Raw genomic sequence first — 45,769 nt, 5'->3', positions numbered from 1 at the left:
CCCCCGCTCAACTCGAGGTAGTCTATCATGAGCGGGAGTTTTCACACAGCCTCGGTGGTGAGCAGTCACCCAAGGCTGGCACGTGGAACGGCTTGCAGACAAAGCGATCATCCCCAAGGGTGAACTCAGGGACTATGGAAAGCGCGTCCTTGACTTAAAGAAGCAGTAAATCAACGCGAGCGTCGGCACGACGGGTGTCGACGCGAAGCGAGCGATGCGGGTGCAACTCGCTATACTCGGTCGTTTGGCGCGGGGCTTCAGCCGGTTTCGACAACGAACATCCTCGCTTGCTGAGCCTCCCGGCGTTCGGCCTTGATCGGTGCGTACTTCTCGGAACCGTAGAAGGCTAGCGCTTGGGCCAGGGTTGGAAACTCGAACACGCCAGCTATTGGGAACGGCGCCTCATCGCCTTCAAGAACCTGCGCAACACGACCGAAGTGCAGAATCCGCCCGCCCGCCTCTTGTAGAGCCGCCTGAAAGCGAGGAGCGAGCGCCGCCTGCTTGGCGGGGTCGATGACCCGCAGATTGATATGCACGTACGCTGGCATGTAGATCTCCAAATATTGCCAAATAATGCATATACAGTATTATGCTCACACCGGGTTGTCGAGGGTGCAGACGTGAGCGGGTTTGATCGAGAATCTTTGAAGGGCGTCGCAGCGGAATGTCCGGGCCTTCAGGCTCGTGCGACGGCCCGTGCAGTCACCCGCTATTACAACGCCTGCTTCAAGCCGCTCGGGCTGACGGCCGAGCAATTCAGCCTCTTGGTCGGGATCGGGGCCGCTGAGGGAGCTACACTCGTTGATCTCGCGGTTAGCGCAGGGGTCGATGCGACTACTCTCAGCCGAAATGTTCAGCACCTAGAGGCGCGAGGTTTGGTCCACGCTGAAGGTGGCCGTGGCCGCGCAGGAAAGCGGCTAAACTTGACCCGTTCTGGGCGTGGCCTCATGGTAGATGCCTTTCCGGTATGGAAATCGGCTAAAGCGGAGTTGTCCCGCCACCTGGGTGATGAACGGCTCCGATCGGCAACACGGGCAATGGCGGAGTTGGCCAAGGCGGCGGTCTTGGCGTAGGATTCCGTCCCTTCCCGCAAATGCCCCTTAGCTGAGCGATGTCCATCTTGGCTCAACCGACCCATTCGTGCGCCGGACGCCAACGACAGTGCTGGGTCACTCTTTCCGGTTCAGATCAGTCGCGGTAGGGTTGGATTCGCAAGTCCATTGAGAATGTGCAGAGAGGCGGCTACGAGCCCGGCTAGGCAAATTGCTTGGCCACCACAACCTACACTGCACGCGAGAGGATTTCGTTCAGATAGGCTTCATGATAATCCCGGTATCGGCGAGACGCACTGCGATTGCGACCCCGCTCTCATGCTGCGGGTTGCGCAGGACGGGATTTTTTCCGAAGGCCCAATCGATATACGGCACGCGGATCGGCTGGCCTAGACCTCAAGTGCACGAGTGGATCCGGCTGCACTGGGCTGGGAAGGACTGATCTGCCAAACCGATGCTCGTCGCCAAACCTCGCGCACGTTCCATCGTCAGCAAGGCTTGGATTACAATCAGGCCCAGTCGGCTGCGGATGCGACCACAATAAGACCTCACCGGAATCGCGGCTCCGCGAAATCATCAGCTAAGTAATTGAATTTTTTGGCGACCCCTGCAGGACTCGAACCTGCGACAACCTGCTTAGAAGGCAGGTGCTCTATCCAGCTGAGCTAAGGGGCCGTCGGACCGGTGGCCCGGCCTGCCGCGGACGTCAGTGGGTCCAGGGCTGCATCCTATTGAAACGGAAATTGTCCGAATAGGACACATTCTTGCGCGTCGCGTCCTTGGGCGCGATGACGCGGTATTCGATGCCGTTGCGTTCGGCATAGGCGATCGCCTGCTCGGCGGTCTCGAAGGTCAGCCGCAACTGCTGCCGCATGTCGCCGGAGCTCGTATAACCCATGATCGGGTCGATGGTACGCGGCTTTTCCTGATCGAACTCCAGCACCCACAGATTCGTCTTGGCCTTGCCGGACTGCATCGCTGTCTTCGCGGGACGATAGATCTTCGCGGACATTGCTTTCCCGTCTCTCCATCTCGACCCCGACGCATCACCGGATGCGCGAAGTCGCTGTCGTGTCTTGGACTTTGAGCATGATTTTATCCCTGGATCGCGTGCAATCTCCCGAGACCCATGCCCTGCGGGGCAATGTCTGCCCCATGCCTCGTCTTCCCTTAGCGCAGAATGATTTAAAACGGAATGACTTCCGACAGGAAAATACAGCTTTTTCAAGCGTGTGCCGCGGGTACTCGTGGCGACCGGCCGCGACGATTTGCAGCTCTCGCAGGCGCCGGGCCTCGGCTGCCCGCTATCGTCAACTGGATAGCAAAATCAAAGATTTAAGTGGTCGGAGTGGAGAGATTCGAACTCCCGACCCTCTGGTCCCAAACCAGATGCGCTACCAGACTGCGCTACACTCCGAACCGACGAAGGCGGAGATACACGCTTCGCCTTCCACCTGCAACAGCAAATTTGGTCGTGCCGGCCGTACGATGGACTCAGCGCTCGTTGACCGGAATGCGTGCGCCGGCGATCCGGTCGCCGGGCCTGATCCCGAGCCGTTTCACCGTTCCGGCGTTGAGCTCGAGCACGAAGGCGACCGGCTCTTTCGAATCGATGATCGCATCCGACAGGGGGACGGCGTTCTCATGAATGGTCCGGACGGTGCCGTCTTCGGCGATGAAGAGCATGTCGAGCGGCAGATATGTGTTCCTCATCCACATCATCACCCGCCGCGTCTCGCCGAAATCGAACAGCATGCCGTGGTCCGGCGCCATCCGCCGCCGGTGCATCAGGCCCTGTTCGCGCTGGTCCGGTTCGATCGCCAGTTCGACGGTGAGGTCGTGGGCCCGCCCTCCACTGGTGAAAAGCCGGATCTTGTCTCTATCGAAGGAGACATCGGCGGCGAGCGACGAGACGAGCACCGACAACAAAAAAAGCGCCGAAATGGCGCTTCTTGCAAGGAAGTCGCGAAGCGTGTGCATCAGTGCGACCGGTTGGTGGGTGTCGGGCCGTCCGGATGAATTTCCGCAGCCATCAAACCCTTCTCTCCGTCACCGAAGCGGCACAGCACAACTTGGCCCGGGCGCAGTTCCGTCAGACCGAAACGGCGGAGGGTCTCCATATGCACGAAGATGTCCTCGGTGCCTTCGCCGCGCGTCAGGAAGCCGAAACCCTTGGTGCGGTTGAACCACTTGACCAGGACCCGCTCCAGGCCGCTCGTCGGCGTCACCTGGACATGGGTGCGTACCGGCGGGAGCTGCGAGGGATGAACCGCCGTCGACTGATCCATGGAGAGAATGCGAAAGGCCTGGTAACCGCGCTCGCGCTTTTGCACGAGCGCCACGACTCGGGCGCCCTCGAGCACGGTCTGGTAGCCGTCGCGCCTCAGGCAGGTGACGTGCAGCAAGATGTCCTGCATGCCATTGTCGGGAACGATGAAACCGAACCCCTTGGCGACGTCGAACCATTTGATGACGCCGGTGATCTCGATGAGATCGAGAGCGTCATTGCCAAGGCCGTCATTCTCGATGACACCTTTTGAGGATGTTCTGTCCGCCATTCTCCCAGCCCCTCGTTACGCGCAACTCTCGATACGGTTAACTGATTCTTATGGACCAGAATAACATCGTCCCGCTGCGCATGCGCAAGTCCCTCGACGTAAATTGGCCGAGGTCATTTATGGGGCCGCAGGCTTGCCTCTGGCTTGCTGTCCCTTAAGTATACGCCATCTTCGGCAAAACAGGGACAATCCAATGCGCTATCTGCACACGATGGTTCGTGTAAAGGACCTCGACCAAGCTCTCCATTTCTACTCAACGCTGTTCGGGCTCCAGGAAATTCGCCGATACGAGAACGAGAAAGGCCGCTTCACGCTCGTCTTCCTCGCCGCACCCGGCGACCTCGACCGCGCCAAGGCAGAGGTGTCGCCCTGTCTGGAACTCACTTACAACTGGGACACCGAGGACTATACCGGTGGACGGAATTTTGGTCACCTCGCCTATGAGGTCGATGACATCTACGCCTTTTGCAAGCGTCTGATGGATAACGGAGTGACGATCAACCGACCACCCCGCGACGGTCACATGGCCTTCGTTCGCTCGCCCGACGGGATATCGATCGAGATTTTGCAGAAGGGAGAGCACCTATCGGCACAGGAACCCTGGGCGTCGATGGGCAATACCGGCAGCTGGTAAGCCCCGCACAATCCGGAGCGCCCAAGGTGCGGGGGTGCGACCGGTACCGCATGATTGCCTCGATCGGGGACCGCCCCAAGGGCAAGACGTTGCGGCACTTTACAGTGGTACAGCGAACTTGGTGCGTGTGAACGCGCGGCGCTGTAGGCCGGTGCGGCACGGCGCGCGGGACCGGACTCGAAGATCAGCAGCAGCAACTGAACGATCCAGAGGTTTTCAGGCCCGGCCAGCGCGCCGGCCTTCGTATATGTTTTGTGAAGTCGGAATTGGTTAGCGCCGGTTTACAAATTGCGCGGTGTCCACTAATTTCCGCGCCATAGTTGAAACGGGGTTATGCTTCGCAATCATTTGCGGCACCATAGCCCTCTACTTGGCCTGACCTTCCCGTGGCGGGGTAATTTCTCGCCGCGAGAGCAAAGTTGTCTGTTCTGAGAACTGTTTCGGAACTGAGACTTGATGCGTGTCCGTGAGAGAAGCCGGGCCACGCACGGAGAGTGGGGATAAGACGTTGCAACACCTGGATTCGAGACGCGCGCTCCAGACGATCGGGCGCGTCGCGGCGCTCTCCGTATCACTTCTCGCCCTGGCCGGCTGCGTCTCGGCGGTCGCCGACAGGGAGGGCGCCAATCCGGTCGAATCGCAGCAAGCCGTCGCTCCATCGAGTGCCGCGACGCCGCAATCCGAGGGCGAGCTTTCCAATCAGACCGCCGGCGCCGGTACGACCGCTCAACTGCAAGCGGAGGATCCGGCTGCCCAGGCGGATGCGGCCGCGTTGCCACAGGGCCTGACGACGCAAAGCACCGGCCTCAACGCCACGTCGTCGAGCATTTACGGGCAGTCGCCCGTTACTGGGAGCGTGCCTGCGAGCGCCGCCCAACCATCCGGAACACCAGCCGGCGCTCAGCCGGGCGTGAATGCGACGAGCAACAGCCTCTTCGGCGGTGCACAGCCGGCTGCGCCGCCCGTCCTGCCGGCCCAGGAAGGAGCGAGCAACGCAGCTCCGACGGTGGCGCAGCCCGGCACAGAAAGCACCGCCAGCACGGCCGATCTTCCTCCCGCCGTCCCGCTGCCCACGAGCGCACAGGCGGCGCGTGCCGGCGAGGCGTCCGCCCCATTGCAGGCGGTCGACGTCGCATCGACCGGACAGGTGGCACCGCCTGCCGCGGATCCGGTTCAACCCGCCTCGCCCGCAGACAACGAGAAGGAGCCGCAGCGGACGAGCAAGAGCTGGACGTTCGCAAGTCTCTTTGCCGCCAAACGCAAGCCGAAGCTCCGCAGCAGCGACGCCAGCAACACTGAGGCCGCTGAGAAGCGGACCATCACGACCGCCAATGCGGCTGAACCGCAGGTCGCCTCGCTCGCCTACACCGCGCTGCCGGGCGTCAAGCTGAATCCGCTGTTCAACATGGATCATGCCGACCACGGAGGCGAAGAGGATGACGCGCCGGTGGAGGTCGCCAATCTGTCGGGCCTCGCCCGCTTGGCGCCAAGCGGCCTGATCCTGCAGACGGAGAGCGTGGAAACCGGCTGCTTCAAACCGACGCTTCTCGCAATGCTGAAGAGTGTCGAGCGGCATTACGGTCAGAAGGTGATGGTCACGTCAGGGCTTCGGCCGATCAAGGTCAACCGGAAACGCCAATCGCTCCACACGCGCTGCGAAGCGGCCGACATCCAGGTCAAGGGCGTCAGCAAGTGGGACCTGGCCGAATATCTCAGAAGCCTGCCGGGCCGTGGCGGTGTCGGCACCTATTGCCACACCGAATCCGTGCATATCGACATCGGCCGGCAGCGTGATTGGAATTGGCGCTGTCGCCGTCGCAACGGCTGAAGTGGTTGCGGACATTTTTCTGAGAAAAAGTGGGATTTGCCGCTTGCGGGAATCCAAAGTGCTCTCTATAAGCCACCTCGTCTTGCAGCGCCACGCGCCGTTCCGGAGCACAATGGCCGCTGCAACACTTTGCACGGTTTGATGACCGTGCTGAGGCGCCCATCGTCTAGCGGTTAGGACGCCGCCCTTTCACGGCGGTAACACGGGTTCGAGTCCCGTTGGGCGTGCCATTCTCCTTATCCAATACTTACGGATACTCCGACATCGGCGCACACGGCATGTTTATGCTTGCGGGTGATAACGGCTTGCGGCAATTGCTCTTAAATTTCGGCAGAAAGATCGAAAATATTGCTTCGGATGACTTGCGGGAATCCGAAGTGCTCTCTATAAGCCACCTCGTCTTGCAGCGCATGCGCCGTTCCGGCGCACAAAAGGCCGCTGCAACACTTTGCACGGTAAATAAGCGTGCGGAGGCGCCCATCGTCTAGCGGTCTAGGACGCCGCCCTTTCACGGCGGAAACACGGGTTCGATTCCCGTTGGGCGTGCCATCCACTAAAAATTTCCATTTTTTACAGGCAGATCCACGACCGTGGGTTTCGGCCATCGAAACCGGAGTTCGGAGGAGCTGCAGACGCACGTCGCTGCGGCTCGATTTCCGGTCTTACCCTTGCTTGACTACAGAGACACTGACCTCGCCGTCCGACGCGACCGTGCAGGCGATGGTCGCCGAGCGCGGCTCGACGCCACCCTGGCGCAGGTAGTCGATCTTGACGTCAAGCGTGGCGACCTGCGCGCCGTCAGCGCCTGTGCGCACCGGCTCGGTCAGGCTAGTTTCGACGGCAGCCGGATTGTATGGCGCGGCCCATTGGGCGATCGCCTCGTTGCAGCGCTCGACGGTCGGCCGGTCGGCCTCCGAAACGCCGTGGCTGACCGGCGTCACCGGTTCCGGCAGCAAGTCGGCCGCGAAGGCTGGACCGGCTAGAAAAAACATGGCGGCACCGAGCATTCTGATCGTCTGCATGGCCTGTGATCCTCTCCTGCTGAAAGTGCTACAGCCGCCTTTGCGCGTCTGATAAGGCGCACGGCGCTGTGGGGCGTGACCGGCATGCTAGCTTGTCTATCCAGCAAAATAGCAGTGCGACTTTTGGTGGAAGGAGCATACTCCGTGGCAAGGGCTCAATGCGTCGCGGATCGGCAGATATGCGTGGCAGGACGATGGATGGCGAGGCGGGCCAGCCAATGTGGCAGCTAAATGGGAGTCCATCGCCATGGTCACTCGCCGATGATCCTATCGCGCGGCTCCGGCTTAATTCACCGCGATGACCATGCCGTTCGAGTCGAGATGGCACCTGACTCGCGCCCGACGGACCTCGATGCCGCCTTGTCCTGCATAGTCTATGCGCACTGCAATTGGGGCGGTGAGCGCGCCGTCGCGTTGCGAGACGAAAGGACCGGCGCTTGCCGCGCGTATGCGCACGGCGCCAAGGGGCAACGCAGCCGATGCGATCGCCTGGAGGCAGACGCGCACCACGGCGCTTGAGTCACCCGAAATCGCTCCCGTCGTCATCGGGTCCGTAACGGGATAACCCGAAACGCCTTGCTTGTATTCGCCGCGCTCACCAGGCCCAGTTTCTATCGGCCAGAGGATGAGAGGCAGACGGATGGATGGCGGTACGGCCTGTGCGGGAGCAATGCCGACAATCGCTCCTGCACCGACACTCTTTGGAGTGACGCTACTCTTTCGAGATCCGGGGCTTACGAGGAGACCAGGTAAAGCACGGCTCGGAACAGGGGTCGCTCGCTTGCCTTTCGACGATGCGGCTCCCCCACCAGATCCGGACGAGGTCCCGTGACTCTTGCCGCTAGCTCCACTGTTTGATCCCTCCTTCGCGCCGGTCGAGGCTCCGGCCTTTGCTGCGCCTCCTGAGCTGTTCCCTGGCGAGCCGCCGCTCTTACCACCAGCCGCGGCGGCGCTGAACTTGCCGGCGACACCGAGGTCGAGAGCCGGGGCCAGCCCAATTGCAATTGCAATCACGAATGTGGCAGCCAGGTAAATGCGCATCACCAGAGTCCTCAATCTGCGCATATCAACCTCGACTTCCCTTACCAGAGGCCGGGCACGAGCCGCCTGGGGAAAAGCGAATCGGGCAGCGCCTTCGATACAGGCTGTTCGACCTTTCGACGCTCGGTAGCGGGTTTGCGGCCATCTATTTCCTCCGGCGTCGCCGCACGCTCGCGGCCACCACCCCGATCGCGCGCAGCGTCCGATGCACGGCGCTGCGCCGCCAATACCCGGGTCAATTGCTTCTTTGCCACGTCGCGTTCTCGGCGAACGGTGTCGAGCTCCAGAGCGAGCGACCTTGCCTTCTCGCGTTCCAATGCGAGTTCTTCGCCAGCTCGCCTCGCCTCAGCCTCGGCAATTTGGCCAGCCAGCACAGCGGCAGCCTTCTCTGCCGCTGCGAAATTGGCGTCGGGCTCCGGAACAGCAGCCGATTGTAGGACATCGGCGAGATCGCGCCCGTCCTCCACCGCCCGCCTCTGCGTCGCCCGCATCGCCGAGTCGAGCTCCCGGCGAACAGAGTCGAGATCACGAGCGAGCGACTTTGCCCTCTCGCGTTCCGATGCGAGTTCTTCGCCAGCCCGCCTCGCCGCAGCCTCGGCATTCCGGCGAGCCAGCACAGCAGCCGCCATCTCTGCCGCTGCTAAATTGGCGTCGGGCTTCGGAACAGCAGCCGATTGGAGGGCATGGGCGAGATCGCGCCCGTCCTCCATCGCCCGCTGCTGCATCGCCCGCATCGCCGCGTCGCGCTCCCGGCGAGCAGTGTCGAGATCGCGAGCGAGCGACCTTGCCCTCTCGCGTTCCAATGCGAGCTCTTCGCCAGCCCGCTTTGCCGCAGCCTCGGCAACTTGGCGGGCCAGCACGGCGGCCTTCTCCGCCGCTGCCAAATCGGCGCCGGGTTCCGCGGCAGCGGACGATTGGCGGGCCAAGGCGAGATCGCGCTCGTAAGCGCCAAGCTTTTGCCGCACCTCCTCAAGCGCTCGTCTCTCATCGGCCAGCGCCGCTTCCGCGGCGTCTCGTGCCCTGAGCGCGGCAGCCTTTGACCGCATTGCTCCGGCGGCTTTGGCCTCCAACTCTTCGACTATCTGCAGCACCATCGTCAGATCACGCGCGCGTGCTTCGGCTCTTTGGCGTTGCTTTTCGGCGACTTGCCGCATCGCATCAAGGTCTCTTCTGGCCGCCGCCAAAGCGCGGCGGAGAATTTCCTCCAGCTTACCACCCGCCATTTGCGCACCGTTCTCGGGTGCATCGACGTTCTGGCTCGCCGCGAGGAGCTTTTCAGGTGCGGCACTCCTGGCGCGTCCGCGCAGGGTCAACTCAGGTGCATCGTTGATCGACGCTTCAGCAGCCTCTCCTCGCGCCGAAGCGCGTATTTCGAGCATGTCCTGTGGAGCAAGTGCGTCGACAGTTGCTGCCTCCCGGCCTGCCGGAGACCCAAGTAGCAAAACGAGGCTGAACGAAATGAGGCTGAGCGTTGCCATAGCTTGGTCCCGCCGGGGCGACTTGCCATAGTACTGCGTTGGTTTGCTCCCCGCTAGAGGAGAATGCGGCGCTGGCGCACGTCGCCTCCCACACGTCCTTCTGGGTTCGCGACAGCGCTCCACAGCACCAAAAACTAAGTGGCGGCAGAACCGTTGAGCGTGCTATTCCTCCTCTTTCCTATTTCATCTTTTTCATAGTATGTTGCTCAAGCTTCGGCGCAGGCGCCCATCGTCTAGCGGTTAGGACGCCGCCCTCTCACGGCGGTAACACGGGTTCGAGTCCCGTTGGGCGTACCAGTTTTACCCTCGACATTTTCCCGGGAAAAATCGAATGTAGTCGCGCTTGGTCCCCTTGCGGGAATCCAAAGGCACCTCTATAAGCCACCTCGTCTTGCAGCGCCGTGCTCCGTTTCGGCGCACGAAGTTCGCTGCAACACTTTGCACGGCTAATAGCCGTGCGGAGGCGCCCATCGTCTAGCGGTCTAGGACGCCGCCCTTTCACGGCGGAAACACGGGTTCGATTCCCGTTGGGCGTGCCAATTTCAAATCTTCAGAATTCCCTTTAGTTACATTGCGCAACCCGCTGATACGGCTTGGGGAGTTCGCCGCGGCGCGAGCGCACTCAATTGGCCCTTGCCGCATCCGTCACACGCAGTTGCACCCGGCGCGATCCCTGCCAAAGGTCCGCTGAAACCGAACCGGCGACATGGATCGTCGAGCCGCGGTTGCCGAGCAGAAAATCGCCGAGCGGCGTTTCCGTCGCCCGGAAGGCAATGCCGTCGATTCGGCTGCCGTCATGGCCCTCGAGCGTGACTTTGACGTGATTGGCGCCGACTTGTCGGCTGTCGCGCAGCCGATGCTGCGGAAAGGCGAAGACCGGCTGAGGATGGGCCGAGCCGTAGGGGCCGGCCTGGTCGAGAAGGTCGACGAGGTCGAGCGTCGCTCCGGCCGCCGCCAGCGCGCCGTCGAGCCTGAGGGTCTCAACGGCGACCAGGTTGCGTACTGCGCCCTCGGCGCGTTCCTCGAAGAATTGGCGCAGTCGCCCGAGTTTGGTCCGCTCGACCGTCAGGCCGGCCGCCATCGCATGTCCGCCTCCTTTGACGAGGAGGCCATCGTCGACCGCGGCGCGAACGAGCCGGCCCATGTCGAAACCAGTGATCGAGCGGCCGGAGCCGGTCCCGCGGCCGCTCGGATCGAAGGCGATGGCAAAGGTCGGCCGGCGGAATTTCTCCTTGATGCGTGCCGCGATGAGACCGACGATGCCCGGATGCCAGCTCTCCCTGGCGGTGACGATCACGGAAGCCCCCTCACCCGTGCCGTATTCCGCCAGCACTTCCGCCTCCGCCTCGGCGAGCATCGCCGCCTCCATCGCCTGGCGCTCGCGATTGAGCTCGTCGAGCTGGCTGGCGATCACCTCGGCCGCCGTCGCATCGTCGAGGGTCAATAGCCGGCTGCCGAGCGCGGCATCGCCGATCCGGCCACCCGCATTGATACGTGGTCCGATCAGGAACCCAAGGTGATACGGCGTGACCGGGCCACCGATCGCGGCCTTGCGCAGCAGGGCTGCCAGCCCGTTATTGCCCATGTGCCGCGCCGCGATCAGTCCCTTGACGACATAGGCACGGTTCAGACCCTTGAGCGGTACCACGTCGCAGACCGTTGCCAGCGCCACGAGATCGAGCAGTGCCAGCAGATCGAACGAGGCGGCACGCGCATTGCCACCAAGCCGCAGCACCCGCAAGGTGTTGACGAGCACCAAATAGACGACGCCCGCCGCACAGAGGTGCCCCTGTCCGGACAAATCGTCCTCGCGATTCGGATTGACGAGCGCGTGGCATGGCGGGAGCGTCGCGCCGACCTGGTGGTGATCGATGACGACCACGTCGATGCCGCGCTCGGCAGCGATCGCGAGCGACTCATGGCTTGTCGAACCGCAGTCGACGGTGACGATCAGACCGGCACCGTTGCCGATCAGCTGTTCGATCGCCTGCGGGTTCGGCCCGTAGCCCTCGAAGATGCGATCGGGAATATAGATCTCGGGTTGAACGTCGAAATGGCGGAGGAACCGCAGCATCAGCGCCGAAGACGCCGCGCCATCGACGTCGTAGTCACCGAATATCGCGACTTTCTCGCCGCGGCGAACGGCATCGGCGAGCCGCTCCGCAGCCTTGCGGCAATCGGTCAGCACGTCCGGATCGGGCATCAGCGCGCGCAGCGTCGGATCGAGGAATTGTGCCGCGTCGTCGAGACCGACGCCACGGCCTGCCAGCACCCGGGCGATGAGCTCCGAATGGCCGTGCACCTGGCTGATCGCCAAAGCGCGATTCTGCCCGGCCTGATCGAGGCGCGAGACCCAGCGCTGACCGCTGATCGAGCGTTCGACGCCGAGAAATGCCCGCTCTATCGGATCCGCCAATAGGTCCATGCTGCCTGTCCGCCTGAAGTCCCTCCGTTCTTAACGAAGATTTTAAGGCAGAAAAACAGGCAGGTCGGCCACTCCAGCCCGTAACAGGCATCCTGGAGTGTTTCTCAACAGATTTAAGGGATCACCAGTCCTTGGGCCGCTCGATGCGGATCACCTGCGGCTCTCCGACGAGATAGCCCTCGCCCTTGATCGAAACGATCGCCTTGCGCACCGAAGCTTCGTGCGTTGCATGCGTGACCAGGATGATCGTCTTCGGTTCGGCAGGATCCGCGTAATGCTTGGAATGCTGCATGATCGATTCGAGCGAGATGTCGTTTTCCGCCATATGCCGGGCGATGTTGGCGAAGACGCCGGTGCGATCGACCACTTTCAGGCGGATGAAGTATCCGCCCTCGTGGCTCTGCATCCGGGCCCGCTTGTAGGGCAGCAGGGCCGTGGTGGGCCGTCCGAACGCCGGGACGTGTTGGGCGCCCGGGCGGCTCTTGGCGATGTCGGCGATATCGCCAAGCACCGCCGATGCCGTCGCATTGCCGCCGGCGCCGGGGCCGACCATCAGCAATTCGCCCAGAATGTCGGACTCGATCGCGACCGCATTCGTCACACCGTCGACTTGTGCGATGACGGAGTCATACGGAACCATCGTCGGGTGGACGCGCTGCTCGATACCGCTATCGGTACGCTGCGCCACGCCGAGCAGCTTGATGCGGTAGCCGAGGTCGGCGGCTGCCTGGATGTCCTCGATCGAGATATTGGTGATGCCTTCCAGGTAGATGTCATCGGCGGCGATCGCCGTGCCGAAGGCGAGGCTGGTCAGGATCGAAAGCTTGTGGGCGGTGTCATTGCCCTCGATATCGAAGGCCGGGTCCGCTTCGGCGTAGCCGAGGCGCTGCGCTTCCTTCAGGCAAGCCTCGAAGGTCAGCCCCTCCTTCTCCATCTTTGTCAGGATGTAGTTGCAGGTTCCGTTCATGATCCCGTAGACGCGAGAGACGGTATTGCCCGTCAGCGATTCGCGCAGCGCCTTGATGACCGGGATGCCGCCGGCGACCGCCGCCTCGTAGTTGAGCAGCGCGCCCTGTTCCTCGGCGATGCCGGCGAGTTCGATGCCGTGCTGCGCCAGCAGCGCCTTGTTGGCGGTAACCACATGGATACCGCGCTTCAGTGCCGCCTTGACCGAGGAATAGGCCGGATCCCCGGCCCCGCCCATCAACTCGACAAAGACATCGATATCCGCCTCGGCGGCGAGTGCCACCGCGTTCTCGAACCAGGCGGACTTAGCCAGATCGACGCCGCGGTCCTTGCTGCGATCCCTTGCCGCCACGGCAACAAGCTCGATCGGCCTTCCGCACGTCGTTGCCAGCATCTCATGACGTTCCTGGAGAATCCGCACGAGTGAGGCACCAACCGTCCCCAAGCCCGCAATGCCGATTTTGAGGGCATCTGCCATAGCAAGTTCCTAACATGTAGAAGGCGCCCCGCCGGAGCGGCAGGGCCATTTTGCGCGAAAGTCGGCTCTTTTCCTACCGATGTGCATTCAGCGAGACGACATTGTGCATCGTCTCATCCGCCGTCGACAGGAAGCGCTTGATGTTGCGCGCCGCCTGGCGGATGCGGTGCTCGTTCTCGACGAGCGCCAGGCGGACATAATCATCGCCCTGCTCGCCGAAGCCGATGCCCGGGGCCACCGCGACATCCGCCTTCTCGACGAGCAGCTTGGAGAACTCCAGCGAGCCGAGGTGGCGGAACTTCTCGGGGATCTTCGCCCAGGCGAACATCGTCGCCGGCGGCGGCGGCACTTCGAAGCCGGCCTTGCCGAAGCTGTCGACCATCACGTCGCGGCGGCGCTTGTAGATGTTGCGCACCTCGGCGATGTCGCTGCCGTCGCCGTTCAAGGCCTGGGTCGCGGCCACCTGGATCGGCGTGAAGGCGCCGTAATCGAGATAGGACTTCACCCGCGTCAGCGCCGCGATCAGGCGCTCGTTGCCGACGGCGAAGCCCATCCGCCAGCCGGGCATCGAAAACGTCTTCGACATCGAGGTGAATTCGACCGTGACGTCGATCGCGCCCGGCACTTCCAGGACCGAGGGCGGCGGCACGTCGTCGAAGTAGATTTCCGAATAGGCGAGGTCCGACAGCACGATGATGTCGTGCTTCTTCGCGAAGGCGATAACGTCCTTATAGAAATCGAGCGTGGCGACCTGGGCGGTCGGATTGGACGGATAGTTGAGGATCAGCGCCAGGGGCTTCGGGATCGAGTGCTTCACGGCGCGCTCAAGCGGCGGGAAGAAGCTCTCGTCCGGCTCGACCGAGATCGAACGGATGACGCCGCCGGCCATCAGGAATCCGAAGGCATGGATCGGATAGGTCGGGTTCGGACACAGAACGACGTCGCCCGGAGCGGTGATCGCCTGCGCCATGTTGGCGAAGCCTTCTTTTGAGCCCAGCGTGGCGACGACCTGCGTCTCGGGATTGAGCTTGACGCCGAAGCGGCGGGCATAATAGGCGGCCTGGGCGCGGCGCAGCCCCGGAATGCCCTTCGAGGAAGAATAACGATGGGTGCGCGGGTCCTGGACGACTTCGCAGAGCTTGTCGACGATCGACTGCGGAGTGGGAAGATCCGGATTGCCCATGCCGAGGTCGATGATGTCAGCACCGGCGGCTCGCGCGCTTGCTTTCAAACGGTTGACCTGTTCGAAAACATAGGGCGGCAAACGCCGGACTTTATGAAACTCTTCCATCTCCAGACCTCATTTGGCGCGCGGTTTCGCGGGCCTCATCGGCAATCGCTCAACATGCGCGGGGTGAATGGCCGTCACTGCGGCCATTCAACGCTTTGCGGCCAAATCACGAGAAAGGCAAGTGCTAATTCTCGATCTGTTTTTGCGCTTCGACCCCATGCTGTTCGGCGAGCAACTGCAATTCCTTCAGACGGCGCTGATACTCCGCTTCGGAGATGACGCCGGATTTACGCTGCGCGGCAAGCGCCGTCAGTTGCCCCTGCATGTTCACCGCCTCTGCGTCGGTCATCTGCTGCATGGCGGCAGGCTTCTGCCCGTAGACCGAAGGATAGGTGGCGAGATCGGCCGTCGAATTGCATCCGGCAAGCATGCCTGCGAGAATCAACCCGGAAATCCGGGAAAGCGAACGCTGGTTTGCGACGACGAGCATGCTGGCGATGACCTCTGTTTTTAAGGAGCGACGATGCGCTAGCCCTTGTAATCATTTTCGGGCAGAATGTAAAAATACAAAACAAACAACGTGCTGTGGAGGACGCCGGGTGACATCAGACAAGGCCGAGGACACCACGGGCAAGGGCGGCTTTTCAGGCTTCGATCCCAAATCTGTCGAGCCTTACATCGTCAAGGACCCCCAGAACCTCGCCATCAACCTGGCCCGCGCGGTCGAACAGATGGGAAAGGCGGCTTCCGCATGGTTGGCGCCGCGGGAGGCCGGCGAGAAAAAAGATACCTACTCCGAGCCTGTCTCCGACATGGTCAAGACACTCTCCAAAGTCTCCGAATACTGGCTCTCCGATCCGCGTCGTACGCTGGAAGCGCAGACGCATCTGATGGGGAGCTTCTTCGACATCTGGTCGCGGACACTGCACCGGATGGCCGGCGACGACGTCGCCGAATCGGAGAACCTCCAACGCAATGACAAACGCTTTGCGGACGAGGACTGGGTGAAGAATCCCTTCTTCGACTTCATTCGCCAGGCCTATTTCACGACATCCGACTGGGCGGAGCAAATGGTCAAGGAGGCCGAGGGCCTCGACGACCATACCCGCCACAAGGCGGCCTTCTACGTGCGCCAGATCTCCAGCGCGCTCTCTCCGAGCAATTTCATCACCACGAATCCGCAGCTCTACCGGGAGACCGTCGCCTCGAGCGGGGCAAATCTCGTCAAGGGCATGCAGATGCTCGCCGAGGACATCGCCGCCGGGCGCGGCGAGCTCCGGCTCAGGCAAACGGATACCAGCAAGTTCGCCATCGGCGAGAACATTGCGATCACCCCCGGCAAGGTGATCGCACAATCCGACATTTGCCAGGTCATCCAATACGAAGCGAGCACCGAAACGGTGCTGAAGCGGCCGCTCCTGATCTGCCCGCCGTGGATCAACAAGTACTACGTGCTCGACCTCAACCCGCAAAAGTCCTTCATCAAATGGGCAGTGGACCAGGGCCACACGGTCTTCGTCATCTCCTGGGTCAATCCGGATGAGCGCCACGCCCGAAAGGACTGGGAAGCCTATGCACGCGAAGGCGTCGGCTTCGCGCTCGACACGATCGAACAGGCAACCGGCGAGCGCGAGGTCAATGCGATCGGCTATTGCGTCGGCGGCACCCTGCTCGGCGCCACGCTGGCGCTCCATGCAGCCGAAGGCGACGACCGTATCCGCTCGGCGACGCTCTTCACCACCCAGGTGGATTTCACCTATGCGGGCGACCTCAAGGTCTTCGTCGACGACGACCAGATTCAGCAGATCGAAGCCAAAATGAGCGCCACCGGCTATCTCGAAGGCTCGAAAATGGCGACCGCATTCAACATGCTTCGCGCTTCCGAGTTGATCTGGCCCTATTTCGTGAACAACTACCTCAAGGGCCAGGACCCCCTGCCCTTCGACCTGCTCTACTGGAACTCCGATTCGACGCGGATGCCCGCTGCCAACCACTCCTTCTATCTGCGCAATTGCTATCTCGAGAACAAGCTCGCCAAGGGCGAGATGGTGCTTGCCGGACGCAAGGTGTCGCTCGGCGACGTAAAGATCCCGATCTACAACCTCGCCACCAAGGAAGATCACATCGCACCGGCGAAGTCCGTCTTCCTTGGCAGCGGGCTCTTCGGCGGCAAGGTTACCTTCGTTCTGTCCGGCTCCGGCCACATTGCGGGCGTCGTCAACCCGCCGGACAAGAGCAAATACCAGTTCTGGACGGGCGGACCCCCGAAGGGCGATCTGGAGGAATGGCTGGAGAAGGCCAAGGAAACGCCGGGCTCCTGGTGGCCGCATTGGCACGACTGGGTCGAAAAGCTCGACAAGCGACGCGTTCCCGCCCGCAAGGCCGGAGGGCCGCTCAACTCCATCGAGGAAGCGCCGGGCTCCTACGTGCGCGTTCGCGCCTGACCCGCGGAAACGCATCGTGAACTTCTCCCGCCCGCTCGTTCCAGCAACGCTTCTCCAGCGTTACAAACGCTTCCTCTTCGATGCCGATCTTGCCGACGGGACGCGGATCACCGGCTCCTGCCCGAATACCGGCTCGATGCGCGGCCTCACGGCGCCCGGATCGGCCATCTGGCTGTCGGAGCATGACTCGCCAACACGCAAGTACCGCCACATGCTGGAGATTGTCGAGGCGGACGGAACGCTTGTCGGCATCAACACCGGGCTGCCAAACCGGCTCGCCGAGGAAGCGATCGCCGCCGGACTGGTCAGCGATCTCCATACTTATGAAACGCTCCGCCGCGAACAGAGATACGGGCGAAATTCGAGGATCGATATTCTGCTCATCGATCCGGCAAAGGGCCTTGCCTATGTCGAAGTAAAGAATGTCCATTTCAGCCGAGCCGAGGCAATGGCGGAGTTTCCCGACAGCCCGACGGCGCGCGGCGCCAAGCACCTTGACGAACTCGGCGACATGGTCGAGGCCGGACACCGGGCGATCATGCTCTATCTTGTTCAAAGAAGCGACTGCAGCGTCTTGCGGATATGCCGCGACCTCGATCCGGTTTATGCTCGGGCTTTCGAACGGGCCGCTGCGCGCGGCGTCGAAGCCTATGCGATCAGATGCGCGATATCGCCATTCGAGATCGTGCCGACCGCAGCGATGACAGTGGACGAACCGGTCCTTGCTGATTTAAGAAAATCGCCTGAAACATCGAAAGTCTTGGAATGGTAACTTACATCGAGGCCGGCGCCGCCCCCTACAAGAACACCGGCGTCATTCGTCTCTACGGACCGGATGGATTCGAAGGCATGCGCAAGGCCTGTCAGGTGACGGCACGCTGCCTCGACGAACTGGCGTCGCGGGTGCAGCCCGGCGTCACGACGGAAGAGATCGATCGCTTCGTCTACGAATTCGGCATGGATCACGGTGCGCTGCCCGCGACCCTGAACTATCGCGGCTATACAAAGTCGTCCTGCACCTCGATCAATCACGTCGTCTGCCACGGCATTCCGAACGACAAGCCGTTGCGCGACGGCGATATCGTCAACATCGACGTGACCTATGTCGTCGATGGCTGGCATGGCGATTCCAGCCGGATGTACCCGGTCGGCGAGATCAAACGCGCCGCCGAACGCCTGCTCGAAGTCACGCATGAATGCCTGATGCGCGGCATAGCGGCGGTTCGTCCCGGCGCCCGTACCGGCGCGATCGGCGAGGCAATTCAGATCTATGCGGAGTCGGAGCGCTGCTCGGTCGTCCGGGACTTCTGCGGCCACGGCGTAGGCCGCCTCTTCCACGATGCTCCGAACATCCTCCACTATGGTAACGCCAGTGAAGGTCCAGAACTCAAGGAGGGCATGATCTTCACGATCGAGCCGATGATCAATCTCGGCCGCCCGCATGTAAAGGTGCTCTCAGACGGCTGGACGGCCGTGACGCGCGACCGGTCGCTTTCGGCGCAGTATGAACACACGGTCGGCGTTACGGCGAACGGCTGCGAAGTTTTCACGCTTTCACCGGCTGGCCTTTTCATGCCTGGCGTCAGCGCACTGGGCAACGCGTGACGAAACCGCCTCTTTTTCCTGAACCGGACTCAGCTGATCCCGCCGACGAACGGCAGTTCTTCGCTCAGCGGAAGACGCGCAAGCTCGACAAGGCGCCGACGCTTGGCGGCACCGCCGAGGCGCACTATCACGGCCATCGGGATCGGCTACGGATTCGCTATCGGGAACAGGGCGATGCGGCGCTCGCAGACTACGAGATCCTCGAACTCATTCTGTTCCGCCTCATACCCCGCCGCGACACGAAGCCGATCGCCAAGGACCTTCTTGCTCGCTTCGGCACGCTGGCCGGGGTTTTCGGCGCGCCGCAGCAGCTTTTGCAGGAGGTCAAGGGCATCGGCGAGTCCGTCGCGCTCGACCTGAAACTCGTCGCGACCGCAGCGCAACGGATGCTGAAGAGCGAGCTGCGCAACAAGCAGGTCCTCTCATCCTGGAGCGCCGTGATCGACTATTGTCACGCTGCAATGGCGCATGAAACGAAGGAACAGTTCCGCATCCTGTTTCTCGACAAATGCAACACGCTGATTGCCGACGAGGTGCAGCAGCAGGGAACCGTCGATCACACGCCCGTCTATCCGCGCGAGGTCGTCAAACGTGCGCTGGAGCTTTCCGCAACCGCCCTGATCCTGGTGCACAACCATCCGTCCGGCGATCCGACGCCGTCGCGCGCGGATATAGAAATGACGAAGCTGATCGCCGAGGCGGCCAAGCCGCTCGGCATCACGGTCCACGACCACGTGATCATCGGCAAGGACGGACACGTCAGCATGAAGGGGCTGCGGCTGTTCTAAATAAGGCTCGCGCAGAACCGTTCCGGTTCCGAATCAAAGCCACCGCGCCCGTCGGAAGAACCGGTAAAGCGTCGCGCAGAGCCCAAAGATCACAGCCAATACGACGAAATAGCCATAACGGAACCGGAGCTCCGGCATGTCCTCGAAGTTCATGCCGTAAATCCCGGCGATTGCCGTGGGGACTGCCAGGATCGCCGCCCATGAGGCGAGCTTGCGCGAGATTTCCGTCTGCTCCGACTGACCGATCATCAGGCTTGCCTCGAAGGTAAAGGCCAACACTTCGCGGAGCGCGTCGATGTCCTCCTGCACGCGGCGAACGTGATCGGTGACGTCACGGAAGAGCGGCTGCATGGCCGCGTCCATGCCAGGCAGTTCGAGATGCTCGTGACGGCGGCAGACATCGACCAAAGGCACGACAGCATTGCGCAGTTTGAGCAGATTGCGGCGCATCAAATAGAGCCGCTCGACATCCGCCTTGTCCAGCCGTGAGCGCAACAGCCGATCCTCCAGTTCCTCAACCTCGCTGTGGATCGCCTCGACCACCGGCATGTAGTTATCAACGATGAAATCGAGGATCGAATAGAGAATGTAGTTTTCGCCATGGGCAAGCGCTCCCGGCGAGGATTCGCAGCGCTGCCTCACCGCCATATAGGACGTCGATGCACCGTGACGAACGGAGACGACATAGCCGCGCCCGACGAAGAGATGCGTCTCGCCGAAGGCGATCTCGTCATCGACCATATGAGCGGTTCGTGCCACGGCGAAGATCGCATCGCCGTAGATTTCAAGCTTCGGACGTTGATGCGCCTTGCCGGCATCCTCGATCGCCAGATCATGCAGGTCGAACTCCTCCTGCACTTGGCGCAGCAATTGCTGGTCCGGCTCGTGCAGGCCGATCCAAACGACGGCGTTCTCGCGATGTCGCCACCCTCCGGCCTCTTCGATCTCTATGTCGCGAACGCGCCGGCCGTTCTGATAGACGGCAGCCGCCACGACGCCGTGCCGATGGCTCGCCGTTCCTTCGACCGCTGGCGCGTCGCCATCGTGCACGGGTTGCGCACCGTTCGCTGCACCCTTCATCCACTCGAGCGCCATGCCTGACCATTCTCCCTTTCTCGCCGCCGAACGCAGGCAGCATAGCGATGTTTGGCATCGGACGCATCCAGAACAGATCGTTGCGGCATTGCTACTTCATCAAACCGTCCGATTGACGATATAGATGTCCGTTGCGCGAATTTTGCCGCATCGCAAAAACGATTCTCGCTTGGCTCAAGGGAAGCGTTCATGAACCAGTTCGATCTTATCGTCGTCGGCAGCGGTCCGGCCGGCCGCAGAGGCGCAATTCAGGCTGCCAAGCTCGGCAAGAGAGTGCTCGTCATCGAGCAGGGTAAACGTGTTGGCGGCGTCTCCGTCCACACCGGCACGATTCCATCCAAGACGCTGCGCGAAACGGCACTCAACCTCTCGGGCTGGCGCGAGCGCGGCTTCTACGGCCGTTCCTATCGGGTGAAGCAGGAGATCAGCGCCGAAGACTTGCGCCAGCGCCTGATCATCACGCTCAACCACGAGGTCGAGGTGTTGGAGCATCAATTTGCGCGAAACCGCGTCCAGCACATCCGTGGCAAAGCGAGCTTCGTCGGCCCGACCACGCTCGAGATCGTCAAGGATGACGGCGAGAGCATGCACGTTTCCGGCACCAGCATCCTGCTGGCCGTGGGCACGAAACCTCTCCGACCGGATTATATACCGTTCGACGGCAGGACCGTTCTCGATAGCGATGAGCTCCTCGAGATTCAGAATCTGCCGCGTTCGCTGGTGGTCATCGGCGCCGGCGTCGTCGGCATCGAATACGCCACTATCTTCAGCGCGCTCGATACGCAGGTGACGGTGATCGATCCCAAGACCACCATGCTCGACTTCATCGACAAGGAGATCGTCGAGGACTTCACCTATCAGCTCAGGGACCGCAACATGAAACTCAATCTCGGCCAGAAAGCCGAGAAGGTGGAGCGGCTCGATGATGGTAAGGTCATGCTTACCCTCGACAATGGCCGCAAGATCACGACGGAAATGGTCCTGTTCGCCGCCGGCCGCATGGGAGCAACCGATGCACTCAACCTCGCGGCTGCCGGTCTCGAAGCGGACAGCCGCGGGCGCCTGAAGGTCAATCCGGAAACATTCCAGACCGCCGTTCCGAACATCTATGCCGCAGGCGACGTGGTCGGCTTCCCGAGCCTCGCCTCGACCTCGATGGAACAGGGTCGCGTCGCAGCGCGCGTCGCTGTCGGCGCGATCGCCAAGGAGCCGCAAAAGTACTTCCCCTACGGCATCTATGCGGTGCCGGAAATCTCCACCTGCGGGCTTTGCGAAGAGGAAGTGAAGGATCGCGGCATCCCCTATGAGTGTGGCATCGCCCGGTTCCGCGAAACATCGCGCGGCCACATCATGGGGCTCGATGCGGGCCTCCTGAAGATGATCTTCTCGCTGAAGACCCGGCGCCTGCTCGGCGTGCACATCATCGGCGAAGGCGCCACCGAGCTCGTCCATATCGGCCAGGCGGTCCTGAACCTGAAGGGCACGGTCGAATATTTCGTCGAGAACACCTTCAACTACCCGACGCTTGCCGAGGCCTACAAGATCGCCGGGCTCGACGCCTGGAACCGTATGGGCGAGATCAAGGCGGTATAGGCGCAATCCCTTCGGTTCCCGCAAGTCAGGCCGCCGGTTTCGGCGGCCTTTTACTTTCTCGCAAATGAGAAAGGCCGCCCGGAGGCGGCCTCTTTTAAAGTATTCGGGAAAGCTCGATTACTCGGCGCCTTCGTCCGCAGCCTTCTTCTTGGCAGGAGCCTTCTTCTTCGGAGCTGCTGCTTCTTCGCCTTCGGCAGCTTCCGCTTTGGCAGCCGCCTTCTTCTTGGCGGGAGCCTTCTTTGCCGGCTTATCCTCGGCTTCGTCCTCAGCCATCAGCTCGTCCTTGGAGACGGTCTTGTCGGTCACCGAGACTTCCGACAGCAGGTGATCGACGACCTTCTCTTCGAAGAGCGGGGCGCGCAGCGAAGCGGCGGCACCGGGGGTGTTCTTGAAGTAGTCGAGGATCTGCTTTTCCTGGCCGGGGAACTGACGCAGCTGCTCAAACAGCGAGCGCTGCATTTCGTCATCGCTCACCTGGACGCCGGCCTTCTCGCCGATTTCAGAGAGAACGAGGCCGAGGCGGACGCGGCGCTCAGCGAGCTTGCGGTACTCGGCGCGAGCTTCCTCTTCCGTCGTGTCCTCATCGGCGAAGGTCTTGCCGGCCTGCTCGAGGTCGGTGTTGATCTGGCGCCAGATGTTCTCGAATTCGGCGTCGACGAGCCGCTCCGGCGTCTCGAACTGGTAGAGCTCGTCGAGCTGGTCGAGCAGCTGGCGCTTGACCTTCTGGCGGGTGACCGAGCCGTACTGGCCTTCGATCTGGCCACGGACGATTTCCTTCAGCTTGTCGACCGATTCGAGCCCGAGCTTCGTTGCCAGTTCGTCGTTGATTTCGATCGGCGCGGCGCCGGCGACATCCTTCACGGTGATGTCGAAGGTTGCTTCCTTGCCAGCGAGATTGGCGGCCGGATAGTCAGCCGGGAAGGTGACCGTAATCGTCTTCTCGTCGCCAGCCTTGGCACCGACGAGCTGTTCTTCGAAGCCAGGAATGAACCGGTTGGAGCCGAGAACCAGTTCGGCGTCCTCGTCCTTGCCGCCGTCGAAGGCGACTTCGTCCACCTTGCCGAGATAGTCGATGGTGACACGGTCGCCGTTGGCTGCCTTGCCCTTCTTCGATTCATAGGTGCGCGCGCTTTCGGCGATGCGCAGGATCTGCTCGTTGACTTCGTCCTCGCTGATGTCAACGACTTCGCGGGTCACCTTGATGCCGGTCGCATCTTTGAGTTCGATCGCCGGGATGATCTCGTAGGCGAGCGTGAACTCGAAATCGGCTTCAGCCTTAAGGATCTTGTCGGCTTCGGCCTCGTCCTCGGTCATGGCGACTTCAGGCTGGGTAGCCGACTTCTCGCCGCGGCCCGTGAGGATTTCGGTCGGCTTTTCGCGAACGATCTCGTTGACGAGTTCGGCCATGATCGACTTGCCGTAGACCTTTTTCAGATGCGCGACCGGCACCTTGCCGGGACGGAAGCCGTTGATGCGGACACGGTCCTTCACGTCGGCCAGACGCTCGTTCATCCGAGCTTCCATTTCACCGGCCGGGATTACGACCTTGAGTTCGCGCTTCAGCCCTTGAGCGAGCGTTTCGATAACCTGCATGTTCAAACCTTCACTTCACGTTGACAGTGCTCTTGCCCCGAAAGGTGTGGCGAGCACTTGAGCCGATCCATTTGCCGGGAGTGGCTTTACGCAATTCCGCAACCGTTTTGCAAGCAAAATGGCATTTTGCCCGCCCTCCTCACCGTCGAATACCGACATGCGGCCGCGATATTGTCCCGGTTTGATCGGCAAGACATGAACGTTCTCGCCTCGCCGCACCAGGGCCAATTCATCGCCACGCAATGTCCAGCTACCAGAGGACAGTGAACTCAATCACTTAGCCGCGATCGCCACGTCACTTTCGACAGGGCGTCACGGAGTCATGGCACATTTCGCGGTGTCACGGGCGCCAAATACACCCGATAACCGCCGAATGGCAAGCATTTCCGGTGCCGGAGCCGTGGAGTTCTTGGCTGCGCCGGCGGGGGCACATACCGGCCAAGGGGCAATCGGCGCGCCCTGCTCGGAGCCGTCGCCCCTGCCTTCATCCAAGACTTGCCAAAATGCCTGTCATTGTTCTACAGGCTTCGCGAGTACCCTCCGTTGCCCGGTTGGTGGAATTGGTAGACACACTTGGTTTAGGTCCAAGCGCGAGAGCATGGGGGTTCGAGTCCCTCACCGGGCACCATCGTCCCCCCCCCGCCGTACAAGTACGTGATTCCCGCGACGCTGCGGCGTCGATGTCGTGAAACGGCCAATGGTTTTTCGGCAAAGGCCTATTTGCGCGAGACGCACATCTTCCATGCCGATATCGCACTGCACAAGTCCGCGCGGCCGCCTTATATTCCACACATCAAAGCGGCGACGGCGGTGAAGTGCCAAAGCAGCCCGCGAATTGGTCGCCGCCCGGACTTCCGGAAAGACCCGAGCCGACAGCTCGACGGAATTCGAAACAGCACATTCCTCCTCCCATCGCTGTTTCGATAGGATTGGCAACTTTCCTCCTCCCGGTTGCCAATCACCTTAATGACGCCCGCCGGACCTCCTCCCCCGGCGGGCGCTTTTTATTGCACCTGCGAAGCAACCATCACGCTTCCGGAGCTACCCGGGCGAAGTTGCCCAGTATTGAAGCACTTCAGCTAAAGCGGGCCCTCCAGCCATGCAGCAGGCGCATATGTGCCATTCCACAGTGTCCCTATACAAATTAGGGGTGCGAGCCTATCTTCAGATCATCGGTCGGCAGCGCACTCCTCCTCCCAGCGCTCCCGATACGGATTGGCGACACTCCTCCTCCCAGTTGCCAATCAGAACAGGCAACGCCCGCTGGATCTCCTCCCCCAGCGGGCGTTGTTTTTTGTTCTAGTCAGCCAGCATTCCGACCTGTTCTGCTCCATCCGGGGCGGTTTCGAGGTGCGCACCGGTCCAATAAAAGACTGGGCTAACGGCCGGCGGAGGATTGCAAAACCTGCATGGGTGCGATGCAGCATCGTCTCTGTTTTCGGCGCGCAAATCGATTATATTCAGAGCCATAAGATGATGGCCAGCAAGAGAGATAGAGCGCTGGCAAACGACCCTGAAAGGAATAGGATCATGAACCTCGCACGTTCTTTCAATAACTGGCGCAAGTATCGTCAGACCTGCAGCGAGCTCGGCCGCATGAGCGACCGCGAGCTGAACGATCTCGGCATCGGCCGCTCTGACATTCCCTACGTTGCCCGCCAGGCAGTCAAGTAATCCACTAGACAAGCACTGGTTCAAAACGCCCTCCGGCACTCGCCGGCGGGCGTTTTTCTTTGCAGACATCGCCAAAATCGGGTGGCGAAACCGCACCTTGTTCGCGCCTGCGAAATCCCCGCCCACGGCCCCCTTTAGGGTGCCCCTGCTAGCGAAACAGTTGGCAGCCGGAAAACTCCGGCGAAACAATACCCTATGCAGCCTAGGCGCCCTTTACGTCCGCCCCGTGGTGTGATGCATTTTCGGGCTCGCTCATGCCCTTGCTCATCAAATCAGCGACGCAGTGCACAAATGCATAGCAGATGCATTTTCTTTGCACTCCATCTCCCAATTAGACAAGCGTATAAGAACCTCAACGACGCAGACAAATCACTGTCGCGCCCAACCGATCTGAGGAACGACCATGAACCCCATTCGCATTGCAAAGAGCTGGATCAATTACCGCCGCACTGTCGCCGAGCTCGGCGGCCTCTCGAACCACGCGCTGAGCGACATCGGCATCACCCGCTACGATATCCGCAACATCGCGGCTCGCTCCTTCCGTTAATCGGAACGGAGCCTGGACTTCAAAGACGGCGCCCACGGGCGCCGTTTTTGTTGGAAGCACGGAATGGCTGTGGTAGGAAGCCGCGCATGAACAAGACTACCTCCCCCTATTCGCCCATTCACGTCATCGGCGGCGGGCTTGCCGGCTCGGAAGCTGCCTGGCAGATCGCCGAGGCGGGCGTGCCGGTCATTCTGCATGAGATGCGCGGCGTGCGCGGCACGGACGCGCACAAGACCGATGGTCTCGCCGAACTCGTCTGCTCCAACTCCTTCCGCTCCGACGATGCCGCCAGCAATGCCGTCGGCGTGCTGCATGCGGAAATGCGCCTAGCGGGCTCGCTGATCATGCAGGCCGCCGATCGCCACCAGGTGCCCGCCGGCGGCGCGCTTGCCGTCGATCGGGACGGCTTCTCGCAGGCGGTCAGCGCCCGGATCGAAAGCCACCCGCTGATCTCGATCGTTCGCGAGGAAATCGGCGATCTGCCGCCCAAGGAATGGGACCTCGCGATCGTCGCCACCGGTCCGTTGACCGCCCCCGCTCTCGCCGAGGCGATCCGCCACGAAACCGGCGCCGACGCGCTCGCCTTCTTCGATGCCATAGCGCCGATCGTCTACACCGAGACGATCGACATGGATGTGTGCTGGTACCAGTCGCGCTACGACAAGGTCGGTCCCGGCGGCACGGGCAAGGACTATATCAACTGCCCGATGACGCAGGAGCAGTACAACGCCTTCGTCGATGCGCTGATCGACAGCGACAAGACCGGCTTCAAGGAATGGGAAGGCACGCCCTATTTCGACGGCTGCCTGCCGATCGAGGTGATGGCGGAACGCGGCCGTGAAACGCTGCGTCACGGCCCGATGAAGCCGATGGGGCTGACAAATGCCCACAATCCCTCGGTCAAGCCTTACGCCGTCGTGCAACTGCGCCAGGACAATGCGCTGGGCACGCTCTACAACATGGTGGGCTTCCAGACCAAACTGAAATACGGCGCCCAGACGGAAGTCTTCCGGATGATCCCGGGCCTCGAGAACGCCGAATTCGCAAGGCTCGGCGGCCTGCACCGAAACACCTATATCAACTCGCCGATCCTGCTGGATCGTTCGCTGACGCTGAAATCCCGCCCGGGTCTGCGCTTCGCCGGCCAGATCACCGGCTGCGAGGGTTACGTTGAAAGTGCCAGCATCGGGCTTCTCGCCGGACGGTTTGCCGCTGCCGAACGCAAGGGCGAAGCGCCATCGCTGCCGCCCGCCACGACCGCCTTCGGCGCGCTCCTCAATCACATCACCGGCGGGCACATCGTTTCCGACGACGAGCCCGGCAAGCGCTCGTTCCAGCCGATGAACATCAATTTCGGCCTGTTTCCGCCGTTGGAGCCGGGTGCGCTCACCAGGCCCGAGGGTGCCAAGCGCTTCCGCGGCAAGGAAAAGGCGCTTGCCAAGAAGCAGGCGACCGCGGCACGGGCGCTAAAGGACTGCGCCGACTGGCTGGCGCACGAAGCCGCCTGACGGCTTCAGTCGATCGTCTGCACCGCGACTCTCCCATCCACCGGTGCGTCGATCCCGGTTTTTGGGTTGAAGCTGCCGAGCAGCCACAGCGACACCTCGGCCGCCTCGGCAGCGGTGCGAAATTCGAAGTTATTGTCCAGATAGGCGAAATCCGGGAAATGCACGATGAGCCCATGCCCGCTTTCGGAGCTGTTCACCCGCAATTTCCCGGGCTGAATGACATGGCAAACATAATGCGTGCCGTGAGATTGGATGAAGCCGGCCTTGCCGTCGTGCAGACGGAGGAAGATGGCCTTGCCATCGGTGGTCGAATGCAGCGCCCGGATCGCCTCCTCCGGAAAAGCGCGGCCAAACTCGACCATCGCCGAACCGGTGTCGGGATTGCTGGCGTCGCTTTCAGCGCGCGCATTCATCCAGACATAAAACGCACCGACGAACACAATCAGAGCGATAAGTATCAACCAGAGCATCATCCGTCCCTTTCGGACGAGAGGTATTTATAAGGCCTAACCTCTATCGCTCGAGGCTTGCGCCAGCTTGGACAGAAACGCGACCGGCAGGGATTGCCGTCAGAAACGCCGGCGGCGGCCGGCCCGCCACATCCGCCATTGACGCTGCCACTGGGGCGGTTGGATCGAGTGCCGGAGGATCCGAGCGCCGGCGGCCTCGGCGCGCTCGAAAATCGGCTCGGCAAGAGCGACGGGAACGAAGGCAGAGAAATTTTGCGGAGAGATTGAACTCAAACCGCTGCGCGCCTTGGCGAGATGATCCCGGCCGAGCCCGCAGAAGGCGCGGACGGCCCGGCCGATCGCCGCCTCGTCGCGGCCGCCGAGCAGCATTTCCCTGTCGAGCCCGGTCGCCCGCAGGAGATCGGCGGGAAAATAGACCTGACCCCGCCGAGAATGGATCGGCAGGAGCAGCAACAGCCCGGCGATCGTTTGAGCAACGCCGGCATGCCCTGCTGCATCCGCCGATTTCGCGGCATTCGCCGGGTCGAGTATCAGTGAGGCAAGCTGAATGAGTGCCGACGCCGTTTCGCCGGCATAGCCTTCCAGCGCCGTCGTGTCCTCCATCGGATCGTCGTAAAGATCGAAAATCCGCGCGTCGAGCATGTTCTGTAGAACGCCAACGGGCAGACGATGCTCGTCAATGCAGCCGAGCAACGCCTCCGCCAGCGGGTGGCCCTCACCGCCCGATCGGTTTTCCAGGAGGTCACGCCACCATTGCAGCCGAATTTCGCCAGGGAGCGGCTCGTGTATCATGTCGCGGACACGGCCAATCTCGGCGTGGAAGGCGTAGAGACAGGCAAGCGAACGCCGCTTTTCCGGCGGGGCGAGCAGGCATGCAAGATAGCGATCGCGATCGGTGTCCCGCAGAGTCGCGAGGATCTGGGCATCGGGCTCTTGCACGCTGGGATTCCTTCGATACTCGATCAGACCGCAATCAGTGCTGCAGCGACGGCGCGTGATTCTGCCAGCATGACGTTGTAGGTGCGGACCGCTGCGCCGGTATTCATCGGATCGGACGAAATGTTGGCGGCTTTCAGTGCTGCTTTCAGATCTGCCGGCAAGGGCCTGATTTCACGACCGGTACCGACGAGCAGGACTTCGATCTCCTGGGCCTCATCCAGGACGCGCCGGAATTTGTCAGTCGTCAAAGGGTCGCCCTCGGCGACGTCCCAGGCATAGATGCCGGATGGCAGCATCAGCACCGAGCCGACGTGCGACATGTCGGCGAAGCGAAAGCCGCCATTGCCGTAGGCGTCGATCGGCGCACGTCCGGGGAAGTGCGCTTCACGCATTTCTATACCTTTTGTCATAATCAAGCCGCACCCGTTGCTGTGTCATGCGGGCTCGTACCGCGTCCTCCCAACGCCCCGCCGAGGCGATTGTTTCGGCGGTTGAAGAGAATGAGAACCGGCCCAGCGATGTAGATCGATGAAATCGTCCCGATAACCACGCCGAAGAGCAGCGTCGCGCTGAAGGACTGCACGAGACGACTTTCGCCGAACAGGTAAAGCGCAACGAGGGCCAGTGCCGTCGTCATTGCGGTGAGGATGGTACGCGACAGGGTCTGGTTGATCGATGCGTCGATCAAAACCGAAAGCGGCATCCGCTGATAGCGCGTCAGGTTCTCCCGAACGCGGTCGTAGATCACCATCGTGTCGTTTAGCGAATAGCAGACGATCGTCAGAAGAGCGGCGAGGCTCGCGAGGTTAAATTCTATGCCGGCCACCACGAGGAAGCCCATGGTCAACAGCACATCGTGAAGCGTGGTGATGACGGCGCCGGCAGCGAACTTCCAATCGAAGCGGAACCAGACATACAAGATGATGGCGAGTATCGCCGCTGCGACGGCGAGGGTTCCTGCGCGCGTCAGTTCTCCGGAAACCGCGGGGCCGACGACTTCGACACGCCGGAAGCTGTAGTCATCTTCGAGTTCGGCGCGAACCAGCCCCATCGCAGTCTGGTCTGCATTGTCGCCGGCTTCCTGCGAAGGGATACGCAGCAGGATATCCCGCACCGAGCCAAGTTCCTGGATATGGACCTCTGCGAGGTTCAGCCCGTCAAGGCGGGCGCGGAGGTCCGCGACGTTGGCAGCGCCTGCCTTCGACCGCAGTTCCAAGAGAGAACCACCCTTGAAGTCGGCACCCATGTTGAGGCCAAGGCTCGCCAATAGGACGAGCGAGGCAAGCGAGAGAGACGCCATCAGCACGAAGACCGGATTGCGGAGGGCCATGAATCGGATATCGGCCTCAGCAAAGAAGCCTGTACGGATGCCCCTCGGCAGATGTTTCGGCCGGCGGCGGCGATACCAACCGCGGATAAGCCGGCGCGTGAGGCTGTGCGCCGTCAGGATGGTCGTCACGCTGCCGATCGCAAGCGTCGCCGCAAACCCTCTTATGGCTCCTGTACCTAGAAAGAAGAGTATGGCGCCCGCGATCAGCATGGTCAGGTTCGCGTCGACTATGCTTCTCAATACGCGCGAAAAACCGTTGTCGAGGGCTTTGCGCAAGGGTTCGCTGCTGTTGCGCACCTCTTCTCGCAGTCGTTCGTAGATGAGCACGTTCGAATCGACCGCGACCCCGATGGTGAGAATGATCCCGGCGATCCCCGGCAAGGTCAGCGTTATGCCGAGGAGCGACAGTACTGCGACGATGAGCACGACGTTGACGATGACCGCAGCCACCGCGACAAGGCCGAAGAAGCCGTAGAAGCCGATCATGCAAGCGGCGACAGCGGCTGCCGCGACCAGCCCGGCTTTGAGGCCGTTTGCGATGGCATCCGTTCCGACTTCCGGACCGACGGTGCGCTCTTCGATCACTGTCAGCGAGACGGGAAGCGGCCCGGCTCTTAGCAATGCGGCGAGATTTGCCGCTCCCTCCTCGGACAAATCGCCGGAGAGCCGAGCCATATCGCCTTCGATGACGTCCCCAAGCGCCGGTGTCGAGATCACTTGTCCGTCGAGTACGATGGCGAATTGTCGCCGGGAAGCGGATTGCGACAGCGATACGAGCCGTTGGGATGCATCGGCCGCCAGCTTGATATCGACCACGGGCTCGCGGGTCTCATCAAGCCCGGGTAGCGCATCGGTAAAGTCTTGGGCAGAAGCGAACGCCCGCCTTTCGACGAGATAGGGAACCGGCGGATCGTCTAGCGAATAGAGAATTTCCGATGCGGCTGGTGGCCGCGTGTCGAGCGCCTGCTGCGGCGGCATCGATGGATCGAGCCACCGGAAGGCGACATTGCCGCGCTGGCCCAGGAGATCCTTGAGCCGTTGCGGGTCGTCCAAGCCGGGTATCTGGATGCTCAAGCGGTCGCTGCCGCGACGCCGGATCACCGGCTCCACGGCCACCACCTCCCCGACGCGGCGGCGCACCACTTCGATCGACTGGGTGAGCGCTGCAGACAGTCGGAAATCAATCCCCTCGTCCGTCAGTCGAAGCCGAAGCGGCTCCACCGCGGTGGTCTCGTCAGCCACCAATTCCCGGATCGGGCTTCCGTCCTGCTCAGGCGCTTCAACCGGCGCGGTGAGTGCGCTGAGCGCCTGGCGCGCAGCCACCGCCTTCGCCGCATCGCGCAGCCGAAACTGGATTTGCTGACCACTGCCGGAAAGGCCCGTATAGCCGATGTCGGCATCCCTCAGCGCCTGGGCAATCGCCGCAATCGTGGCTTCCAGCCGCTCGACGACGATGCTGTTGCGGTCGATTTTGAGGACGATGTCGGATCCGCCCTGCAGGTCGAGGCCGAGCGGCACCTGCCGATGCGGTAGCCATGTTGGCCACCCGGCAAGCTGCTCTCTCGGAACGATGTTCGGCAAAGCAAATGCAAAGCCGGCCAGAACGACCAGCCAGATCAGGGTGTTCTTCAACGGCGAGAGTGTGGGCATGCCTCGAAATGCTCCATCGCCAGGCCCGGCCGGTCGTGGCAGCCGAGCTTTATTCCTTGACAGGCTCACCCTTCACCCGAACTTCGGAAACGCCGCTGCGAATCACGCGGACCTTGGTCCCTTCGGCAATCTCCACTTCCAGTTCCGAATCGTCGACGACCTTCGTCACCTTGCCGACGATACCGCCGCCGGTAACGACCTGATCGCCGCGGCGGATGTTCTTCAAGAGCTCTTCGCGACGCTTCATCTGCGCACGCTGTGGGCGAATGATCAGGAAGTACATGACGACGAAGATCAGGATGAACGGCAGGATGGACATCAAAATGTCGGTCCCGCCGGCGGCGGGGGCGGCAGTCTGCGCAAAAGCTTCGGTAATGAACATCGATCACTCCTTGAGTTCAACCCACGCGGTTACCTTGCCCGCGCGAAATCCGTCGGGAATATAGGGACGCAATCCCACGACACAAATGCCGGCACCCTTCTCCGTTGCTCCTGCCTCTGACATAATTTCCGCAACAGGAGAACCCCTTGAGCGCGTGCAGCCAGGCTTTTCCAGCGCAAACCGCCGTGCTACCGACAAAATCGCAACGGCCGGAGGAGAAGCGGCCCGACAAATCAAGCAATTGCGGTGGCTCCGTATGTTCCGTGAGGGCTGCAGACCAAAATTCCTGGAGAAATGCAGATGCGCGAAAGTAAGCTCGACGTTCTGATCAACGAAATGCAGAAGCTTTCGGCAGCGCTCGACCGGATTGCCGGACCGCCGGCAGCGGACAACGACTGGGGCGAGGCCGAGTGCTTCGCCTGGGCTCCCGCCACCCGCCATTTGCAACCGGTCACCAAACCGAATCGCATCGATCTCTCGCTGATCACGTGCGTCGACCATGTCCGCGACATTCTCTTCGACAACACGCTTCGTTTCGCGCAAGGGTATCCGGCGAACAATGTGCTCCTCTGGGGCGCGCGCGGCATGGGCAAGTCTTCGCTGGTCAAGGCGGTTCACGCGAAGGTGGCGCGCGATGGCGGCAGCGACCTGAAGCTCGTCGAGGTGCATCGTGAGGACATCGCGTCCCTCCCCGCCCTGATGGACATCCTGCGGCAGGCCCCGATGCCGGTGATCGTCTTCTGTGACGATCTTTCCTTCGATCACGACGATACATCCTACAAGTCGCTGAAGGCCGTTCTCGACGGGGGCATCGAGGGGCGCCCGGCGAATGTCGTGCTCTATGCGACCTCGAACCGCCGGCACCTTCTCCCGCGCGACATGATGGAGAACGAACAGTCGACCGCCATCAATCCTTCGGAGGCGGTCGAGGAAAAGGTCTCCCTTTCGGATCGTTTCGGGCTATGGCTCGGCTTCTACAAGTGCAGCCAGGACGATTATCTGACCATGGTCGATGGCTATGCGCGCTATTTCCACCTGCCTGTCGAGGGCGAGGCACTTCACGCCGAGGCGCTGGAATGGGCGACGACGCGGGGATCGAGATCCGGCCGCGTCGCCTGGCAGTTCATTCAGGATCTGGCTGGCCGTCTGCGCCGCCAACTTGACGAAACCGCCTAATTGGACGCGCATTGCGGCGCGCGATGAAGACTACTCGAGGAAGGTCGCCGGGTTCACCGGCGTCGCATTCTTGCGTACCTCGAAGTGCACCTGCGGTTGGCTTGCCTTGCCGGTCATGCCGGAGGCGGCAAGCGTCTGACCACGCTGCACCTTCTCGCCGCGCTGCACCTTGAGCTGCGAAGCATTGCCATAGACCGTGACAGTCCCGTCATCGTGGCGGACCAGCACAGCATTCCCCAGTTCCTTCAAGCTGCTGCCGGAATAGATGACCACGCCGTTCTCGGCCGCCTTGATCGGCGTGCCTTCAGGCACCGAGATGTTGATGCCGTCATTGCGATTGCCGTCGACATTTGCGCCGTAGCCGGCAACGACCGCGCCACGGACCGGCCAGCGATATTTGCTGATGCCCGTCGACTTCGGAGACTCCTGGTCGACATCGGATCTGATGGCAACGTCCGATACGCTTTCCTTGGCGACCGGCGGCTTGTATTCCGCCGGCTTGCCCTGATCAAGCGACGCCACCTTCGTCTCCCCCTTCGCCGGAACGGAGGCCGTGACGACCGCGTCGGTTGCCGTTGCTGCAGCACCGGGCATCTTCAGCTTCTGGCCGACGCGAATGCCTTCTGCCGTCAGGCCGTTTGCCTGCTTCAGGGCCGCCACCGAGACGCCGTTCGCCTTCGCGATCTTGTTCAGCGAGTCCCCCGGCTTGACGGTATAGGCGCCATCCGAGCCGTCACCGGCACCGGCGTTATTGAGTTTGCCCGCGGCCACATCGCTGCGCGATTCGCTCTTGTCGCGGGATTGCGACTGGCCGGGGAGAATTGCCACTTCGCGCTGGCCGGCCGGCAGCGGCGAAGGCTGCCTTTTACCGCCTTCGAAGTCGGCGATGGAACCGGATGCTGCGGCCTTCGCTGCACTGCTCGCACCACCAAAGGTCGGCACGATAAGGCGCTGCCCCGGCTCTACTTGGTTCGCGGATTTCAAGCCGTTCGCCTTGAGGATTTCCTTTTCCGGAACGCCGAAGCGGCGAGCCAATGCGGCCACCGTATCGCCCGGGCGAACCATGATGGTGGGCGCATTGTTGGTCGTCCAGCCACCTTTGTTCGAAGCCGTCTTGGGAGCCGACGGCAACGGCTCAGCCGTCGCGAGTGCGGGCTGCACCTGGCGGGCAGCTGGCGCCTGCGGCGGAGCCGGCGCGGCAGGCGCCGGCTCCGCCAAGGCGGTACGCTGAACGCTAACCGGGGTGGAAGCAGCCCGGGCGCTGGAGACCGGAGTGCTTGCCGTGCTCATCGGATCGTAGGATGCGCTCTGGCCGGAGTTCGGGAAAGCCTGGCCATAAGACGCGCCACCAGAACTGGAGGACGAGGCCAGTTGGCCGCCAGAAACATCGCCACGCGGTACATTTCCCGGGATGGAACTGGTGGTAATATCGTCGGAACTCGAAAAGAGCCCGTTGAAGCGGCTTACGTCGGAGCTGCAACCGGTCGCGACGCTTGCCAGCAAAACCGCCCCGCACAGGCGGATCAAAGACTTCCCTGCACTGGGAGATGAAAAATTACGCATGACGCTTACCCACTCCGAACGCAACTCGCTGTGGAATGATTAAAGCGCATTAGAGTTACCGCCCGGTTAAGGGCGGCAATGATTTGACGAAATGCTAACCATACGATGTCCGCCAGCCATGCGGCGAAGGGCTGCTCCGCGCGAAGCGCGGCTGTGGACGAAGCCTAGTTTAGCCTAGAGAAGCTCGGAATAGAGGCGTTCGATTCCCGAAAGCGACCGCGATTGAGGCGGTTGCTCCTCATAGCTGATACTGCCGACGTCCCAACCGGCGAAAGGGGTTTCGAGCGCCGGCACGTCAGTGACGCCGGCTGGAGACGCCGTCTTGTCCTTGTCCAGGAAAACGCTAACGAGCTTTTCGAAATTTCCGCCCGTATCCAACCCACTTTCAGCATCGTATTCGAGTGACCGCAAACCGGCCACGGCTGCCTCACGCGTGCCGAAGTAACGCAAGCTGTTCTGGTCCTCCGGGCGGAGATTGTCATGGTAATCGATGAAGGCACTATAATAGGCCTTGTAGTCGCCGGTTTCGGCATGCTTCCCAAACGCCTGATATTCGCGCGCAGCCAGCTGGGGCGAAAGCGTGTTGTTCCATTCGTCCCTGGTCAATGGCGGCAGCTTTTCGGGCGCCTTTTTTGTCCGGCTCAGATAAAGCAACGCGTCCACCGACAGCGAAATGCGCGGCGTCGGATCGAAGAAGTTTGCCGGCGTCGCTTGAGCCCCGCCGTCGTCTTTGCTTCCGGAGACAACCTGCCCGGCGGGACGGCCGGCAAGATCGCCCAAACCGTCACCGGTCGTCGCTGCAGTCAGCCTGTTTGCAATCTCCATCCACCGTCTCCGTCACTGACACGATGGAGCGAGGCAAGCGCGCCTTCAGCCATCGTGCCCGTCCGGGCTACGGTTGTAAGCTTGCGCGAAGCTGGATTTCGTTAAAAATGCGTTAACCGACTGTTCTGAAAGGAGGCCAGCCGAAGGGTGCAGGAAGGCCTGTGTCATGGCTGGTGCCGAGAATCACCTGCTGCCGCGACGCTGATTTTCGAACGCGACGCGGGATTTCGACGATCTTAGAAGCGATGCACTAAAGAAACGAAGCGAGCTGCGGCACGATGGGTAGATAAGGCGCGTCGAACAGATCTTCGCGATCGAAGCGGCTGCCTGTCCGGCTGACCCGCACGATGCGGCACTGGGTCTCGCTCATCATGATCGGCACCAACAAGGTGCCGCCGGAGACGAGATGATCGGAAAACATCCGGGGCAGGCTGTTGAAGGCGGCAGTGATGAGAATCCGGTCGAACGTCCCCTCGCCCGGCACCCCGGAACTGCCGTCCGCGTGTCTCACGACGACATTGCGCATGCCGGTCTTTTCGAGGTTCTTCTGCGCCGAACTCACCAATGTCTGATAACGGTCGATCGTCAGAATGCGTTCCGCGATACGCCCCATCACGGCCGCCGTGAAGCCGCTGCCTGTCCCGACTTCCAGAATGCGCTGGCCCGGCTTGATATTGAGGCAGTGCAGCAGGCGAACGGCGAAGTCGCAACCTTCCATGAACGAACCGCAATCAAGCGGTATCAACCTCTTGGAATAGACGTCGTCCTGATACTGCGGGGGGCAGAAATTGTTTCGCGGGGTCTGCTCGACGGCCTTGAGCAGATCGTGATTGACCACGCCGGCGGAACGAAGGCGCAGCGCCATGGCCGCCAACCCTTCCTGCTGCGAAACGCGTCCGTTCAAGCGCCAGTCCCTTCCCGCAGTGCGCGCGCCAGGCGCTCCTGGACGGCATAGTCGGTCATATCCAGTTTAAGCGGGGTTACCGAAATCCTGTTTTCGCGCACGGCGCGAATGTCCGTTCCCGAGCGGAAGTCGCCGGAGCGTTCGCCGAAGCGGAGCCAGAAATAGGGAAAGCCACGACCATCGATACGTTCGTCGATGCTGAGGCCGAATTCGAGCTTGCCTTGCGAGGTCACTTCCACGCCTGCCACGGCGTCGGCCGCACAATTCGGGAAGTTCACGTTGAGAAGGGTTCCGCCGGGAAGCTCGACATCCATCAAGGTGCGAATCAAAGCGGGCGCATGGGTTTCGGCCGCATCCCACGAAACGGCGCCACCGAGCGCATGCTGGTAGGCCTGGCTGACGGCGATCGACCGTATCCCCTGCAGCGTGCCCTCTATGGCGCCGGCCACGGTACCGGAATAGGTGACGTCGTCTGCAAGGTTGGCGCCGATATTGACGCCTGAAAGGACAAGATCCGGCTTGCGATCGAGGATCTTCCGCGCCGCCATGATCACGCAGTCGGTCGGCGTTCCCCTCAGGGCGAAACGCCTCTCCGAAACCTGTCGCAGCCGCAACGGCTCCGATAGCGTCAGTGAATGGGCGAGACCGCTCTGGTCCACTTCCGGCGCGACGACCCAGACGTCGTCCGAGATCGTCAGCGCGATCTTCTCCAGGACAGAGAGCCCTTCGGCATGAATGCCATCGTCATTGGTCAGCAGGATGCGCATTCCGGTCTCTTTCGCTTGCCCGAGCCTCAGGCCGCTTTCTCGATGCGTCGCAGGCCGCCCATATAGGGGATGAGGACCTCAGGCACGGAGACCGAGCCATCGTCGTTCAGGTAATTCTCGATGACGGCGATCAGCGCACGGCCGACAGCGACCCCGGAACCGTTCAGCGTGTGGACGAACTTCGTCCCCTTCTCTTCCTTCGTGCGATAGCGCGCATTCATGCGGCGCCCCTGGAAGTCGCCGCAGACCGAGCAGGACGAGATTTCGCGATAGCTATCCTGCCCCGGCAGCCAGACTTCGAGGTCATAGGTTTTGCGTGCGCCGAAGCCCATGTCGCCGGTGCAGAGCGTCATCACCCGGTAATGGAGACCGAGCCGTTTCAGCACCTCCTCGGCGCAAGCGGTCATCCGCTCATGCTCTTCGATAGAGTTTTCGGCATCGGTGATCGATACCAGTTCGACCTTGTTGAACTGGTGCTGGCGCAGCATGCCGCGCGTGTCGCGCCCGGCCGAACCCGCCTCCGAGCGGAAGCACGGCGTCAAGGCCGCAAAGCGCAGCGGCAGCTTCTCGCCCTCGAGGATCTGTTCGCGCACCATGTTCGTCAGCGGAACCTCCGCCGTCGGGATCAGCCACCGTTCGTCCGTGGTGCGGAAAAGGTCTTCTGCGAATTTCGGCAGTTGGCCGGTGCCATACATCGCATCGTCACGGACCAGCAGCGGCGGCTGCACCTCGATGTAACCGTGCTCCTGCGTATGCAAATCCAGCATGAATTGGCCAAGCGCGCGCTCAAGGCGGGCAAGCTGCCCCTTCAGAATGGTGAAACGCGAGCCGGCAATGCGTGCGGCACCTTCGAAGTCCATGAAGCCCAGGGCCTCGCCGATTTCGAAATGCTCGAGAGGCTTGTGGTTCCACGTGGGCTTGGCGCCGACGACCCGCTTAACGACATTGCCGCTCTCGTCCGGTCCGACCGGGACGTCATCGAGCGGAACGTTCGGAATGCGCGACAGGATGTCCGTGAGCTCGGCCTCGATCTGCCGGCTTTCCTCTTCGGCGGCCGGCAGGGCGTCCTTGAGTTCGGCGACCTCCGCCTTGATTTTTTCGGCGAGCTCGCTGTTCTTCTGCGCCATGGCAGCGCCGATTTCCTTTGAGGCGGTATTGCGGCGCGACTGCATCTCCTGCAACGACTGCAGGATCGCGCGGCGGCGCTCGTCAAGTGCAATCAGCGATGAGGACAGCGGCTCCGCGCCCCGCTTCGCCAAAGCACTGTCGAGCACGCCAGCATTCTCACGAATCCATTTGATATCGAGCATAGTCGTCCCACGCGTTGGTCAGGTCACGGCGCGAGAACGTCAGCCCTGGGCAGGCCCGACCGTCCCCGAAGAACCTTCCTGCGACGAGGCAGACTCGGTTGCGCGTGCCTCAGCTTCCCGCTGTCTTTCAACGAGTCGCGCCGTATAGATTGAAATCTCGTAGAGAAGGATGGCTGGCAGCGCAAGACCGATCTGGGAAACCGGATCCGGTGGCGTCAGCACCGCGGCGACGACGAAAGCGATAACGATCGCATATTTGCGCTTTTCGGCGAGCCCCTGCGAGGTGACGAAGCCGACACGTGCCAGAAGCGTGGTGACGACCGGCAACTGGAAGACCAGCCCGAAGGCGAACACCAGCGACATGATCAGGCTCAGATATTCCGATACCTTCGGCAAGAGCTGGATCGCGACCTGCCCTTCACCGCCGCCCTGCTCCATGGCCAGGAAGAACCACATGACCATCGGGGTGAAGAAGAAATAGACGAGCGCGCCGCCGAGCAGGAAAAGGAGCGGAGAGGCGACCAGGAACGGCAGAAAGGCGGCCCGTTCATTCTTGTAGAGACCGGGTGCGACGAACCTGTAGACCTGCGAAGCAATGACCGGAAAGGCGATCACCAACGCGCCGAACATCGCCACCTTGATCTGGGTGAAGAAGAATTCCTGCGGCGCGGTGTATATCAGTTCGACGTTGCGATGGCTGAGGCCAGCCCAGTTCACCGCCCACTTGAACGGCAGGACAAGAAGGTTGAATAGCTGCTTGGCGAAATAGAAGCAGACCAGAAAGGCGACGAAGAACGCGCCGACCGCCCACATCAGCCGCGCGCGAAGCTCGATCAGGTGCTCGATCAACGGCTGCGGCTTGTCCTCGATGTCGCCGCTCATGCGTCACCCTTTTTCTTGCGCGCAGACGCGCTTGTCTTATCGGTTTTGACAGCGACCGCGCCTTCGCCTGCCGTAGTCTTCCTGGCAGCCGCCTTCTTCGGCGCTGCCGCAGACGCGGTCCTCTTCCGGGCTGCCCCGTCGGTGGCTTCCTTTTGGGTCGGCGCCTTCTGCGCAGCGGTTCCGGCCCTGGACTTGGCGGCGCGCTTCGGCGTCGCCTCAGTGGCCGCCGCCACCTTGACCTCCGCGGCTGCACGTTCCATCTGCCGGGACGCAGACCCGACCGCGGCGGCCGCCACCGTGTCGACGGGCTTCGCTGGCACCCCTGCGGGCGCGCTCGCAGGCTCGAGTTGAGGTTCGGGCGTTACGGGAGGCTCGGGCGTTGCGGGTTGAGCCGGCGCGTCGGGGGTCGTCGCCTTCTGCAGGTCCGATTTGATCTCGTTGCCGAGCTGCCGCAGCGGGTTCATCGCGTCGCGCAACGCCGTGGTCGGATTGAGGCTTTGCGCGTCGCTGATCGTCTTGCGGACCTCGTCGAGATCGGCCTCCCGCAGCGCTTCATCGAATTGACGGCGGAAATCGGAGGCCATGCCCCGCATCCGTGTCGTCATCCGTCCGAAAGCCCGCAGCATGGGCGGCAGGTCCTTCGGTCCCACGACGACGATCAAGACGATTGCAATAACAACAAGCTCGGTCCAGCCGATATCAAGCATCCGACGCGCCCTACAAACCCGTAATGCGGCTCATCGGGCGCCTACGCACCCGATCCCGCCATTTTCCGATCGTCAGCGGACTTCGTCGGACTTGTGTTCGACGGTCTTGCCGTCAAGCGTCTTGTCGGCCGAGGCGGCGTCCTCGTCGGTCATGCCCTTCTTGAAGTTCTTGATGCCCTTGGCAACATCGCCCATCAATTCCGGAATCTTGCCGCGACCAAACAACAGCAGCACGACCACCAGAACGATCAGCCAATGCCAGATGCTAAACGAACCCATCCACTTACTCCCTCGCGGCTTTATCGATTTAAAGCCATCACGTTGTCATTTTTCAGGCGCCGCTTAAAAGCTCGCCGTCGTTCTGACCGAACCTAAGATGTCGAGGCGTCTTTTTCAAACACCAATATGTCGCGCTCGTTAACGGAAAGCGTGACGTCACGCAATCCTTGCGGCAACAGGTCGGCGCGAATGCGGGCCCGTACCGTCCGTTCCGACTGCGGTACCGCGAGTTCGAGGAGCTCGACCACGCCCAGAAAGCGCCGCGACAGGATGCGCGCCGGGATGTCGCCGCCTTCCGGCTTCAACTGAACACCGGAGAGCCGCACGGCCACGCTCAAGGGCTGCCCCTCCTTGTACTCTCCGGCAGGCACGCCACCAAGCGGCGTTTCGACGCGGCCGCCGCGCACACGCGCGTCGAACACGTTGATTTCGGAAAAGAACCCCGCGGCAAAAAGGTTGCGGGGCTTGCGGTAGAGCTCGTCGGCAGTGCCGACCTGAATCAGACAGCCATCCTTCAGAAGCGCGATCCGGTCGGCCATTCGCATCGCTTCTTCCGCGTCGTGGGTCACGACGATCGCCGTCGCCCGCGTTTCGCGCAAAATGGCCAGCGTGTCGGCACGGATGGAGTCCTTCAGACGGGAGTCGAGGCCGGAGAAAGGCTCGTCCATCAACAACACCGCCGGCCGCGGGGCGAGCGCCCGGGCAAGCGCCACCCGCTGCTGCTCGCCGCCAGAAAGTACATGGGGATAGCGATCGGCGTAATGAACCAGGCCCACGCGATCCAGTGCTGCATCGGCCTGGATAAGGGCCTCCTTCTTCGGCAAGGCGGTCAGACCGAAGCCGACATTGTCCCGGATCGTCATGTGCGGAAAGAGCGCGAAGTCCTGAAACATCAGCCCGACGCCGCGCCTTTCCGGCGGCAGGAAAACGGAAGGACCCGATATTTCCTGGCCATTCAGCAGAAGACGGCCGCCGGTCTGCATCTCGATACCGGCGGCAATGCGCAACAAGGTCGTCTTGCCGGAGCCCGAGGGCCCGAGCAGGCACAGCACCTCTCCGGCTTCGGCGGTCAGCGAGACGCCCTTGATCGTGTCCTTGGAATGATATCGGTGGCTGATGTTTTCGAATGCAATACTTGCGGCAAACGACACGCCCGACCGCCTCGTCGTCGCAAGGGCGCCGTTGAGCGTGTCTGAAACCATACCTGCATTCCTTGAACCGAAGGCATCGGCGCGCATAGCGGCTTTAAAGCCGATACGCCCACTCAGGATTTCTATTCGTCTTCTTCAGCCTTCGGAGTCAAGAGGCCCAGTTCCTCAAGGTCCATCTGGGTGATGGGATCTTCATTGTCGGAAAGCTCGTCCTCGCCGACGGGCACCGGGATATGCAGGTTCGAGGGAACGCGACCGGACAGGAGACCCGCGCCCTTCAGTTCCTCGATCCCCGGAAGATCGCGGATTTCCTCCAGCCCGAAATGGTCGAGGAAATCCCGTGACGTCCCGAACGTCACCGGCCGCCCCGGCGTGCGCCTGCGGCCGCGAAAGCGCACCCAGCCCGCCTCCATCAGCACATCGAGCGTGCCCTTGGAGGTCTGCACGCCGCGAATGTCCTCGATCTCCGCGCGGGTGACCGGTTGGTGGTAGGCGATGATGGCCAGCACTTCGAGAGCGGCGCGGGAGAGCTTCTTGACTTCCTGCTCGTCCGTTTGCACGACGAAGGAGAGATCGGCCGCGGTGCGGAAGGCCCAGTGATCGGCGACCTGCACGAGATTGACGCCGCGGCTCGCATAGGACGCTTTGAGCCGCGACATGATCCGGCCGACATCGACGCCACGGGGTATCCGGCTGGCGATATAGGTCTCTGAAATCGGCTGCGCCGATGCGAAGACGAGCGCTTCGGCGATCCGCTCCGCCTCCTCCGCGAGTCCGGGATCGATGAGAATGCCCACCTCTTCCTCGTCGCCGGGTAATCCGGGCAAATATTTTTGTGCCTCAGCCACGCGCTGCCTCCATTTCCGCCAGGGTCGCAGCATCGATCGGCCTCGGCCCGCGCCTCAGATAAATTGGCGCGAAAGCGGCTTCCTGCCGGATTTCCAAACGTCCCTCCCGCACCAGTTCGAGCGAGGCGGCAAAGGAGCTCGCAATCGCCGTTGCGCGCTCCTTCGGGCTCGTCATGTAACGGATGAGGAAATGGTCGAGGGCTGTCCAATCTTCGAGGCCACCGACCATCCTGGCGAGGATCAGGCGCGCGTCGGCAAGCGACCAGACATGGCGCTTCTCGATCGTCACCTGGGTTATCGCCTGGCGTTGCCGGAGCGTGGCATAGGCCGTGAGCAAGTCGTAAAGCGAAGCGTCGTAGTCGGACTTTCTCTCCGATACGAGATGCTCGGGTGCGCCGCGCGCGAAGACATCGCGACCCAGCCTGTTGCGGTTGACCAGCCGCGTCGCCGCATCGCGCATCGCCTCGAGGCGCTTCAGCCGGAATGCGAGGGCGGAAGCCATCTCCTCGCCGGAGGGCCCCTCGTCCTTCGGCTGCTGCGGGATCAGCAGGCGCGATTTCAGATAGGCAAGCCACGCCGCCATCACCAGGTAATCGGCGGCAAGCTCGATACGGATGGAACGCGCCCGCTCGATGAAGGCGATATACTGTTCGGCAAGCGCCAGAACCGAGATGCGGGAAAGATCGACGCGCTGGCTGCGGGCAAGATGCAGGAGCAGATCGAGCGGTCCCTCGAAGCCGCCGATGTCGACGACGAGCTCTTCCTCGTGAAGGCCGCGATCGGCGGACTCCTCCTGCCACAAAGGCTCCATCGGCGTCTTTGCCGCAGGCTGTCCCTGCCTCTCGTCAGAACCCATCGCCACCATGCCCCCCGGCGCGGCCGGAGCCGCCTTTGCTCATCAGCTCTTAAACGAGCGAGAACATCGCATTGAACTCCGCTCGCAATATGTCTTCGTCCGAACCATCAGGCTGCCGGAAGGCAGCCTCGGCCGCCCTGGCCCTGCGCAGCCGATCGCCCGCAAGAACCGGCACCACATCGGCGACGGCCTTCATTTCCTCCATAATGCCATGACAATGCAAGACGAGATCAAGCCCTGCGCCGATAATCCCGCGGGCGCGGCTTGTCATATCCCCTGCAAGTGCGTTCATGGACACATCGTCGGACATCAACAGGCCGTCGAAGCCGATATAGTCGCGGATGATCTCCCGCACGACCCTTGGAGACGTCGTCGCGGGATTGTCCGGATCGATCGCCATGAAGACCATGTGCGCCGACATGGCCATTGCCTCGTCCTTCATGGCGGCGAAAGGCTGGAAGTCGACCCGCTTCAGTTCCTCCAGCGAGGCGTTGACCACCGGCAGATTGTGATGCGAATCCACGAAGGTGCGGCCATGGCCGGGCATGTGCTTCATCACCGGCAGCATGCCGCCGGCTTTCAGGCCCTCGCTCACCGCACGGCCGATCGCCGTCACGGTCACCGGATCGTGTCCATAGGCCCGGTTGCCGATGACGTCATGGCTGCCGGGCACTGGCACGTCGAGGACCGGCAGGCAATCCACCGTGATGCCGAAGCGCATGAGATCGAACGCATGCAGGCGTCCGAGCAGCCACGCGGCGCGCAGCCCCATCTGATCGTCGCGTCGGTAGATCTCGCCGATGGCCGCACCGCTCGGATATTGCTGCGCGAGCGGCGGGCGAATGCGCTGGACACGGCCGCCCTCCTGATCGATCAGGACCGGTGCTTTCGGATTGCCGATGCTGTCGCGCAGGGCCGCGACGAGATCGCAAATCTGCTCTTCCTCACCGATGTTGCGGCCGAACAGAATGAAGCCCCAGGGGCGTTCGCCGGCGAAGAAGCTGCGCTCTTCCGCCGTCAGGGAAAGGCCTTTGCAGCCCGAGATGAATGCCTTTGATTCGCTCATAAGTCGATCATAGTATCCTGCTGCCGAACCGCGAAGCCGCAAACCGACGCCGGGCATCTCCGTGCACAGGCAAACGCCTGCCTTACAGCGCCGTGCGCCTTATCAGACTCACGGCGCTGTAGCACTGTGAATCGCTGCATGTTCCTTAAATCGATACGATTTAAGGAACATGCAGTAACGAAACGGGCGCGACATTCCTGCCGCGCCCGCTTTGTTCCCAGAACGCTTTTTGAAACTACTTCGTCACGAGGCAGCTTCCGCCGGCGCCCTTGTAGCGCGAGCAAAGCGCATTCGCTTCATCCCGCGAACCGGCCGGTATCCTCACCCGGTAATAGGTACCCTTGCCGGCAATTTCCGCCTTGCGGATATCGACGCCACGACCGCCGATGACGCTCGCAAACTTGGCCGCGAGGCTGTTGTAGCTCTTCTGCGCCTCGGCCTCGGAAGGCAGCGAGGCAATCTGGACGACATAGCTGCCGGCCGGGACGGATGCGGTCGCCAGCGGCGCGGTGAGCTGTGCAGCTGCCGTTTCCGTGGCCGCCTGGGTTTGCGGCGCCGCACTCGGCGCCGCAGCGACCGCAGCTTCGGCCGCGGGGCGCGCTTGCGGGACCGGTTCGCTGCCGACGGCCGTCGTCTTGACGCTGCGGACGGGAGCGACCTCGTTCTGGGCCGGCTCGCTTGGCGCTGCAAGCGCAACCTTCTCGGCGGGAGCGGCCGGCTCTGCGACGGCGCGCAGCTCGCCTGCAGCAACCGCGACCGCCGCCTTGCCCTTGGAGCCGGAAGCGCCCGCTTCCGCCGAAGCGCTGGCAGGGATGGGCTGAGTGGCAGCCGCAGCGGTGCTGTCGGCTTCGGCGGCCGGCTCGTCGCGAGGAACGAGCGTCCCGTCCGGCTTGACGATCATCGTCCGAACCTTGCGCGGCGCGACGGCCGGAGCGCTTTCCTGCTCGGCCGCAGCTTCGTCCGCAGGCGCATCGGGCGCCAGGCGTGCGACTTCTTCCTCGTCCGGGGGGGATACTCCGGGCAACGCATCGCCGTCGTCACTGCCTTCAAGCGGCAGGGTTTCGGGTGTCAGAGTCTTCTGAACCACGTCCATCGGCTCTTCCG

At 62.1% G+C, this 45,769-nt stretch carries 42 protein-coding genes, 7 tRNA genes and 1 pseudogene (1 of these 50 running past the window's edge); 18 read left to right on the top strand and 32 right to left on the bottom strand.

The window, feature by feature from the left end; translation table 11 throughout:
- Nucleotides 1-257: 257 nt before the first annotated feature.
- Nucleotides 258-548: a DUF1330 domain-containing protein gene (locus tag CO676_RS26105; RefSeq protein ID WP_097523206.1), complete on the bottom strand. Its 291-nt coding sequence runs from the start codon at nucleotides 546-548 to the stop codon at nucleotides 258-260.
- Here CO676_RS26105 and CO676_RS26100 point away from each other — a divergent pair.
- Entirely contained in the window at nucleotides 531-1,073 is a 543-nt protein-coding gene (locus CO676_RS26100) for a MarR family winged helix-turn-helix transcriptional regulator (RefSeq protein WP_245424468.1), read from the top strand. The two genes, CO676_RS26105 and CO676_RS26100, sit on opposite strands and share 18 nt — an antisense overlap.
- A 577-nt stretch (nucleotides 1,074-1,650) precedes the next feature.
- Here CO676_RS26100 and CO676_RS26095 read toward each other — a convergent pair.
- From CO676_RS26095 to CO676_RS26075, 5 genes are all read right to left on the bottom strand, one after another.
- Nucleotides 1,651-1,727 (bottom strand) — tRNA-Arg (locus CO676_RS26095).
- A gap of 31 nt (nucleotides 1,728-1,758) precedes the next feature.
- Nucleotides 1,759-2,064 (bottom strand): ETC complex I subunit, encoded by a 306-nt coding sequence (locus CO676_RS26090; protein ID WP_041414354.1) that lies wholly within the window; start codon nucleotides 2,062-2,064, stop codon nucleotides 1,759-1,761.
- A gap of 328 nt (nucleotides 2,065-2,392) precedes the next feature.
- A tRNA-Pro gene (locus CO676_RS26085) sits at nucleotides 2,393-2,469 on the bottom strand.
- A 77-nt stretch (nucleotides 2,470-2,546) separates the two neighbouring features.
- Nucleotides 2,547-3,032 carry a DUF192 domain-containing protein gene (locus CO676_RS26080; RefSeq protein WP_014764311.1) on the bottom strand — a complete coding sequence of 162 codons (486 nt, stop codon included), beginning with the start codon at nucleotides 3,030-3,032 and terminating at the stop codon, nucleotides 2,547-2,549.
- On the bottom strand, nucleotides 3,032-3,610 hold the full coding sequence (locus CO676_RS26075; protein ID WP_014764310.1) for a cold-shock protein: 579 nt from the start codon (nucleotides 3,608-3,610) through the stop codon (nucleotides 3,032-3,034). Before CO676_RS26075 ends, CO676_RS26080 begins: the two co-directional genes overlap by 1 nt.
- 193 nt (nucleotides 3,611-3,803) lie before the next feature.
- Between CO676_RS26075 and gloA the strand changes: the two genes are divergently transcribed.
- From gloA to CO676_RS26050, 5 genes are all read left to right on the top strand, one after another.
- Nucleotides 3,804-4,244: a lactoylglutathione lyase gene (gloA, locus tag CO676_RS26070; protein WP_014764309.1), complete on the top strand. Its 441-nt coding sequence runs from the start codon at nucleotides 3,804-3,806 to the stop codon at nucleotides 4,242-4,244.
- 508 nt (nucleotides 4,245-4,752) lie between these two features.
- Nucleotides 4,753-6,072, top strand: coding sequence for a YcbK family protein (locus tag CO676_RS26065; protein ID WP_179875649.1), 1,320 nt, complete (start codon nucleotides 4,753-4,755; stop codon nucleotides 6,070-6,072).
- A 155-nt stretch (nucleotides 6,073-6,227) separates the two neighbouring features.
- Nucleotides 6,228-6,302: transfer RNA gene (locus CO676_RS26060), tRNA-Glu, on the top strand.
- Between the two features lie 48 nt (nucleotides 6,303-6,350).
- Entirely contained in the window at nucleotides 6,351-6,560 is a 210-nt protein-coding gene (locus tag CO676_RS26055) for a hypothetical protein (protein WP_097523203.1), read from the top strand.
- A tRNA-Glu gene (locus tag CO676_RS26050) sits at nucleotides 6,546-6,621 on the top strand. The genes CO676_RS26055 and CO676_RS26050 overlap by 15 nt, the downstream gene beginning before the upstream one ends.
- A gap of 113 nt (nucleotides 6,622-6,734) precedes the next feature.
- Here CO676_RS26050 and CO676_RS26045 read toward each other — a convergent pair.
- Both CO676_RS26045 and CO676_RS26035 read right to left on the bottom strand, forming a co-directional pair.
- Nucleotides 6,735-7,094, bottom strand: coding sequence for a hypothetical protein (locus CO676_RS26045; protein ID WP_014764308.1), 360 nt, complete (start codon nucleotides 7,092-7,094; stop codon nucleotides 6,735-6,737).
- A gap of 1,082 nt (nucleotides 7,095-8,176) precedes the next feature.
- A complete protein-coding gene (locus CO676_RS26035) occupies nucleotides 8,177-9,613 on the bottom strand; it encodes a hypothetical protein (protein WP_097523201.1) in 1,437 nt (478 codons plus the stop codon).
- A 222-nt stretch (nucleotides 9,614-9,835) separates the two neighbouring features.
- Between CO676_RS26035 and CO676_RS26030 the strand changes: the two genes are divergently transcribed.
- Both CO676_RS26030 and CO676_RS26025 read left to right on the top strand, forming a co-directional pair.
- Nucleotides 9,836-9,910 (top strand) — tRNA-Glu (locus tag CO676_RS26030).
- Between the two features lie 166 nt (nucleotides 9,911-10,076).
- Nucleotides 10,077-10,152 (top strand) — tRNA-Glu (locus CO676_RS26025).
- Between the two features lie 83 nt (nucleotides 10,153-10,235).
- Here the strand turns inward: CO676_RS26025 and recJ are convergent.
- The 4 genes from recJ to CO676_RS26005 form a co-directional block, all read right to left on the bottom strand.
- Nucleotides 10,236-12,038, bottom strand: coding sequence for a single-stranded-DNA-specific exonuclease RecJ (gene recJ, locus CO676_RS26020; protein ID WP_097523200.1), 1,803 nt, complete (start codon nucleotides 12,036-12,038; stop codon nucleotides 10,236-10,238).
- 121 nt (nucleotides 12,039-12,159) lie between these two features.
- Nucleotides 12,160-13,482, bottom strand: a complete 1,323-nt coding sequence (locus CO676_RS26015) for a homoserine dehydrogenase (protein ID WP_097523199.1) — start codon at nucleotides 13,480-13,482, stop codon at nucleotides 12,160-12,162.
- A 73-nt stretch (nucleotides 13,483-13,555) separates the two neighbouring features.
- The gene (locus CO676_RS26010) at nucleotides 13,556-14,773 is read right to left on the bottom strand and encodes an LL-diaminopimelate aminotransferase (protein ID WP_012707954.1); all 1,218 of its coding nucleotides are present in this window, start codon (nucleotides 14,771-14,773) and stop codon (nucleotides 13,556-13,558) included.
- A 124-nt stretch (nucleotides 14,774-14,897) separates the two neighbouring features.
- The gene (locus tag CO676_RS26005) at nucleotides 14,898-15,203 is read right to left on the bottom strand and encodes an SHOCT domain-containing protein (RefSeq protein WP_014764291.1); all 306 of its coding nucleotides are present in this window, start codon (nucleotides 15,201-15,203) and stop codon (nucleotides 14,898-14,900) included.
- Between the two features lie 109 nt (nucleotides 15,204-15,312).
- Here CO676_RS26005 and phaC point away from each other — a divergent pair, with 109 nt between their 5' ends.
- The 4 genes and pseudogenes from phaC to radC form a co-directional block, all read left to right on the top strand.
- Nucleotides 15,313-17,157 (top strand): poly(3-hydroxyalkanoate) polymerase subunit PhaC, encoded by a 1,845-nt coding sequence (gene phaC / locus CO676_RS26000; RefSeq protein ID WP_014764290.1) that lies wholly within the window; start codon nucleotides 15,313-15,315, stop codon nucleotides 17,155-17,157.
- Between the two features lie 16 nt (nucleotides 17,158-17,173).
- Nucleotides 17,174-17,929 (top strand): DNA/RNA nuclease SfsA, encoded by a 756-nt coding sequence (gene sfsA / locus CO676_RS25995; protein ID WP_097523198.1) that lies wholly within the window; start codon nucleotides 17,174-17,176, stop codon nucleotides 17,927-17,929.
- The gene (gene map / locus CO676_RS25990) at nucleotides 17,923-18,762 is read left to right on the top strand and encodes a type I methionyl aminopeptidase (protein ID WP_097523197.1); all 840 of its coding nucleotides are present in this window, start codon (nucleotides 17,923-17,925) and stop codon (nucleotides 18,760-18,762) included. Before sfsA ends, map begins: the two co-directional genes overlap by 7 nt.
- Before the next feature lie 35 nt (nucleotides 18,763-18,797).
- Nucleotides 18,798-19,550, top strand: a pseudogene (gene radC, locus CO676_RS25985) (DNA repair protein RadC); the annotation flags it as partial.
- Between the two features lie 33 nt (nucleotides 19,551-19,583).
- On the opposite strand, the gene CO676_RS25980 reads toward radC, so the two are convergent.
- A complete protein-coding gene (locus CO676_RS25980; protein ID WP_097523195.1) occupies nucleotides 19,584-20,645 on the bottom strand; it encodes a magnesium and cobalt transport protein CorA in 1,062 nt (353 codons plus the stop codon).
- 189 nt (nucleotides 20,646-20,834) lie between these two features.
- On the opposite strand from CO676_RS25980, the gene sthA reads away from it, so the two are divergent.
- On the top strand, nucleotides 20,835-22,238 hold the full coding sequence (gene sthA / locus CO676_RS25975; protein WP_097523194.1) for a Si-specific NAD(P)(+) transhydrogenase: 1,404 nt from the start codon (nucleotides 20,835-20,837) through the stop codon (nucleotides 22,236-22,238).
- 117 nt (nucleotides 22,239-22,355) lie between these two features.
- On the opposite strand, the gene tig is transcribed toward sthA, so the two are convergent.
- Entirely contained in the window at nucleotides 22,356-23,831 is a 1,476-nt protein-coding gene (tig, locus tag CO676_RS25970) for a trigger factor (protein WP_014764284.1), read from the bottom strand.
- Nucleotides 23,832-24,376: 545 nt separating this feature from the next.
- On the opposite strand from tig, the gene CO676_RS25965 reads away from it, so the two are divergent.
- The 4 genes from CO676_RS25965 (at nucleotide 24,377) to trmFO (ending at nucleotide 27,560) form a co-directional block, all read left to right on the top strand.
- Nucleotides 24,377-24,459: transfer RNA gene (locus CO676_RS25965), tRNA-Leu, on the top strand.
- 902 nt (nucleotides 24,460-25,361) lie between these two features.
- Nucleotides 25,362-25,505: a DUF1127 domain-containing protein gene (locus CO676_RS25955; RefSeq protein WP_014328243.1), complete on the top strand. Its 144-nt coding sequence runs from the start codon at nucleotides 25,362-25,364 to the stop codon at nucleotides 25,503-25,505.
- Nucleotides 25,506-25,908: 403 nt separating this feature from the next.
- A complete protein-coding gene (locus CO676_RS25950) occupies nucleotides 25,909-26,052 on the top strand; it encodes a DUF1127 domain-containing protein (RefSeq protein ID WP_014764283.1) in 144 nt (47 codons plus the stop codon).
- A gap of 86 nt (nucleotides 26,053-26,138) precedes the next feature.
- A complete protein-coding gene (gene trmFO / locus CO676_RS25945) occupies nucleotides 26,139-27,560 on the top strand; it encodes a methylenetetrahydrofolate--tRNA-(uracil(54)-C(5))-methyltransferase (FADH(2)-oxidizing) TrmFO (protein WP_097523193.1) in 1,422 nt (473 codons plus the stop codon).
- 5 nt (nucleotides 27,561-27,565) lie between these two features.
- Here the strand turns inward: trmFO and CO676_RS25940 are convergent, their stop codons facing one another.
- From CO676_RS25940 to yajC, 5 genes are all read right to left on the bottom strand, one after another.
- Nucleotides 27,566-28,030, bottom strand: coding sequence for a hypothetical protein (locus tag CO676_RS25940; protein ID WP_097523212.1), 465 nt, complete (start codon nucleotides 28,028-28,030; stop codon nucleotides 27,566-27,568).
- A 99-nt stretch (nucleotides 28,031-28,129) separates the two neighbouring features.
- Complete coding sequence (locus CO676_RS25935; RefSeq protein WP_097523192.1) at nucleotides 28,130-28,969, bottom strand: phytoene/squalene synthase family protein; 840 nt, start codon at nucleotides 28,967-28,969, stop codon at nucleotides 28,130-28,132.
- Between the two features lie 23 nt (nucleotides 28,970-28,992).
- Nucleotides 28,993-29,379 carry an Mth938-like domain-containing protein gene (locus CO676_RS25930; RefSeq protein WP_179875648.1) on the bottom strand — a complete coding sequence of 129 codons (387 nt, stop codon included), beginning with the start codon at nucleotides 29,377-29,379 and terminating at the stop codon, nucleotides 28,993-28,995.
- 2 nt (nucleotides 29,380-29,381) lie between these two features.
- A complete protein-coding gene (secDF, locus tag CO676_RS25925; protein ID WP_097523191.1) occupies nucleotides 29,382-31,949 on the bottom strand; it encodes a protein translocase subunit SecDF in 2,568 nt (855 codons plus the stop codon).
- Between the two features lie 49 nt (nucleotides 31,950-31,998).
- Nucleotides 31,999-32,331 (bottom strand): preprotein translocase subunit YajC, encoded by a 333-nt coding sequence (gene yajC, locus CO676_RS25920; protein ID WP_014764277.1) that lies wholly within the window; start codon nucleotides 32,329-32,331, stop codon nucleotides 31,999-32,001.
- Between the two features lie 300 nt (nucleotides 32,332-32,631).
- Between yajC and CO676_RS25915 the strand changes: the two genes are divergently transcribed.
- Nucleotides 32,632-33,507: an ATP-binding protein gene (locus CO676_RS25915; protein ID WP_097523210.1), complete on the top strand. Its 876-nt coding sequence runs from the start codon at nucleotides 32,632-32,634 to the stop codon at nucleotides 33,505-33,507.
- A 30-nt stretch (nucleotides 33,508-33,537) separates the two neighbouring features.
- Here the strand turns inward: CO676_RS25915 and CO676_RS25910 are convergent, their stop codons facing one another.
- The 13 genes from CO676_RS25910 to CO676_RS25850 all read right to left on the bottom strand — a co-directional run.
- On the bottom strand, nucleotides 33,538-35,070 hold the full coding sequence (locus CO676_RS25910) for a LysM peptidoglycan-binding domain-containing protein (RefSeq protein WP_097523190.1): 1,533 nt from the start codon (nucleotides 35,068-35,070) through the stop codon (nucleotides 33,538-33,540).
- Nucleotides 35,071-35,244: 174 nt separating this feature from the next.
- Nucleotides 35,245-35,895 (bottom strand): biotin biosynthesis protein BioC, encoded by a 651-nt coding sequence (locus CO676_RS25905; RefSeq protein WP_097523189.1) that lies wholly within the window; start codon nucleotides 35,893-35,895, stop codon nucleotides 35,245-35,247.
- A gap of 250 nt (nucleotides 35,896-36,145) precedes the next feature.
- Nucleotides 36,146-36,799, bottom strand: a complete 654-nt coding sequence (locus tag CO676_RS25900) for a protein-L-isoaspartate(D-aspartate) O-methyltransferase (RefSeq protein WP_097523188.1) — start codon at nucleotides 36,797-36,799, stop codon at nucleotides 36,146-36,148.
- Complete coding sequence (surE, locus tag CO676_RS25895) at nucleotides 36,796-37,566, bottom strand: 5'/3'-nucleotidase SurE (protein ID WP_014764271.1); 771 nt, start codon at nucleotides 37,564-37,566, stop codon at nucleotides 36,796-36,798. The genes CO676_RS25900 and surE overlap by 4 nt, the downstream gene beginning before the upstream one ends.
- Before the next feature lie 26 nt (nucleotides 37,567-37,592).
- Nucleotides 37,593-38,876, bottom strand: a complete 1,284-nt coding sequence (gene serS, locus CO676_RS25890; protein WP_097523187.1) for a serine--tRNA ligase — start codon at nucleotides 38,874-38,876, stop codon at nucleotides 37,593-37,595.
- A 39-nt stretch (nucleotides 38,877-38,915) separates the two neighbouring features.
- Complete coding sequence (gene tatC / locus CO676_RS25885; protein WP_097523186.1) at nucleotides 38,916-39,758, bottom strand: twin-arginine translocase subunit TatC; 843 nt, start codon at nucleotides 39,756-39,758, stop codon at nucleotides 38,916-38,918.
- Nucleotides 39,755-40,465 carry a Sec-independent protein translocase protein TatB gene (tatB, locus tag CO676_RS25880; RefSeq protein ID WP_097523185.1) on the bottom strand — a complete coding sequence of 237 codons (711 nt, stop codon included), beginning with the start codon at nucleotides 40,463-40,465 and terminating at the stop codon, nucleotides 39,755-39,757. Before tatB ends, tatC begins: the two co-directional genes overlap by 4 nt.
- Before the next feature lie 72 nt (nucleotides 40,466-40,537).
- Nucleotides 40,538-40,744 (bottom strand): twin-arginine translocase TatA/TatE family subunit, encoded by a 207-nt coding sequence (locus CO676_RS25875; RefSeq protein ID WP_014764267.1) that lies wholly within the window; start codon nucleotides 40,742-40,744, stop codon nucleotides 40,538-40,540.
- Nucleotides 40,745-40,836: 92 nt separating this feature from the next.
- The gene (locus tag CO676_RS25870; protein ID WP_097523209.1) at nucleotides 40,837-41,946 is read right to left on the bottom strand and encodes an ABC transporter ATP-binding protein; all 1,110 of its coding nucleotides are present in this window, start codon (nucleotides 41,944-41,946) and stop codon (nucleotides 40,837-40,839) included.
- A 71-nt stretch (nucleotides 41,947-42,017) separates the two neighbouring features.
- Nucleotides 42,018-42,743 carry an SMC-Scp complex subunit ScpB gene (gene scpB, locus CO676_RS25865; protein ID WP_097523184.1) on the bottom strand — a complete coding sequence of 242 codons (726 nt, stop codon included), beginning with the start codon at nucleotides 42,741-42,743 and terminating at the stop codon, nucleotides 42,018-42,020.
- Nucleotides 42,736-43,599 carry a ScpA family protein gene (locus CO676_RS25860; RefSeq protein WP_179875651.1) on the bottom strand — a complete coding sequence of 288 codons (864 nt, stop codon included), beginning with the start codon at nucleotides 43,597-43,599 and terminating at the stop codon, nucleotides 42,736-42,738. The genes scpB and CO676_RS25860 overlap by 8 nt, the downstream gene beginning before the upstream one ends.
- A gap of 49 nt (nucleotides 43,600-43,648) precedes the next feature.
- Entirely contained in the window at nucleotides 43,649-44,665 is a 1,017-nt protein-coding gene (gene nagZ, locus CO676_RS25855; RefSeq protein ID WP_097523183.1) for a beta-N-acetylhexosaminidase, read from the bottom strand.
- A gap of 235 nt (nucleotides 44,666-44,900) precedes the next feature.
- Nucleotides 44,901-45,769: the end of an SPOR domain-containing protein gene (locus CO676_RS25850; protein ID WP_097523182.1), read on the bottom strand. 2,050 nt of this gene lie beyond the right edge of the window; only the last 869 of its 2,919 coding nucleotides appear in the window; its start codon lies beyond the right edge, outside the window; it ends in the stop codon at nucleotides 44,901-44,903.

The organism is Sinorhizobium sp. BJ1 (assembly GCF_002531555.1).
Classification (GTDB): Bacteria; Pseudomonadota; Alphaproteobacteria; order Rhizobiales; family Rhizobiaceae; genus Sinorhizobium; species Sinorhizobium fredii_B.
The sequence above is the reverse complement of the archived record's forward strand: the minus strand, read 5'-3'. Positions and strand labels throughout refer to the sequence as shown.

Excerpts from the sequence above, each read along its gene's own strand:
- CO676_RS25955 (WP_014328243.1), top strand. The coding sequence starts at position 25,362 with ATGAACCTCGCACGTTCTTTCAATAACTGGCGCAAGTATCGTCAGACC.
- CO676_RS26100 (WP_245424468.1), top strand. The coding sequence starts at position 531 with ATGCACGTACGCTGGCATGTAGATCTCCAAATATTGCCAAATAATGCA.
- CO676_RS26005 (WP_014764291.1), bottom strand. The coding sequence starts at position 15,203 with ATGCTCGTCGTCGCAAACCAGCGTTCGCTTTCCCGGATTTCCGGGTTG.
- tig (WP_014764284.1), bottom strand. The coding sequence starts at position 23,831 with ATGCAGGTTATCGAAACGCTCGCTCAAGGGCTGAAGCGCGAACTCAAG.
- secDF (WP_097523191.1), bottom strand. The coding sequence starts at position 31,949 with ATGCCCACACTCTCGCCGTTGAAGAACACCCTGATCTGGCTGGTCGTT.
- sthA (WP_097523194.1), top strand. The coding sequence starts at position 20,835 with ATGAACCAGTTCGATCTTATCGTCGTCGGCAGCGGTCCGGCCGGCCGC.
- CO676_RS25930 (WP_179875648.1), bottom strand. The coding sequence starts at position 29,379 with ATGACAAAAGGTATAGAAATGCGTGAAGCGCACTTCCCCGGACGTGCG.
- CO676_RS25905 (WP_097523189.1), bottom strand. The coding sequence starts at position 35,895 with ATGGAGATTGCAAACAGGCTGACTGCAGCGACGACCGGTGACGGTTTG.
- CO676_RS26015 (WP_097523199.1), bottom strand. The coding sequence starts at position 13,482 with ATGGCAGATGCCCTCAAAATCGGCATTGCGGGCTTGGGGACGGTTGGT.
- CO676_RS25875 (WP_014764267.1), bottom strand. The coding sequence starts at position 40,744 with ATGGGTTCGTTTAGCATCTGGCATTGGCTGATCGTTCTGGTGGTCGTG.
- CO676_RS26010 (WP_012707954.1), bottom strand. The coding sequence starts at position 14,773 with ATGGAAGAGTTTCATAAAGTCCGGCGTTTGCCGCCCTATGTTTTCGAA.
- tatC (WP_097523186.1), bottom strand. The coding sequence starts at position 39,758 with ATGAGCGGCGACATCGAGGACAAGCCGCAGCCGTTGATCGAGCACCTG.
- CO676_RS25980 (WP_097523195.1), bottom strand. The coding sequence starts at position 20,645 with ATGGCGCTCGAGTGGATGAAGGGTGCAGCGAACGGTGCGCAACCCGTG.
- CO676_RS25950 (WP_014764283.1), top strand. The coding sequence starts at position 25,909 with ATGAACCCCATTCGCATTGCAAAGAGCTGGATCAATTACCGCCGCACT.
- CO676_RS26055 (WP_097523203.1), top strand. The coding sequence starts at position 6,351 with ATGTTTATGCTTGCGGGTGATAACGGCTTGCGGCAATTGCTCTTAAAT.
- CO676_RS26035 (WP_097523201.1), bottom strand. The coding sequence starts at position 9,613 with ATGGCAACGCTCAGCCTCATTTCGTTCAGCCTCGTTTTGCTACTTGGG.
- recJ (WP_097523200.1), bottom strand. The coding sequence starts at position 12,038 with ATGGACCTATTGGCGGATCCGATAGAGCGGGCATTTCTCGGCGTCGAA.
- surE (WP_014764271.1), bottom strand. The coding sequence starts at position 37,566 with ATGCGCATCCTGCTGACCAATGACGATGGCATTCATGCCGAAGGGCTC.
- tatB (WP_097523185.1), bottom strand. The coding sequence starts at position 40,465 with ATGCTTGATATCGGCTGGACCGAGCTTGTTGTTATTGCAATCGTCTTG.
- CO676_RS26045 (WP_014764308.1), bottom strand. The coding sequence starts at position 7,094 with ATGCAGACGATCAGAATGCTCGGTGCCGCCATGTTTTTTCTAGCCGGT.
- serS (WP_097523187.1), bottom strand. The coding sequence starts at position 38,876 with ATGCTCGATATCAAATGGATTCGTGAGAATGCTGGCGTGCTCGACAGT.
- gloA (WP_014764309.1), top strand. The coding sequence starts at position 3,804 with ATGCGCTATCTGCACACGATGGTTCGTGTAAAGGACCTCGACCAAGCT.
- CO676_RS25915 (WP_097523210.1), top strand. The coding sequence starts at position 32,632 with ATGCGCGAAAGTAAGCTCGACGTTCTGATCAACGAAATGCAGAAGCTT.
- CO676_RS26080 (WP_014764311.1), bottom strand. The coding sequence starts at position 3,032 with ATGCACACGCTTCGCGACTTCCTTGCAAGAAGCGCCATTTCGGCGCTT.
- CO676_RS26090 (WP_041414354.1), bottom strand. The coding sequence starts at position 2,064 with ATGTCCGCGAAGATCTATCGTCCCGCGAAGACAGCGATGCAGTCCGGC.
- trmFO (WP_097523193.1), top strand. The coding sequence starts at position 26,139 with ATGAACAAGACTACCTCCCCCTATTCGCCCATTCACGTCATCGGCGGC.
- CO676_RS26105 (WP_097523206.1), bottom strand. The coding sequence starts at position 548 with ATGCCAGCGTACGTGCATATCAATCTGCGGGTCATCGACCCCGCCAAG.
- CO676_RS25910 (WP_097523190.1), bottom strand. The coding sequence starts at position 35,070 with ATGCGTAATTTTTCATCTCCCAGTGCAGGGAAGTCTTTGATCCGCCTG.
- map (WP_097523197.1), top strand. The coding sequence starts at position 17,923 with ATGGTAACTTACATCGAGGCCGGCGCCGCCCCCTACAAGAACACCGGC.
- yajC (WP_014764277.1), bottom strand. The coding sequence starts at position 32,331 with ATGTTCATTACCGAAGCTTTTGCGCAGACTGCCGCCCCCGCCGCCGGC.
- nagZ (WP_097523183.1), bottom strand. The coding sequence starts at position 44,665 with ATGAGCGAATCAAAGGCATTCATCTCGGGCTGCAAAGGCCTTTCCCTG.
- CO676_RS25940 (WP_097523212.1), bottom strand. The coding sequence starts at position 28,030 with ATGCTCTGGTTGATACTTATCGCTCTGATTGTGTTCGTCGGTGCGTTT.
- CO676_RS25860 (WP_179875651.1), bottom strand. The coding sequence starts at position 43,599 with ATGGGTTCTGACGAGAGGCAGGGACAGCCTGCGGCAAAGACGCCGATG.
- CO676_RS25870 (WP_097523209.1), bottom strand. The coding sequence starts at position 41,946 with ATGGTTTCAGACACGCTCAACGGCGCCCTTGCGACGACGAGGCGGTCG.
- CO676_RS26075 (WP_014764310.1), bottom strand. The coding sequence starts at position 3,610 with ATGGCGGACAGAACATCCTCAAAAGGTGTCATCGAGAATGACGGCCTT.